The following is a 41,673-nucleotide window of genomic DNA, read 5'->3' as shown; positions in this document are numbered from 1 at the left end:
CCTGCCGGTAGAACGGCAGGTGATCGGCATATTTGGAGACCTGCACGTGGGCGACGGTGGCGTCGGCCGGCAATCCACCCTCGATCAGCCGAGCCGGGGCCGGCGCCTGCATGGACACCGTCCTCGCAAGCACGGCAGGCGTATCTGGGACACCGAGTAACAAAACTGCGCCGGGACCAGGTCCAGTCGCTCGCTTCGATACTCGCCGATCCGGTGTAACTCCCCCTGCCAGCAGGGACAGATCTTGTCCTCGATGTCGACGACGACCTCGATCCGCGGCAGGTGCGCCGGCAAAGCGCCACGGTTGCCGCAGCGCTTACGAGCCCGCGCCTCGGGGCCGTCAGGTGCGCTGAGGTCCTGCGCCGTCTCGGCTGTACGCTGCCACCTGCTCGACATCTTCCAGGCCCAGCAGCATCTGATCTTCAGGCAGCGTCTCTGGCGCCGGCCAAACCGATGCCGCTGCAATTCCTTGATGATCTGACGCAGCCGTTCCCTCTCGCCGGCCACGCCAGGGTTCCTCCGCCACATAATAATCAGATGCTGGTAAGCAGCTGCAGGACCGCGTCGTTCGGCCGGAATCGCGCGCTGCGGTCGCCTGAGACGTCCGCCTTCTCGAGTCGCCTCTCTGCTCGAACGGTGGTAGTCCGCATCTCTCGATGATCGGCATGGAACGAAGCATGGGCCAATCCGACGAACAGCGGAAACTGGGTCTCAAGAATCACGCTAGGGTACACTTCTTCAGGATCAGCACTGCCATCCTGACGTGGATCCTGTTGGGCGCGACGTTGATTTACAAACCCGAGTGGATACGAAACGGCATGCGCGCCGGCACGCGGGCTATCGAAGCAGTTGGCGATACGCTCCCTAGCTATTGGGGAGCTCAGGCCGAAATCGTGTTGCGAGAGCTGGGCGGCTTCCTTTGGCTTCAAATCACTGCAGCCATTCTCTTTGTTAGGTTCGTTCTCTGGCTGGTCGCTGCGGCTTGGCGGTGGCGCGGTCGATGAGACGCAAGAGGCTGCGTTGCTTCCTTGACGCCGACGATATCCGGTATCCCGTCTTGCCTGATGGCTCCCTGATGGTTTGAGTGTCTGCTGCTTGCAATAGCTGGTCTGACGAGGAGTGGTCGCGGCTGATGATATCGCAGCGGCGAGCCCGCCTATATGAGCTATCCAAACTTCATGCGTGCGGCAGGCGTCCGATCGATTTCCGCAGCAACATCAGATATTATCGCGCGCAACCACACCAGCGCGGGGTCCAAATGAAACGACGCTGGCCATTGGAGGCTCTCTCGAAATTCGGATATCCGAACAGGGGCGCGCAAGAGCTTCAGCGGGAACGTGCGCGCCAGTATCGCGGCTAGGCGTTGGTGCACGGTTGCGATGCGGTCTGTTCCGACTACCATGATCGCCATCATGGTAAAGTTCGGCGCAATGAGCTCGATACGACGCTTGCAACCTTGCTTCAATAACGCGTCCTCTTCAAACGATGTCATGGCGCCGTATTGTGCTCCGACGTGCCCGAGTTGAAGATACCGCCTGAGTGACATCGAACTTCCGACCTGCCGACTTCCCTTCCAAGCGACACAACAAAACTCGTCGGAAAATAATGGCTGTTTAGGGTGGCCTTCGATGAGGATAGAGTCCGGGAGAACGACAAAATCCACATCACCCCGCTGCAGTTGGTCGCCGATACGGTCGGTGAACGGAAGAAACTCCATGGAAATGCCGGGAGCCACACGATAGGCTCGCATTATCACCGGTTGCATCAATACCATGCTTGCATAGTCCGAAACGACAAGCCGGAAACGCCGTCGAGATTTCGAAGGTTCGAAACTTGGTTTGGAGATAAGGTTTGCACGGACCCGCAAAAGTATGTCGCGCGTCGGTGCTTCAAGGGACTGAGCCAGAGATGTGGGCGTCAGCTTTCGCCGATTGATCGTAAAGATCTCATCATTGAAATATTGACGTAGCCTGCCGATGGCGGCGCTCATGGCTGGCTGGCTGAGACAAAGACGCTCACTGGCGGCTTTCACGCTACGCTCTTCGAGAATGGCATCCAGAGCGACCAACAGATTCAAATCGAGCCCTTCGAAGCGCATTGGGTAACATCCATTTTGTAAAAGTCAGTGATCATCATAATCAATTTTACCTATGCGAGAACCCTGTGTATCCGTCGACGCACGCTCAACGGCGGGATCCGATCCGAGCCGTATCAACCAATACACGCGCGGACAGGAGGATTACGTCTTGATCAAGCCCTGGATATTTGAATTTCTGCAGATCCCAAATCTAAGCGAAGCAGACATTTCGCCCGAGACCATCTCCGCCGTCTTCGACGAAGGGTTCAAGCTTTGGTTGGAAGCCGAAAAGCTCGGATTCGAGGGGATATTCTTCAGCGAACACCACTTCGGGCTTTCGTACAGCCCCTCGCCCAACCTGCTGATCGCCGCGATTGCCCGGCACACCACCCGCTTGCGATTGGGTACAATGGGATTGGTAGTGCCGTTCTACGAGCCCTGGCGTATCGTCGAAGAGCTTACGATGCTCGACCACTTGACGAACGGTCGTATCGAAGTCGGATTTGCGGCAGGCGTGCCTCAGGAACTCTCTAGGTTGGGTGTCGGCATGGAAGAAGCCCGCGAGCGCTTCAATGAAGCCTTAGAAATTCTGGACGCTGCGCTCGAGCGGCACGCTATCGAGCACAAGGGCAAGTACTGGAAGTTCGACAATCTGAATTTGTTGCCGAACAAGTTTCTGCAGTCTTCCCCTCCGAAGTGGACAACGGTCATCAGCGCCACATCCGCACGAAAGTCAGCTCAAAGGCAGTCAAAAATCTGCACCGGTTTCCATTCAGTCGTCGACGTGAAGGAGCTATTCGACGCCTACCGCGACGAATCCGCCAAGTTCGGCTTTGCAGTGGGGCCGGATCAGATCGCTATCCGACGCAACGTTTGTGTGTCACGCGACGAGGCCGAGGCGCGCGAGGAGTCCCGAGCGGCAAAGGCCGCCGTTCTCAAAGTGGTGGCTGGCGATCCCCGCGTCGCTGCGCGGACGTCCTCGTTGCTCGACGCGCCGAAGGCTGGATCCGGCTTCACGCTACATGATGACGACTACATCGCGGGCACCTCGGCACAGGTCGCCGAGCAGATCATCGAGCAGTGCCGCGCATGCGGCGCAGGCCACTTCCTGTCGATTCTCGGAAGGAGCTTGGGGCCACGCCACCGGGAGAATTTCATTCTCTTCGGAGAAGAAGTCGTACCGCGGTTGCGGCGGGCACAGGTTGGCTAACCTCTCTGCCTATGCGAAGTTCTCCAGATACCCGCGATGCTCGCCAGAAGCATCTTCCGTGGTATTCCGCGAGAGAGCAGAGATCCCGCATTCGGATGCAGCGCAAAGCGGAGCCACGCTCTCTGCAGCGACCGGGACAGTCGCAATTCCCAGGAAGGTTTAATGAATGCCAAAACTGGTTGTTACACTACTTCAAAATGCGTTTCTGACGGATTGCGCATCGAAAACAAGTCGCTTGCGTTGGACTTGGCTTGCGAGGGGTATAGTACGGCTGCGTTTAGCCTGAACTGCACAGTCCGCTACGACCGAGCTCAAAGCGCCTCTCGGCGCCAACCGGAGAGGATCACCAGGACGAAAGATCGTAGGTCGACTCGATATCTCGCTTGACCAATAACATGGAACCAGACCGGAAGAGAGAGTGAGAGAGAGGGTTGGTATTCGGCGCAATGAGACGACGATAACGTTCTATGGAATGTATGAATGGATTGAGGATTTTCTTGCGCCATCTATCACCCTCGTGCGCCATTGAGTCCATTGACGCAGATACCAGGTAAGCAGCTCACGCTCGCTTCCGATTCCAAGACGCTGATAGATGCGCTTTCGATAAGTCTTGATTGTCTGTTCGCTGACGGACAAGTCTTGTGCAATATCGGATGATGGCAATCCGAACAGTATACGTGCACAGACTTGGATTTCGCGAGGGGGCACGCTGCTTCGCGCAATAATGCAGGCTTCGATATCTGGCAGAGACGAAAGCGCCCCGTCGACGCTACAGCGCTCGTCGCATGCGTCGACATGCTTGCCCAGAAAAGAGATGAGTAGTGCGGCCTTTCGACCCAGCTTATCGATCGCCTCTGGGGAAAATGGTGAGCAAGCCTCGTCATGCAATATGCTGAGGCCGAAATCACCACTGGCGCACCGTCCACATATGACCAGCCTGTCACGGCCAACCGACCAATGACATTTACCGGCGGATTCAACGTAGCCGGCGTCCATATAGACGAGCGCAGGCTTACCACCCTTCACGGTACGCTGCGCCTCTATTATCAGCGGAGCACGCTGCCAGTTGACCGCTTCTGAGTAGAAGGCCGACCTATGCTTAGGGAAGAACGAACAATGCTGAAGCTCGGTGAGTTCTTCTTTGCCTACTCGGAAGGCCAGGAAATGCCTTGCGCCGCAAAGAGCATGAAGAAAGGCCCCTAGCACGCTCGCAAAGCTCGGAGTGCCGATGGCTTCCAGCAGATTAACGAGAAGGTCGCCGTCGAATTGTGCGGTGCCAAGGGACTCCTGCACCACCACGCGCGGCACCGCCTTCAACAGCCTAGAGCTCCTTGGAGGCATCAGGGATTGCTGAGTGATCAAGATCGAGCAGCCCTTCCCGTCCAAAAACACGAACCCAATGACCAGAATTGCGATCCTGCCAGCCACGAGGCGCACACTCGCTGATCCATCGCGCGTGACGTGGTAGCAAACGTACTGAATGTGCTGAACGGTTTGTCGGTGGCAGTTCGCTTTAGAAAGCTCCGCAGCGTCCCGCGGATTAGGCCGTTGCCGGGGCTCATTTCAGGCCCTCCCACTTCTTTTCTTCAGGATATTTCAAGGATTATAGAACCCGATGGAGGCTGCAAAATGCTCAAAACGATCATCCGATGTATTACAGATGGTTATACCGTTGTGCTGCAGTCGCGACAATTTGTATGGCGAACACAATTCCCTTAGTTCGCATGTCTCGTAGTGCGTCGTAGCAACCGCAAGCAACACATTTGGCACGTCGCCTCTTGAAAAGGTCGCAGCCGTAATTGTTCATCCTGGCGTCCGTCCCTTAGGCATTCTCCAGGCGCGCGGCCGCTCGCACCAATAATTTACGGAACCAGTCGCGACCACGCTTTCGTTCGTTCGCCAGGCTCCAAAATGCGCTGATCAATAGTTGCTTGGTCGGAAAGGCAATCTCGATCACTCGCAATCGGCGATAACGGGCAAGGTCGTTGGCGATTTGACGAGGCAGCAAGCCCACGCAATCGGAGTTCTCGACAATAGCTCCTAGCGCCAGAAAGCTCGGAACCATGCACACGGGCTCGGTCTCAATAGCCGATGTCGGCTGGGCGAGCGCACACAAATCTTGCGGCATCCGTAAGTCTCGTCGGAACGAAACATAACGATTTGCTTGAAATTGTGCCGGCGTGATGCGCGCCGGAAGCGCCTTGTTTGTCGCAGAAGCAATACATACGATGTCGTCCCGCCAAAGCGAGAGTTTGCCCACACGTTTTCCTAACGCTTGTTCGAGCGTGCGCGGGCCAATCAGAAAGTCGATCTTAGCCAGGTCTTCTGGTGTCCGTATCGGACTCACGATGAATTCCATGACGACGCGCGGTGCTTCTTGCGCGCAAATCTCACAAAGAATTGGCGCGAAGCGTTGAATTACGTAGTCTGCAGTGTTGATGGCGAAATGAGCGGCCTCATTGGAAGGATCAAACGGCGCAGCTGGACTCAACAAGCCGTCGAGATCCCCAAGTATGCGGCCGAGGGGGCCCCTCAGCGCTTCTGCTCGATCAGTAGGCCTCGCATTGCGCCCCGGTGACACCAACAGCGGGTCATCAAAAGCTGAGCGCAGTTGCCGGAGCGCACGGCTCACGGCTGGTTGAGTCATGTTAAACGTTTGCGCAGTGCGGGTGACACTGCATGTTCTCAGGAGCTCATGCAGAACGGGTAAGAGGTCCAGATTAATCTTGTGCAGACGTGCCAAGATCTCGTAATCGCCGGCATTTTGTGCCGTAGCTTTAGCCGACCCCATATAAGCATTTTGTATGCGTTGCATGACTCTTTCATCGCTTGGTTATACCGACGGCGGTACGAGTCACGGAGGCTGCTGCCGCCTAGAGCGAGACACGGCTGCTTGATACATCAATTAATCTTGGGCACGCTGAAGATCCCAATAGTACGAGCAATTCGCGATGGCCCCTTACCGGGAAATCTCTTCGAGTTTTCGGCCACTGGTTTCGACGAACGCCAGAAACACAACCGCGGCTCCGAGCATTGCGGATCCCGCGAAAAAAAGGAACACCGCGCGCACGGAAAACATCGTTAGGAGTTGCCCCACAATTATGGGTCCAGTTATTGAGCCTACCCGAAGCCATCCACTGGCGAGTCCCGTCCCAAGCGCCCTCATCCGAGTTGGATAAATTTCTGCCGCGTAGAGGACAGCTCCGAGCAAATTGAACGTGATAAAAAACAGTCCGATCGAGGCCAAGGTCACGATCATTGCCAAGGAAGCGGACTGCGCAAGACCATACAGCGCCAACATCGTAATACCCGAGCCAAGAAAGCCCATGATAAACGTTAGACGTCGGCCAATCCGGTCAATTATGAAAGCCGCAAGGAGACATACCACCAATCCCACGCCGGTACTGTAAAGGCTTATTGCGAGGGCGTCGGCCAACGGCGCTTTGTAAACGGTGTTGTATATAGTTGGCATCCAGACAAGCAGGCCGGACCCAGTAAACGACGTGCAGAGCATTGCAAGCGAATTGTAGAATGTCCGACCGATGTACTGCCTAGAGAACAGTTCAATCCATTTCGACGGCTGCTCCGCAGTGACCGGAGAAACACCTAGATCAACCAAAGCGGACGAGTCTTCATCGTGCAACTTCGCAGCACGTTCAAGCCGCGAAACGACCTCCTCCGCCTCCTTTAGACGCCCTTTGCTCGCAAGCCATCGGGGTGATTCGGGTAGAAGGTGACGGAGAAATAGCGCCAAGAGAGCTGGAGCCGTTCCGAGAACGAACATCCATTGCCAGCCGAAATGCGGGACAATCCAAACCGCCGCGAACGATACGATAACCACCCCAACGGCGAAGCAGAATTGCAGCAAGAGCACGATCTTGCCCCGGCTCATCGACTGAGCTAGTTCATTTATATAGGTTACGCCCACAGGTAGCTCACCGCCTAGACCTACTCCCTGGATCAAGCGGCAAACGAAGAACGATGCGTAGCTCCAGGTGAAGGCGCATGCGAAACTGAAGATCGAAACAAGCCAAATTGACCAGCGAAGGGCTTCCCGACGCCCAAAACGCTCGGCAAGCCAACTAAACCCGATCGCCCCGATGAGTTGGCCAACGCTGCCGGCGGCGATAAGAATCCCTACGTTGCTCGGCGCGAGAGACCACAGCGCCACGAGAGCTGGCATTACGAAGGCGATCGCGAGAGAATCGAAGGCGTCAAAAAAATGAGCGGCTCCGACAATTCCGAGGATGCGAATATGCCAGGACGAAAATGGGATCCGCTCGATCCGTGCCGAGATACTGCTGGCTGAAGACATCCGTATTTCCCCCGATTTTGGCTTTTGATTAACGTTCATCCACGCTGGCATCTGACGCCCGCTTCGCGACAACGCATTCGAATTCGCGCTGACGTTCTTTGAGCGGCGAAACCGCGAGGCGCTCCTTCGATCCGGCGCGAAGGTAGCGATCAGTTGTGTAGACTGCACAGCCACAGCCGGAGCTCGCGCCGGGCAAGCAGTGCGGAATAGAATCCGCACCGCCAATTCCGTTTATGTTCGTGGCGTCCCGGAGTTCAGCCGGATCTGCCCTCTCGGCCCCGAGTCGAACGATCAACCTCAGATCGATGCGTCGTTCGATGGATCATCGAGCGTACGCGGCTCGTATCCGTGAGGGGTCCCCGGCTACTTCGTCAATAGGAATTCAAGATTGATCCGGTTGAATTCGTCGACTCGTTCCCATTGCGCCCAATGTGACGCGCCGGTCAACTCAACGAGTCGCGCGTTCGGAATGAGTTTGCTGTAGGCATAAGACGACTCAAGAAAGACGTCCTTTGAGTCGATGGCAGCAATGATCAGGTATGGATTGCCAATTTTCGAGACCTCGTCATCCGTCAGCGCATTGCGTTTCCAGATATCGGGCTCGATGCCTCCGAGTATGTTTGCCATGGACCTTTGCATCTCAGGCTGCCTGTAGATGGCCTGGCGAACTGCAAGCAGATCCGGGATACGCTTCTTAGGGTCTGCAATGAGGCCTTCAAAAACCGCCTCCATGGCTGTCCAGGTCGGGTTCGCGACGGCTTCCAGGCGCGAGCTTCTCGCCCTTCCCATACGTTCTCGAACATCGGGGGGCACCGGCTTGTCAGTTTGCGGCCTTCCCCAAGCCGAAATCATCGTCACCTTGGCAACACGATCGGGATAGAGCGTTGCGAATTTTGTAGCGACCCAGGATCCAAGCGATACGCCGATAAATGAAGCTTGAGCGATCTGCATCTCATCCATGAAGTTCTTGAGATGAGCAACGTAGTCAGAAACCTCAAGAACTTTGTCGGGCTTGGCAGTGAGACCATGGCCGAGCATGTCGAACGCAAACGTATTAAAGTGCGCGGCATGGGCACGTATATTGCCAAAGCAGTTTTCCCAGCTTCCACCCATTCCGTGCAGCATGATCAACGCTGGTGCATTTTTCTCTCCGGCTTGAATATACCGCGTCCTAACACCGCCGGCCGTCACGTACCCATGGCTGAAGGGCAGATCGTAGAGATGCAGCCAAATGCTTTTGTAATCTTCCGTCGAGTCAGCCATGTCTTCTCCTATTTTTGCTGCACACATTTGTATGCTTCGATGAAGTGGTCACGCCCAGCTGACGCGAGCCGTTTGCGCTGCTGGATAAGGTCGCCCGGATGAGGTCAGGTATACAATTCGCGCCAGAATTAGGCCGTGGCGTACTTGCCGGTGAGCTGCCGCGTGTGAGGCCCCTCGCCCCGCATCTGCTTGTGCTCTAGGCGCGTGGTGCGCGCCCAGGTGCGTTTCAGCTCATCCTTCACGCTGATTTGCAGGGTGCCAATCTTTTCGATCGTGAGCTCGATCTTGTCTCCATCCATGAACGGGTTCAAGCCGCGATGATTAGTGCCCGTCGCCAGGATATCGCCCGGCTCGAGGGTTTGGATTGAGCTGACCCATTCGATGCATCGCGGGATCTGGTGCGCCATATCGGAGGTATTGAACTTTTGCATCGACTGACCATTGTTGGTCAGCAGGATGTCGAGGTTCTGCGGATCGGAAATCTCGTCCGCAGTGACGATGCACGGTCCAATCGGCGCAAACGTATCGCGCGATTTCATTTGGAAGAAGATGTTCGTCGGCGGATGCAGCCCCCGCGCCGAGCCGTCGATGAAGCAAGTGTAGCCGAAGATGTGCTTCATGGCATCCGCTTGGCTTACTCGGGCGGCGCGCTTGCCGATAACGAGGGCAAGTTCGGCTTCGCCTTCGAAAATCGTCGCCGGTACGTCTGGTAGCACCATCGCGTCGCCGTCGCCGATCACCGCAGTCGCCACCTTGTGGAAGGCGTTGATATCCGGCCTCTCCGCCAGGGTGCCGTCCTCCATGTAATTCACCGCCATGCAGATAATGTTGTTGGGCTTTGGCAGCGGCGGACGCAACCGCACACTCTTGAGCGGCACGCCGGTGGCCGCAGCCGCGGCTTTGTCAACCCTGGCCTTGTATTCGTCCCAACGGGCGATCAGGCCCGTCATCAGGCCTTGAGCGTCGATATGGGGGATGTCCTTCACGGTGTCGGTGACGTCGGCGACCTGATCGCCCATAATGACACCAAGCCGGAAGTCATTGAAATAGCAGATCTTCATACTTCGTTTCTCCAGAACGTTCTGATGGGCAAACGCTTTTGCGACTAGGGGCTCACGTGACCGAGAAAGCGCTCTGGCGGGCGTTCGCCCCACTGTGATTGGAGGTGCTCGGCACTCAACAGGTTGCCACCATTCGCAGCATTCAAGCGGTCAGTGTCCGCCCAGCGCTCATGCATCCGCCCCCAGGGATCGGCCCAATAGTCGAACACTTGGCTACCGAGCATATGCCGACCTACGCCCCACATGAGCTCGTACTTGCCGAGGCTCTTAAGGTAGTCGTGATCTTGGAAGACCGCGTCGATGTCCTGCACTTCGTAGGAGACATGGTTGAATCCAGACCTAACGTTGTGCACGCAAAACATGACGTGGTGGTCGACGTATGTCGCGCCGCGGTCGAGGCGACTGAACGAGCCGATGATGTTCTCCTCATCACCCGCGTAGACGTCGTCGGAACGGATCATGCCCAAAGTATCGCGAAACCACGCGGTGGTCTCCTTGACCTTCGGCGTCGCGAGCACCCCGTGCCCGATACGCTGAACAAGAGTCGGGGATTTTGTAAGGCGCATGAGACGCCCGGCTCGGCGCAGCGGTTCACTGACTGTATTCGCTGGATCGCGCGCGATCTTGATCGGAGGCAATCGCCGCTCTACGCCAGCGATAAGCTCGATCTGGTAACCGTTCGGCTCGGTGAGCCGGACCCGTCTACCGCCGCCCGGCTCGTCCAACGTCTCGACACCAGAAGCACCTGGCAGCTTGGCCGCGCGTTTTAGGTCGTCCTCGTCCGCCGCATGATAGGCAAAGCCGATGAACTTCGTACCACCCTTGTGGGTGACATGCAGATGATGGGTGTCGGCGCCTCGCATGTAAAGCGCGTCCGGCGTGCGCTCGGCGCGAAGCATGCCGAAATGGGTCAAGAACTCTTCCATCGTATCGAGGTCTGGCGCCTCCATACGAGGGAATGCAAATTCGGTAGCCTTCAAGGTTGGCATCGTTTCCTCCGATCTGGTCTAAGATCGAAATCGATTATGATTATCGATTTCGTGCCTTGTGACATGGTCTGCATCAAGTTGCAACCCTATACACAGTAATCTACGGACAGAGGCCAAGTCAGCGATGAGTTGTTCGCGAGGGAAGAACGTTCGGAGGGGCCGGGCGAGCAAGGGTCGCGAGTCTTTCTTGACCAAAATGATAAATTGACATAATTATCGATATTATGACCAAATTCGATCACCCGGTCAGCGGAGCTCGAAGCGTTGTACGCAATTCTCGATCACGGTTGCCACTCCCTACTGGAGCCGGTGTTACGCCGCTGGAAAGGTGAGTGCGCTCGGGATCTTCGGCGGTCCGGCCTTACTGTGGAACTCGGGACACGCTTAGAAGTGGCTTGTCACGCATATCGAGACGCCCGCCGCGATTCTCGATTGGCCAAATCCGCGCTTTTGGACGACGGCAACTTTGATCCGCCTCCTGGCCGACGTTCGGCTTGCGGCTTCTGAGGCGAAAATGAAACTCTCTGCGCCGTTGATGCGCGAAATTCCGCCAGAAATGGGCCAGCAAGAAGTCTGTTCGCATCGTCCAGATTGCCGCAGCAAGACGCCGCTCGCACTCGCGTTCAGAGCTCTGTACCTCGGCACGCTTGGCGAACAGAGCATCCTTCGAAGCCGGTCGCGCAGGCGGCGATGATGCGATCAACAATCTGCGGCCGGGGCGCCTCGTTAGGTCGTACCGGCTCACAGCCGGCCAGCCCGCGCTGGAATGCCAAATTTCTTCTGCAAGGGGCAAGCTGCCTTTCAATTCCAACGCTGACGCTTCGTTGGCGATGACTTACATCCAAAGTTCCATAGGAGAACGACGCATGGCTTGCGAAATGTCGCTGCTCGAGAAAGCCGAAAAGATAACGCCTTTGATCCACGAGGCGCGCGATGCGAGTGAACGCGAACGGCGCATGTCTTCGTCAGTTCTGACAGCTTTTCACGATGCCAAGTTGTTCCGGATGATGATCCCGCAAGACGTTGGAGGGCTACAAGTCGATCCGATAACGTCGACCAGGGTGGTTGAGACCATTGCCGCCGCCGACGGAGCTGCCGGTTGGTGTTTGATGATCGGCATGACTTATGGAATGTGGGGATCGCGCCTGCATCAGGATGTAGCGCGCAGCATCTACGGTACTTCTGAGGCGGTTGTGGCGGGCGCCGTGCGTCCGGTTGGTCGCGTCCGTAAGGTTGATGGTGGCTTCATCGCTGATGGTCGCTGGAGTTTCGGCAGCGGCATCAGCCATAGCACGTGGCTGCTGGGAGGCTGCACCGTCTATGAGTCTGACGCGCCAAAGAAATCAGAAACCGGCGAAGTCGAAACGCGTCTTATCTTCTTCCCGACGCGAGAAGGCGAGATAATCGACACATGGGATACCGGCGGCCTGCGCGGAACTGGAAGTCACGACTACGCGGTCAAGGAACTGTTCGTTCCAGCGGAGCGGACGATTCCGTTTCATGCCCCCTCTCGTCTCGATGATCCGTTATATCGGATGCCACAGTTGGCGCTGCTCGACACTGCCATGGCCGCCGTTCCTTTGGGGATTGCACGTACCGCTATCGACACTTTCGTCGATCTCGCAGGGACCAAGAAATCGCACGCCTTTGCGAGCGCGCCGACGCAGCGCTCGACGATTCAGGCCGACGTCGGCCGCGCGGAGGCGATCCTGCAAGCCGCTCGCGCTTGGCTCTACGGTTCCCTGGAGGAAACGTGGAATGATGTGCAGAAGGGGCGTGAGATATCGATGCGGCAAGCTACCATGCTGCGGCTTTCCCGTGCGAACGCGCTGACGGCCAGCACGCAGGCGGTCGACCTGATGTATTCCGCTGCTGCCGGAACGGCTATCTATAGCAAGAGCCCGCTTGACCGCTGTTTTCGGGATGTGCATGTGGCTGCCCAACACGTGGCACTTCATCCGTCGAACTACGAAACCTGTGGCCGCATTTTGCTGGGAGTTGAAGGCTTGCCGGAGCGGCGCGGCCCTTAGAGGCGCCGGCTTCAAAGTAGTTTAAGCTTGCCCGGTTCTGGAAGGATGAAGCTGGGGCCGATCCGAGGGCAACGAAGGGCGAGACGTTGAATTGTGAGCCGCTCCTGCCGGCGCCGGAAATCGCCCGGCGCCTGCTGGCTGCGACTGCCGTCGCCTAGGCGGCCGTCGTCTTCTCGAGCAGGTTATTGTTAATGAGATTGCGAGTAGTGTGCTCGTAATGCACCTTGAGCAGCTTAACAGCCGAATCTGCGTCACGCGCGAGCGCAGCTTCCATAAGTGCACGATGGGCCGACACCTTTTTGGCGCGGCGATTGTCGGTCAACAAATAGCACATGCGGCGGTAGGGCTCGGAGGCATCGTACAGAGTACGGCAGATCTCAATTAGCGCCGGGCTTTCGCAAGCTTCTATAAGTGTAGCGTGAAATTCCGCATGTGCCGCTACAAATGCATCACTTGGCCGAGTCGGCTTCCTGTCATCACGAACCGATGTATTTGCCAGCTTGTGATGCGCAGCGAGTAATCGTGCCTCCCAGTCCAGCCCACCCAGCTCTATCGATCGTCTCAGCGCCAGGCCTTCGAGTTCGCAGCGCACAAAGGTGACATCATTCATCTCCTCAACGGTAAGCGCCGCCACCGTGAATCCCTGCTGGGGTCTCGCTCGAACCAACCTCTCAGTAGCAAGCCGCGTCAAAGCTTCTCGCACAATAGTCAGGCTTACGGAAAACTCGTCGCATAGCGCCATGAGCCGAAGGGGCTGCCCCGCACGCAGTTGGCCGCTGAGGATCTGAGACCTCAGCTTTTCGTGAATATCCCCCGCTAAAGTCCTGGAGGTATCCTTATGTGTCCTAGAGTTGCGATTCATTGGCCAAATATAGATAATTTCGTCTAGGCCGTCCAATCCCCAGATGGATCGATTCCTGCCGCTTTGGCGAGGCTTGCAAGCGCCATTCACCGGCAGAGGACGCGGAACACAACTTATAGTAAATTTAACGACTTTCTACAATTCATAAGGAAGCGAGAAGGCCCGAAAACCACTCCTATGGCTCGGTCCGGGCGTTCGCGAATGCCCGCCTAGAATTAGTTACGCCACCAGGATCTGAACTGCGGCTTTAAAGAAGCATCGGCCATTCGCCAGGAGGCCTGGCCTAGGCGCTAGGCGTGAATCGTGTTCTGCGACGACGGGCGCTGTGCCGCAAGGAAATCCAGCGATTGATGCAGTGGCCGGGCGTACCGCCCAAGACGCTTAAGCCCATCGCTTGCGGGAAACCACCGATGTGGCCGCGACGATGATGATAAGCTTTCGTGGCGAGTGCCGATCTTGCGAGCACTGAGATGCACATCGGAACACGCCGGTGGAAAGCCGCGTCTTACTTACAGCGCAGAACCTGCCTCTGAGGGCAAGAAACGTTCTGGGCGCATCCTTATGGTCTGATGGCTCCTGCGGCTCTTGGTGCTAGCGAGCTTTGGAACGTGTCGATCGGGAGCGGCTCTCCCATTCCGGTCTCAATGCATGCTCATTTGTCAACGATTGCTTCGCCTTTTGATGCGACCAGGCCGTGGACCAAGATGCAAACAGTTCGCTTTCGCGGGTCGAACTTTTCAACGTTCGCCGTATCCACCAATACAGCGATGGCGCGTGGCCAAAAATCGAGGGCGTTTTGCTGCAGAATGGTTACTGTTCGTGTTGCGTCTCAGCGCTGATCAACTTGTCGAGAATCCGATTGCATCTGGCGGGCCCGGTGTCGATCTTCAGCAGCACGGGTTTAGCCTCGGGATGCTTGAGCAGATACCGTTGTTGCGCCTCGACAATTGGCTCATCCTGTTCTTCGAAGGCAATTCGACGCAATTCGCTCATCTTCTTACGGACCTCCGCCGCAGTCTGTTCGTCGCCCTCGAAAGGAACGCCCCGCCGTGCCGCCGCGAAGTGGTATAGCGTAGATGTTTCCGTCACCGGCGTAAGAATGTGAGCGCCATACAAGCCGGCGCCTTCCTCAATTCTACCGCCGACAGGAAATGTCATGTTGTCGTTCATTAAATGGCAGGGCGCACTCCAACGCATCACGGTCATCACGTCGACCGGTTGCCCATCACCCCGGAAAAGGAGATCTGGCAACAAGGCCGGCTTGACGTTGGTCCGGTTCCGCTCGACGTACACATAGTTGCCTTCCTCACGGACTGAAATCTCCGCTCTTACCGACTCCGGATAAGCTAGGATGCCCTCGTGAAGATAGGCCGCGTGACTCAAGTCCAGCAGGTTGTTTGCGACCAGACGATAATTGCTCCGCATGGTGACGTGGTCGCGCTTAGAGATCTGGTAGCCTGAGTCCGGGTCGAGAAAAGAATAGTCGGGGATAAGCGACAAGTCCGGCTGGCTGACGCCCATCCAAACCCAGATCAGCGTGTGTTTTTCTACGGCCGGGAATGTTCGAACCCTGCATGGAGGAATCCGATCCCCATGTGGATTCCTTACGCATGTGCCCGACGCGTCAAATTCAAGGCCATGGTAGGGGCATCTGATATTTCTTCCGTCCTCGACTAGCTTGCCCATGTGCAAAGGTGCGAAGCGATGCGGACAGACGTCTTCCAACGCAGCGATACCGCCGTCTGGCCGGCGGAAAAGCACCATGTCTTCATCAAGAAGAGTACGCGATACGAGCGGCCCATCTGCATCCAGTGTTTCCGCCCACATCGCTACATACCAGGCATTCCGCAGATAGGTCATCGTTCGTTTTCCCATTTCACACCAACGGGCGAGTACCCCGCCGCATCTAGTCCGCTGTACGCCAGCGTGGCGACCTGCTCAGAGGCCTCTGACAGGCGCTTGGCCAATCAATGGAGCTGCCCGCCGGGGCAGTGCGAATGTGCTTTCGTTCTGGCCGCTCATGGTCCTGTCTGGTCATCGATGATGGCCATCGCCGGTTTGTTCGCTCATTTCGCAGAGCCAACAGATTTAGCTGCTGCGCCTCCGCATGTCTGTCCCCTTCGAGGGGACGTTACTGCACGTACTTGCTGATCCATTTGATGATCAGAGTGTCGGTTAGGTAAGCCGCGCTTCTGTCATCGGCCTGTCCAGCTCCTGGGGGATAAGACGCGCAAGATATTCGTTCCGCCGACGCATCAAGCCTGCCGCGAGCCACAATAGGTATGCTCATTTGCACCAGGTCCTAGGTCTCTCGGCGCTAGCCACCACCGCTTATTCGATGTCTGGATTGCCAGCCAAAGCTCTCTTGCCCCGCCGCATCCAGTACACTGAGCTCTCGACATCCGAAACTGGACTTACGGCTCCTCTTTTTTAGAACGGCGTCCAATTGATGAGTTCCGGATGGCGAACCAATGGGTAAAAGTCTCCCTTAAATGCTGGTAGCACCACCTTCGCAATATTATCAGCCGTCCACCCCTCACTATTGTGAGCAGTGCGAAATGGCCGTGTCTGTGTGTAGAGCGATATCTCATTACCGCGGACAGTGAAAATCTGGCCAGTAACTTCGCGAGAAAGGTCGCTCGCCAGAAATGTCACCAAGGGAGCCACCTGTTCAGCCCGCATGTTCAACCGCAAGTCGTCCATCCGCTTGCGATGCTCCTCATCCCGGATAGGAACAGTTTCCAACAGTGCGCTCCAAGCAGAAGGACCGATACAGTTCGAGCGAACATTGAAGCGCGCCATATCGTGAGCGATGCCGAGAGAGAGACCCACGACTCCCAGCTTTGCGGCTGCATAGTTCGCCTGTCCAACGTTTCCGATTAACGCGGATATGGACGTGCAATGCACGTACGATCCCGAATTCTGCGCCTTGAAGTGGGGGGCCGCGGCACGGGACACATAGAAATACCCGTTGAGATGCACCCGAATTACATCACTCCATTCTTCGTCGCTCATGTTCCAAAACATCCGATCTCGTAGGATGCCGGCATTGTTCACGACGCAGTCGATTCGCTTAAACGTATCCATCGCAGCTTCGATAATACGGTCCGCTGATTTGCGCTCGGCAATTGACTCCACGCTCGGGATCGCGGAGCCTCCAAAGGAGCGTATTTCATCCGCAACGCGCTCTGCCCGCGATTTGTCGGCGCCCTCGCCGGATGGGCTTGATCCAAGATCATTAACGATGACGCTTGCCCCCTCTCGCGCCGCATGCAGCGCGACAGCTCTTCCGACACCTTGACCCGCTCCAGTGACAACAACTACTTTGCCGTCAAGGCTGCTGGTGGTCTGCTTAGCGTTCATAACCTTATCCTTGATCACTGCGTTCTGCCGCGGGCAGGAGGCTCACTCCCCTATAAGCCGGCTTGGCCGAGTAAGGCTATCCATGGCGAGACCCAAGCCTAAGAATGTTCAGCTGCCGAACATTTTCTGCCTTCGTCTGTCCTGCGTGGCAGTCAGTCGTACCGTCATCTCAGACAGTTTTGATAAACAGCTAAGCGAGTGGCAAGAAACGAACTGCCTGTGCTTGTGCCATCATCGCTTCTATCCTTGAGCCACGAACTCGCTGGCTAACGAGCGAGATTGTCGCTCGTCTCGACTTCGTATGAGACGATCCGCACCCTGCTCGAATGATAGGCGGCCTGCCGAAAAGCAGCGGCCGGCAAATGTTAGAGGCAAGAGCTGGCGCCGCGCTGCAACTTCTGAAGGCCGGCCAGCGGAGATTTCTTAGCCGGACCGGCATTCGGACCAGTCCAGCATCAGCATCGAGCCTAAAATGTCGTTGGCCGCCGGGATGCGAGACGGTCCATATTTCCGGTATCATTGTAAGGCTGATTGGCATGCATGCGCACCGGCAAATGTCCGGCTGCCGAACTTTTTGAGGTTCCGGCGCATACCACGTGAAGTCCGCTGCAATTCAGCTTGGGAAGAGATAGCGGCCAATCAGGGACAAGGAGTGGACTGGGCTTGGATAGTCGCGCAAATTGCCGGCAACAAAGACAGTCACCTACGTGGGTGATGCAGGAGGAGGAGTCCAATGGAAATTAGATTGAGTGGGTGCCGAACAGGTCTGCCTTCGAACTCAACGATCCACGAACCAGACAATGAAATAAGCTCGGCGGGCGTGCGAGGTTTTGCGCGCGGGTTGAAGATCTTAATGGCGCTCAATTCCCAGCCGCGCGCCACCGTCCTGCAGCTGAGCCGTACAACGAAGTTACCTCGGTCTACTATATATCGATTGCTTGACACTCTCGTGGAGGAACGATTTGTGCGGCAAGTACCAGGAGATGATCACTACTATCTGAACACGAAGGTCGCGGAGCTGTCGTGCGGATTGACCCTCCAGTCGTTGATAACAGAATTGGCTTACCCTGTTATCGAGAACCTCAATCGCGCTATCGGCTGGCCGGTTCTGCTGCACGGCTTTGAAGGAAATGCACTGACAACTTGGCAGGTAACACGATCGCGACATGTCGCGGCCAATCCTCGGATTGGTTGGTCGGCTCCAATCCTGCGCTCCTCCCCTGGCCGGCTCTTTTACGCCAATTTACCCGAACACCAGCAAGCTGAAGTTAGATCTATGCTCGCAACCTCGGGCAAGCGCGGCGCGGCTATAGAGAGCGAGCTCGAAGGGATGAGCAGAGTTGTGAATGAGGTTCGTCGAAGAGGTTACGGTTTTCGTGTCGAGGGCCTCGTCCCGCGGACCTGCTCTTTTGCTTTGCCGATTACCGTAGAAGGAAAGCCTGAAGCCTACATAACGGTCGTTTTCGCGCAACCCAATCAAACATTGGCTCGGGCTACCCGAGACTATTTATCAGTGACGAGGGATGCCGCTGAAACAATTGGAAAGGCTGTCATCGATCATTCAAGGCGTCTTTCCCAGCTTGGCGTGTGCTCGCCGTCGCGGTCCGCGGCGTCACTCTAAAACCTGGCGCGTGCCCATGCCGAAGGGATAGCGTCCCGTCCGGTGCCGCGGCTGTTCGGGAAAAAGGCGCGTTGGATTATCAAGCCGCTCAAGTTCCAGACGTGTCCACACGCATCCATCGGTCCCGCTACCTGGCTGGTGCGTGATGATGCATGTCATCCAGCGGTGGATTCACTGACGTCGAACAATATTGAGTGCAAGTGATGCTTCAGTTCAGTTCCGCGGCGGTCAAAGGCCGCCGAAGCCGCGACCAGGGTTGTGTCGGTTGTCCGACAGGTAGATCTGCCGAACCTGACCGATCTCTCGAGACTCTCCTAGTTTGCAGTTTCATTGCGACGCCCCTTACGAAAGAGGCCGTTGGCCGATTGCAGCCATTGACATCTAGCCTGACGTGCGGCCGCTGCTACCGGGTCCCAGCTGTAAGGATCTCAGTCCTTTAAAACCACTTTTTTAGCCAGATCGCACCTATCGCTAGGCTATTCTCGCACGTCGCTGGAGATGACGTCGCCAAACAACTCCCATTTCTCGCCAGTGAGACGCGCCATTCGCATCTCATTGATCGGAGTGTATTTAGTCGACGAGGTGTTGATTTTGATGCCCGGCAAAAGCACCTCACTGCGAAAGTCCCTTAGGTTTGTTGCCTGCTTCAAAACGTTCTGGCGTGTGAGGTCGTCGCCGCACTGCTTCAGCACCTGGATCAGCATCTGTGCCATACCGTAGCCGGCGACGGCATAGAGGTCGTTCTTGTCGCCTTCCGGAAAGTCCTTCGACATGAATTCATTGAACGCCTTCATGCCAGGGTCGTTGTCCCACTGCTTGTCGCCAGGATTTTTCATAGTTGTGGCCGAGATAATGCCCTGAGCGTTCTCAAATCCCGCAGGTCTGATCACGGCAGCGATTGACTGGGAAAAGCTGGCCAGAATATGCAACGGGCGCCAGTTGATGACAGCAATCTCCTTGATTGCCTGCGCTGCAAATTTTGGCGCCGCAATGTTTATGAAGACGTCGGCGCCAGATGCCTTCAGCTTAATAATATGGGAATCGATAGTTGGCTCGGAGACGTCGTAGCTCTCTTCCGCAACGATCATGGCTCCGGCTTCGTTGCCGAGACCATTCTTCAGACCCCCGAGGTAGTCCCTACCCGCGTCGTCATTCTGATAGAGTATACCGATTTTGGCCTGCGGCCTCTCCTTCAAAAGGTACTTGGCATGGATGCGCGCCTCGATCCGATATGACGGTAACCAGCCCATCGTAGTCCATGGAAAGTTCTGAGGGTCCGCAAATTTTGAAGAACCCGAGACGACGAATAGCTGCGGAACTTTCCTTGAGTTCAGGTACTTCTGAATGGCCGTATTTGATGGCGCACCAAACGGCGTGTACATGAACAGTACCTCGTCGCCCTCGACAAGTCTGCGCGTCTGTTCAACGGCCTTCGGCGGACTGTAACCGTCATCATAGCTGATGAAGCTGATCTTGCGGCCGTTGATCCCACCAGCATCGTTTATCTTCTTGAAGTAGGCCGCCTCAGTGCGGCCAACGATGCCGCCGGACGACACCGGCCCGGAATAAGGCATGATGTTGCCAATCTTAATTTCCGTATCTGTGGCGCCAGTATCGTATTTCTTCTGCGCACTGACCGGCGTCGCGACAATCACCACCGCTGCCGACAACGCAGCGACGCGTGCCGCTAACGAACGGAATGTCATCTTCTTCACTCCTGCGCACTGATCAAGACTTCAAGCCATAGTATTGGATGATTTGTCGATCACGATCGATAAGCCTCAACGATCACTGGTAGAGCGAGCCGGCAGGGCCGACGGCTTGCTCAAATCGCCACCGACGTCACGACTTTACCCAGACAAGATCGCGAGCGTTCATATCGACCTGGAATGAGGGATGACTAAGAAACTGCCGAGTTACGTAGTCACCTCGGCAACTCCGTTGTTCAGTATGACGACGCACCGCTCAACTGCTAAGCATCGAAAAGCGAAGAGACCATTGTCTTCTGCCCACATTTCGGTGCGGATGGTCTCGCCGGGAAACACTGGCGCCGAGAAACGGAGATCGAAGCGCCGTAAGCGGACGGGCTCGTAGCTGCAGGCCATTTTGATTACGGCATGACAAGCAACGGCATAGGCGCACGATCCATGGAGAATTGGTCGAGGAAATCCCGCAGCAACGGCAATATCCGGATCAGCGTGCAAGGGATTGCTGTCGCCATTGAGTCGGTAGAGAAGAGCTGCTTGAGGCGAGGTCTTGATCTCACAGCTTGCGTCCGCCGGCCGCTCCGGGATCGCTTGCGGTGCAGGCGGCGATTTTGACACACCACCAAAGCCGCCATTACCCCTCAGAAAGAAGGTCCCTGTGACGTCCGCAATGGGTTCATGAGATTTCGTTTCACGAACTTCGCGCTTAAAGAGAAGGAGGGCCCCCTTGTCAGCTCCCTTGTCTACTATATCAAGCATTTTTAGCCGGCTCGTAACCGAGCCAGCAGCTGGCAAGGGCCTATAGATGCGTAACCCACTCTCCCCGTGCAGCATAAGCTTCAAGTTGATCCCATTTTCTGGATCGCTGAGCCATCCACCGTCCATACCGAGCACGTGAACCATCGAAGGCAACGCGCAGAGATTTTTCTCATAGACAAACTTGAGCTGATCGCGATCTAACGGGTCAGCACCGAGCCCGACGCTCGCTGCATAGAGGATTGTGTCCTTGGTGCCGTACGCTTGAACCTTGTCCTGGAACTCCATGGTCATCAACCGATCATAGGCGAGCATTCAAATCTCCTACCAGCTCAACGTACACTCATCGATTAGCGAGCCACGACTAGACGCATGCTCGAAGTCAAACAAACCTAGTTACCGGCATCATCACGAGAATTATGATTCTGATCCGGCCCATGAGCCAGAGCAGCAGGACACCCTTAACGCGAACCATAGTCGCGCTTGCAGCCACCAGCATTTCGACCACGCGGATAGCTGCGAGCGCATGCCTTTTAGATATCCGATAGCTGTATGAATGTCCGAGAATGTCATCAGGTGAGGGCGAGGCCAAACGGGCCGTATGCTCCCCTAAGACGATCGTCCGCTCCAAACAGCTAGCTCTCCTTTACCTGTCTCAGAGCGCCGCCGACCGCCCCCGTCAGGGTACGGCCTGCCCAATACTTGTCCCGCAAGGCTTTCTTGTAAAGCTTGCCTGTCGGGAGGCGGGGAAGTGCATCGACGAAGTCGACCGACTTGGGCACCATATAGGCCGCCAGCCTCTCACCTGCGAATGAAAGAATTTCCTTTGCTATCGCCAACGAAGGCAAGGTCCCCTCGTTTAGCTGGACGACAGCCTTCGCCTCCTCGCCCATTTCGTCGTTCGGCACACCAATGACCGCCACATCGGCCACCTCGGAATGCTGAATGATGACGTCCTCGATCGCTTGCGGATAAATGTTGACGCCGCCGGAAATGATTGTGAACGCTTTGCGATCGGTCAAGTACAGGTATCGCTCCTGATCCAGATAGCCGACATCGCCCGTCGTCATCAAATTCGGATTGAGCGGATTTTGCGCTGAGCGAGTCTTCTCTGGATCATTCCAATAGTAAATGCTTCCGTTCGCCTCGCCGTAAATCAATCCAATTTCACCATTTGGCAGCTCTCGCCCCTGTTCATCGCAAATATGCAATGTGGGGGGCGCGCGGCCCACAGACCCAGGATGGGCAAGCCACTCATCCGGCGCTATTTCGGTAGACGTACCAGCACTGTCCGTGGCTCCGTAGTACTCGTAAATGATGGGCCCCCACCAGTCGATCATGCTGCGCTTAACCTCGACAGGACAGGGTGCGGCAGCATGGATCGCGATCCGGTGAGAAGAGTAGTCAAACTGCTTTCGCTGCGGCTCCGGGAGCCGCAGCATTCGAACGAACATTGTTGGCACCCACTGGCTGTGGGTGACTCTGTAACGTTCGATCAAACTCAACGACTCTAAAGCATCGAACTTTTCCATCATGACCACGGTACCACCCACCGATTGTACAGTTCGCGCAAATCGGATCGGAGCGCCGTGATAAAGGGGCGCTGGAGATAGATAGACCGTATTCTCGTCCATCCGGTACGAACGAGATAGATGAATCGCATCTGGCCGGGGATCGTTGATACGAAGATCCGCTTCGCGACGCACCACGCCTTTTGGACGCCCTGTCGTTCCAGACGTGTAGGACATTATCCGCCCCATCCACTCGTTCGTGAGCGGCAGCGGCACATTGTCCGAGAGTGCGTCTTCATAACTGTCCCAACCATCAACCACGCCGTCGCACATCAGGTAGACTCGGGCACTGCGCTCCTGGTTGGGAATCAACCCCGCCAGATCTCGACGGGCAAACGATGTGATTAGAGCTTTTGCACCTGAATCGTTGAGGATGTACGATACCTCATCCAGAGTGGCATACCGGTTGATCGAGACAACATCGAGCCCAGAGCGAAGCGCCGCCCAGACAATCTCCATAAAACGGAGATTATTCTCCATGAACATAGCGACGCGATCATTACGCCGGATCCCATGACGATAGAGACACTGTGCCAACTGGTTCGAACGATCATTGATCTCCCGATAGGTTACACCGTTTCCTGACGCCGCACTCACAAGAGCGAGTTTATCCGGTGTTTCCTTTGCCCACGTGCCAACGAACATCTTATCTCCGTCTGATTCTCGCCGTCGCAGGTCAGTTGCTTCGGGTGCTGAGGTTCAACTGCTTGATAGGCAGTTGTTGTATTCTGGCGCTTGCCGCGTTCATGGAGCTTGGTTACTGAAGATGATAGTGCTGCTGCCTGAGAACCACCCTCCGACGCCGTGCGCGACCGAAATCTTCGCGCCCTTTACCTGTGCCGGCGCTGCCCCGCGCATCTGACGCACACTTTCCTGCAGGGCATACATCCCGTACATGCCGGAATGCATGTAACTCAGTCCGCCGCCATTCGTATTTAAGGGTAGCCTTCCGCCCGGCGCTGTATTTCGTTCAGCAATGAAGGCGGCCGCCTCTCCAGGTTTGCAGAAGCCAAGATCCTCCAGCCCATACAACGGCAGATGAGCAAAGGCGTCGTAGATCATCAAATGATCGACGTCGTCGTGAGTGATGCCAGCCTCTTCGAACGCCTTTCTTCCAGAGACCCGGAATGCGCGAGATGATGTGAAATCGCTCATCTGGCTGATCATGGTCGATTCAGCGCTTTCTCCTGTGCCAAGAATGTAAACTGGCCGTCCAAGGTCTTTCGCGCGATCCGCGGATGTAAGGATAAGGGCGCCACCACCGTCAGTGACGAGGCAGCACATGAGGAGCCGGAACGGATAGGCGATCATCCGCGAACTCAGCACATCCTCTACTGTGATAGCCGACTTCGCAGTCGCCCTTGGATTCATTGCTGCCCATTCACGTTGAATGACTGGCACGAGCGCGAGCTGTTCTTGTGTGATGCCGAAGTGCTTGAGATATCGCAGGACGGGGATTGTGAACATTGAGGGCGCCCACACGGTTCCGAAGGGCGCCTCGAACTGTCCCTCGAGAGAACCTGGCGTGCGGGCCGGAGGTAGCGTCGGAGCAATCCACGACTTTCCGCTTTCACCGTGAGTGATCAACACCGTGCGGCATAAGCCTTCATTGATGGCTGCTGCTGCATGCCGGACGTGCATGAGGAACGAACAGCCACCAATGCTCGTACCGTCGATCCATGTCGGCGTGATCCCAAGGTAATGTGCAACACGGATCGGCGACTCTCCAGCCGTCGCCACCCCATCGATATCGGAAGGCTTTAATCCCGCATCTGCCATCGCATTAAGCGCGGCATCTCCATGTAAGCCAAGCTGCGAGAGGCCAGGAATCACCCCGAGCTCGGTCGTTTCCGCAGCCCCAACCACAGCTATTGATTTCGGTTTCATCTCGGCAATTCGCTACTTTGCGGGCTTGAACAGCGGAAGCGTTACGGTGTCGTTCTCCTTGACGAAGACAACGTTGAGCTCCATGTCGAGCTCTAGCGCTTCAGGCGTTTGCGGACATTCAACGATATTGGCCATCATTCTCGGCCCCTCCTCCAACTGCACCACTGCGATCGCATAGGGAGGGGTGAATCCCGGCGCCTCCTTGTGACAAATGACATAGCTGTAAAGTGAACCCCTTCCGCTCGCCTTGAAAATCGACACGGAGCGGCTGCCGCAAGCAGGACAGAACGGTCGCGGAGGAAAGTATGCTTTCCGGCACGTGTCGCATCGCTGCAATCGAAGCTCGCCCACCAGCGTTCCGTCCCAGAAATGCTGCGTCTCTGGAGTCGGCTCCGGCAAAGGCTTAGCATTTCTCATTTGACCGTTCTCGTCCTTGAGTTTGATTCTGGAGACCGCATCGGATGATTGCGAACTGACAGCAATGATTGTTGATCTACGGCCCTTGTCTCAGAACATCGAAGGGCACGCCTTTGTCCCTGCAGGGATTCGCCGGGACAACTTGAGGACACGATCAGCTCTTCGGCATCGCCGCCGATCCATTTGCTTGCTGCTCGCAGGAACGCATCCAATTCATCCCGCGTCTTGTTCAGCTAGACTAGTTGACCGCGACCTCTCGAACAATTCGTCGCCTCAGAATGTTCGTCCACCGGACAGTTATTTTTCCTCACCCGCGCGCGGGCTGTGCGCCTTGTGATGCGCTTCCAGCCGCGCGGCTTACCTCGTCAGCGGCCGCCGCTAACTTTGACGCTTCGAAGCGCGAACCCTCTCTAAGCATGTTCGAGTGGCGATGGTTGGCCGCGGTCGCGAGAATGTCCGTAGATTGAGGTATGGATCCAAACCCTCTCTGGATGAATCGCAGTCTCATCTGCGCCAGGTGCGTCGATTTGACGTTCTGCGTCAGCTGGGCGCAGTTTCACAGCTCACTGGCGGCAAGTGCGGACCAACGGGCCTCGTTCTCCACGGAGCCTAGTCGAGACTTCGTGATCAATAAGCGACAGCCTGATAAGCGTCACGCCCCCTTTAGGGGGACAGACGGACCTCGCTGACTCGGAGTATCTTCCTTTGGTTCACGCTTTTTCGTGGCCGATCTGACCCTAGGTCCTCCCGAGGGTCGATACTAAGCCGCCTGCACTCGTTGTGGGCGGCTTCTTTTTTATGGGCCACTTTTTTAAGTTCAGACCTTAGCTCGATCCGGCCTGGGCAAGAATACTCGACGCCACCAGAGTAGCCCTAGAACTCTTTTGATGAAGTCCCTTTCTTGCTTGCCCGCGCCACTTGTGCTGTCGGAGAATAGTCTGGCGAAAGCGGAGATTCCCGCCTCTCCGCTTCGAGAGCTGCAGGACATTGCTGCTGACTACAAACGTGTCATTAGCTTAAGTCGGCCCGCTCGACGCGATGTGTCGACTTTCTCTCAACTACTCTGAATAAGGCTTATTTCTTGGACTCTGCCAGAACCATTTCGGTTCGCTTCGATCAACCATTCTACAAAGAACGTGGATTTCTGATAGTCACGGCTTGCTCTTAGATTGTTTCACACTGAACACCACGGCGAACGTCACACTTGAGCCGGCGGCAAGCCGGGGGCATCTCACGCTGCAGTTGGATAATCGGGTCAATCATACCTGGCGCGAGCTGCTGGCCAGAGATGAGCAGTACAGGACGTCGTAGCCGCGCATAACAAGTGACGCACCAGACGCTTCGACGAGATCACTCTCGCACATCTCAATCGGCTTCAGTACCTTCCGTCCGCTCGTTCGCCTCAAGCCGGTTAGACAAATAATTTATCAACTTCGCGAGGATACGGTGTAATTCCGTAATCTCTCTGGGCTCAAGCATGGCCTCCAGCTCCTTCTGAAATGCCTCACGCAGCGGAACGACCGAATCGTGCAACCGCTCGCCACGCGGTGTAATGACCACCAGCCAGCTGCGGCGATCCGCTGGGTCGATACGGCGACTGGCATAGCCCTGTTCGACGAGGCTGGCGCAAGCTCGACTAACCTCGGCCTTATCGCTATGAAGCCGTCGGCTTAGTTGCTGCGGATTGATCGACGTCGACGAATAGAGATTAGTGAGTACACGCCATTCCGCCAATGTGAGGCCGGACTTTTCAGTCAGAGCTGGCGTTGAATAGCGGTCCAGCAGACGGCGTAAAACTCCTATCTGATAAATATATGAAAGATGGGCGGGAGAGAACCGTCGGTTGTCGACTAAGTTCTCCGCGGTGGCATTCGCCCCTCTTCTCGGTCCAATCTTCTTTGCTCGCACTGCGCGCTCCGCTGGTGAATCGATGTCTGCAACATATCACGCCAAGCGCCGCAGTTTGCAGTTAAAGGGAGGAGGCTGCCGACCAGCGCATCCCGTCTTCTAGGCGGCTGATCGGCTTACACTTTCGGTGCGCGGTACAGAGAGCGATCGTGCGAACTATCCACTCCCGCCAAGGAAGGGTAGCGAACGAGAACGGCTCGGAGCTCATCGTTATCTGCCGCTCATCGACGACCTTAGAGCATCGGCCCGGCCGGGCTCCTCCTGGCGCGGGGGTGTCAGTTTCAACGTACGAGACGGCACCGCGTGTTGTTTCGCAATGTGCGGGGTATGACCTGTTGCCCGACAGGAACGGATCCATACAGTAGTGTCGCGCCAGCGATCCGTCCGGTCCATCACAACAGGTCACACCGGTCAGAGCGTAGTACGATACGGCCGGATGGCTTCGATTGGTAAGGTTTCTATCGGCTATGTCCTGCTGGTCGGTTCTTTAGATTGCTGGAGTAAAGGCGGCATCCAAGGCTCCAAATCCTTCACGCAGTCCTCGATCCGTCCAAGGATAGATGCAGCAGTGAGGTGCCCGCCTTCAAAATCGCGCTCTGACGCGTAGATGGCGATAGGCATTGCATGGGCCATGAAGAAGCCGAACAGTGGACGCAATTGATGTTCAACGACGAGGGCATGACGTTCGCCTCCACCTGTTGCAACCAACACGACCGGTGTGCCGCGCAGCATTAGCGGATCAAGCAGATCGATAAGGTGTTTTAGGAGGCCGGCGAACGACCCCTTATAGACGGGCGTACCAACAACTAGGAGATCGGCCGTCTCAATATCTTCTATGATGGAGGCGAGCTGACCGTTGAGGTTGCGCCGATCATACGTTGTACCGAGTTCGGGCAACATGTCTGCCAGGTCGACCAGCCTGCCCGCCGCACCGTAGGTGTGCTCCACCTGCTTGAGCACATGCTCGACGAGCGTTCGGGTTTTTGATGGTCGAGTTGTATTTCCACTGAGACCAAGTATCTTTAGCCCTGCCTCATGGCGGACAGCGGATTGAGGACGTTGTTTGGCATTCTTGGACCGGAGTTCCGTTGACTCTTGCTGCATTTACTCCTCCAATTGAGTTGGGTTCTGCCAGGCTACGAAACGGTCCTTCATGCGGGCTTGCCCCGGTGTCCGTTTTCCGGGCGTTTGAGGCCTAGATTTTCGCGTAAAGTTTTGCCCTCGTACTCGGTTCGGAAGAGACCCCGTTTCTGCAGCTCTGGAATGACCAGCTCCACAAAGTCGTCAAGTGCGCCAGGCAGATACGGCGGCATTACGTTGAAGCCATCGCAGGCCTCGCTTCTAAACCATTCCTCCATGATGTCGGCAACCTGTTGCGGCGTGCCTCTCACGGCAAACTTACCGCGTGCTCCAGCCACCATCTGAGCTGTCTGACGCAGGGTTAGCTTACCCTGCCTCGCGACCTCCATTACCGAATTGAAATGGCCTTGCCCTCCGGTCTTGCTGGGAACGAGTTCAGGCATCGGGTCATCCATCGAATAGGAGGATAGGTCTGCGCCACCCAGGACCAGGGACAGTATTTCACGCGCGACTATGGGATGAGTCAGAGAATCCAAGTGCTCTTGTTTTTCAAGCGCTTCGTCCAATGTGCGTCCGACGATCACGCTCAAGCCAGGCATAATCTTCATCTCATCTGGGTGTCGACCGTGCTCAGCCATACGCTCCTTCAGCTGGGCATAGAGCCGCCTGCCCTGATCCAAGGTTTGTGGCGCACAGAAAATCACCTCGGCAAATTCCGCGGCAAGTTGAACCATGTCGTCGGAGCCACCGGCCTGCACGATCACCGGCCTACCTTGTGGCGTCCGCGGGATATTCAGAGGCCCACGAACTGAGAACCATTTCCCCTTGTGATCGAGCCGATGCATCTTCGTGGGATCGAGGAAGCTTCCGGTCTCCTTGTCGCGAATGAACGCATCCTCCTCCCAGCTATTCCAAAGCCCAACTACCACTTGGGCAAATTCGCGCGCGCGATCATAACGGACGCCATGTTCATAGTGCTCATCACGCGAAAAATTGTAGGCTTCAGCTGTTAGAGCAGAAGTAACCAAATTCCAGCCGGCCCTGCCCTTACTAATGTGATCGATCGATGCGAACTTACGTGCGACATGATATGGCTCATTGAAGCTTGTTGACGCGGTAGCCACAAGACCGATCCGCGTTGTCTTTGCAGCGAGTGCAGAGAGAAGCGTGATCGGTTCCATGTTAGCGATATATTGAGCCGAGCGAGCTAGCGCTTCGGGATGTGCCTCACGAACCGCAACATTGTCAGCCAAGAACACCATATCCATCTTGGCGCGCTCAGCGGTCTGAGCAATCTCAACGTAATGCTCAAAGTTAACGCCGGCGTCGGCTTGCGATTGCGCGTGACGCCACGAGGCAACATGGTGCCCGGTAGGGTTGAAGAAAGCCCCTAACCTTAGCTTCTCACCAGCTCTGTGCATCGTAGTGCTTCCTTTCGAGTGTCCGACTGCCCTGCTCCGCCTGCGACAGACGTTCCGCTCAATGGCAATGTCGGGCAGACCATCGCTCGGTGGCGACTAATCGTTTGTCGTCCTATCCAACTTCGTCGATTTGCTCCGCGTATTGGTGTAAGCGATCGCCGGGACCGTTACTGCCAATAATATAGTTGTCGCATAGCCAGTTGAGCGCGCCGCCATACAAATACGTGGGATGGACTACGATGTTCATGCCCTCCTTGATCGTCCAAGGTTCGTCCGATCGAATTAAAGGGCGCTCCACTAAGTCGTAGCCCTGGCCGTGGCAATAGAGACGCGTCTCCTCGGGACGGCCGTTTCGTCGCATGAATGCGTTGAACTCTTCCCAAATATCCTTGCAATGCGCGCCGGGTTTAAGCAGATCTAGCGTAAGCTTGCGGGACTGCTTGACCAAGTCCAACTCGTCCTTCATTTCCTGCGGAGCCTTGACGCCCACGACGCAAGAGCGGCCGAGTTCGGTATACATACCGCCCGGACCGGAGTCCTCGACGAGCAATGCGACCTGATCCCCGCGCTGAATTATGCGGTTCTGCATATGGCGCTGCCCGAACTTCCTCGGATTCCCTAGCGGCATCGAGGCACAGAGATAAATGCCGTTTTCACTACCATGGCAACCGGAGTAGTGCTGAGCGATCGCAGCGACTTCGCGATCTCGCATGCCCGGCCTGATGGCCGCGAAGGCTGCGCGCATTGCGCCATCTTGCATCAGCGCGGCACGCCTCGCCAACTCCTGCTCCTCAGGAGACTTGATCACCTTGATGCAATCGACCATTTCGCTCGCATCGACGTAACGCGCGTGCGGAAACTTCTTCGTAACATAATCCCCAAGCGCGTAGGAAACTTGACCAATATGGACAAAGCCGATTGTCCCCTTCGCATAGGGAGCGAGCGCCAACGCAGCCAACTCGGGGTCATAGTTGTTGGTGTAGTGGGCAGACTCATAGCTTGGCGTATGGAGTAAGCGTTTCACGCCTCGCCAGATATCGGCGGGAGGACGGCCATCGCCACCGAACGCTCCTTGAGTCACGATCGTCATTTCGTCGTCTCGAGGAAAAACCACAGTCATAGGGTAACCGTTGGTCGCCGGCATGTCAGTGAACCACTTCACCGCACCACCCATATGATCATTGTTGTTCTGCATGAGCAGGACGTCGATCTTCTCGCGAGCCATGGCCTCACGAATCAAGCCCCAGCGGCGATCGAGCTCAGCGTTCGAGATGGGTGTTTGCAGCCGCTCATTGAGTACTTGTGCTTGCGCGTTCATCAGATCCTCCCATTGCGGAATTGACCACTACTCACAGTTAGAAGATTTGTCAACTAAATTAGATGATAACTCAACTATCCGCCATCGCTCTTAGTCATCGTTTCCGACCCGCCTAGGACGCCAGCAGGGTATCTGCCATCCGCTCAGCGATGGTGACAGTCGGCGCCATGATGTTTCCGGTTGACACCCTCGGTCTGATCGAGGCTTTCGCGATCGAAGACGCCATGAAGCCGAAGCCTGGCGTCGACAACCGACATGTCGTCGCGCCCCATCTTGCGGGTACAGCTTCATGGAAATTGGTGCCTGCGGCGTAGGAAGTCGGCTATCGGTGGCTGTTTCGAGCTCGCCCGGCATGATCTCGCGCTTGCCGAATTCCTCTGCCGCAGGAACCCCGCCGATTTGCAGACAGAGCTCGATTCCGCGCAGCAGCGCCGTGACCTCGTCACGATGGCTCTGGAATGCGAGGTCAACCTACGCGTTGTCGGCGGGATTACCGAATGCACGGGGTCACGCGCCCCCTGCTCTTCGGACCGCACGTCCATGCACTCGGCCCCAGCGTATAGTTACCTCGGAGGTGTGCGGCACTTTCGATCTGGAACGGCTGCAAATCGTATGTGACCAGACGAGCGCTCTGTCGCTTTCCAGAAGAAACCTGCGTCGAAGTCCACAAATCTGCGCTTCACTCAGCCTTGAACCCCGACGCCTTGATCGGCGACTCCCACTTTTTCAGTTGTGCCGCCTGGATGGCGGCGAGTTGCGCGCCAGTCGCATAATCCGGCACGAGGCCTAACCGGTAGATCGCCTCCTGGACGTCCGACTGCTCGAGCGCTTGCGCAACGGCGCGTTCGATGCGCGCCAGCGTGTCCGCGGGCATGTCTGCGGGACCGTAGAGGCCGAAGCACGCGTCCGCTACTACGTTGATGCCCTGCTCGCGTAGCGTCGGTACGTCGGGCAGAGCCCGGTTTCGCTGTTCACCGGTTACCGCCAAGATTCGTAGCTTGCCCGCCCGGTGCTGTTCTAGCGTCTGCGATAGGGTATCGATCATCAGGGGGACCTGGCCGCCCATCAGGTCCTGCATCGCAGGTGCACCGCCACGGTACGGCACGTGAGAGAGCGGTACCCCGGTGGCTTGCGACACGAGAAGCCCGGCAAAGTGTGTCAAGCCGCCGGCACCCGCAGTCGCGAAGTTCGCATTGGCCGGATTCGCCTTCATCCACGCAAGCACCGCGCTGAGATCGCCTTCGGGTGCCGAAGGCCCCGCCGTCAGAGCAAAATCGAACGTGCTGATGCGTGCGATGGGTGTGAAGTCCTTCTCGACGTCATAACCAGGATTGGCATAGATCCACGGAGCGATGACCATGGCGCCGCTTTGAACAAGCGCCAGCGTCATTCCGTCGGGCGCAGCCCGCTTGAGCTCACCGAGCATTATGCGCCCCGAGGCTCCAGGCTTATTCTCGACGATAATGGTCTGGCCAAGCGAGGAGCGCAGCTTTTCGGCCAGCACCCGCCCGATTGCGTCGACGGTCCCCCCGGGAGGAAAGCCAATGAGGATCCTCATCGTGCGGCCCTGTTGCGCGAGCCCGGTCGATGCGGCAAGGGCAGCGCCGGCGGCGACGAAGATAAAGAGGCGTCGTTGCAGCATGGTGGATCCAATCCATAATGTTTGTGCGCGCGCAGGGCGTTCCGGCGCCAGACTCCGCTGCCGGCACGTCATGGACTGATGGCTGCGGAGGGAAGGCGAAAGACGCGTTCTGCGTTAGTCTGGAAAAGCATCCTCTTTTCTTGGTCGTTGATGGACAGGTTGTCCATCGCAGGTACTTCCTCGGCAACGACTTGATAGGGATAGTCCATCGCGTAAAGGATACGATCGGCCCCCATCAACTTGTGCACGAAGAGAACCGCTGGTTCCCAGCACATGCCGCTGGTCGTGTAGTGGAAGTTCTGGCGCAGTACTTCGCTGGGCGAACGCTTGAGCGGCTTGAGGTTCTTACTGCGCGGCAGCAGTACGCCATGCATGAAGTCCAGGCGCGCCAGCCAGAAAGGCAGCCCCTCGCCTAAGTGGCCCAGCACGACCTGCAGCTTGGGGAACCGGTCAAACACGCCACCCACAATCATCCGCAGGATATGAAGGCCGGTTTCGCAGGCGAAGCCGTAAATGGCTGCGTCGAGTGTCCGCTCTAGGAACGGCTCGATCATCTTTGGTGGCGGCGTAGTGGGATGGATGTATAACGGCACGTCCAGCGCCTGGAGCGCCTCGAGAATGTCCCAAAATTTCGGGTCATCCAAGTACTCGCCTTTCGTGTGCGAGTTGATGATGGCACCGCGCAGCTTGAGCTTGCGCACGGCCCGCTCGAGTTCCTTGGCCGCCTCTGCTGGCTGCTGCGGTGCAATTGCGGCTAGCCCGTCGAAGCGCGCGGGGTACTTCGCGATCGCCTCGGCCAGCAGATCGTTGGACGAACGCGCCATGGAAGTGGCGGTGCCGGGCTCGAACATCTGAACTCCCGGCTGGGTGAGCGATAGGATTTGCATATCGATGCCCAGCCGGTCCATGTCGGCAATCCGCTCCTCCCCACTGCTCTGTAAGCGGCGCTGGAGCAGCTGAATGCCTTCCGTCAGGTTGCCGGTATAGAAACCCCAGACGCTGTTAAAGCCTGGATCGGTCACTACGTGGGAATTCACCATGTCGAAGTACATGGAAGCGATCTCCGGCGGCAGCCAGGCTTCTTCGGTGGCAATGCGGCGGTACGGGACTCTGGCAGGTGGGGTCATGTTGTTCGTTCGGGTGGGGCGTTGCGCCTAGGTTGATGGGTAGACGCCATTGCACGCGGCACCATTCACACCGTCAAGCAAGTAATTTCGAAGCATTCGTGAGCTGCCCTTGATGTCGGAGAATGGCTGGCTGCACGCGCGGCAAAGCTTCACAAGACTCTGTCCCCGGCCCCGCGAAAGCCAAGTCCTACGCGCCGCCGCGCGGTGCCACCATGAGGCTCTCGCCTCCGCCACTCGCGCTCGTCGACCCGCATTGCAAATTACGCGTTTGGCAGCACGCCGCGAATCCTTCGGGCGCGCAGGTCGTCGACAAGCACCTCGACAAACCGCCGGCATGCTGGTGATAGCGACCGTCCATGCCGGGTGACGATCGAAATGCTTCTCCTAACCGACGGATCGACGAGCTGCCGCGCCACAATGCGGTCCCCTGCCGTAAGCCGTGCCAGAGCGACGGGGAAGATCGCGGCACCCATCCCGCTTGACACCATCCACAGGGCTGAGCTCAGATAGTTCACTTCGTTGACGATCGACAGCTCGACACCGGCCGATGCGGCCGCGGCGTCAGCGAGGTGCCGCGCGCCATAGCCGGGAGCAAGAGCGATGACCGGTACACCGCGCAGGTCAATCCATCTGCATCGCCGTCGGCTCGCTAGCGGGTGATCGGAGCGACAGATCAGTCCGATGCTGTCATCGACAATCGGATGGATCTCCAAGCCACCGTTCGGGCCATCTGGCGTCCCGATACCGAAATCCACCTGACCCGATAGGATACGCGCCACGAACTGATCGGGCGCGCAATCGTCTATCGCGACCCGAACGCCGGGGTGCATGCCCGCGAACTTGGGGACTGCGGTCGGTAGCAATGCCGTGCTGATCGCTGGGGTCACGGCGACATGCACGCGTCCTCGACTTAAGTCTGCGGCCTCGCGCACGATTTCATTGAAACGGGCCAGATCTTGCAGTACACGCTCCGCGAACGGAAGCGCCTCGTGCGCTGCCTCCGTGGGCTCCAACGTTCGCGTGCTTCGGTCGAACAGTTTAACACCAAGGCGATCTTCCAAGTCTTTCAGCAAAAAGCTCACTGCGGAAGGCGTGACGGCGAGCTGATCCGCTGCAGCAGCTAGCTTCCTCAAGCGGTAGACGACCACGAAGGCGCGTATCTGGCGCAGTGTTGTTAACTGCGCTCGGCCGTCCGCTATTAGTTGAAATCTACTCATGACTACTTCCAAGTAGTCGGACTTGAATAGGCTATTCCCACGCAACTGGCCGACGGATGCTGCGTCGTTGGTAGTCCCAGCGAGCAATCACAGAGGAGCTACTCAAGAAGGCCGACAAGAGCGCCGCAGGTGGCCTCGATCGTCCCCAGGTGTCCTCAGGTTGTGCCCCGACAACGCGCAGGACTGCTTCACCGTCGCTGCTCTCGAGCTAGTTCGCGTCAGCAACCCATAGTCGAATATTTGCACATATCTGCAGTAATTCGCAATCCCGCCGCACGCACGAGGCGTGAGCCCTTTGCGGCGAATTGCCTGCTCCGGTTGCTCCGACCGCGGTCAAGGCGTCAGCTTATCTCTTCGAGTATCGGGACGAGGCACTCCTCCATAAACGGTCTTACGTCCCGTTCGGGAGTACTCAACTGTCATCCGGACTTCCATGCAGCTACTCGTTGCAACAATCCGGGCGGTAGCTGGGGTCCGCTAGCTCGTTAACCCTCTAACGTGGGTGTTCACCTACTATCCTCAGCGCATCGAGCAGGCTAGTGACGTCTGAGGCCTGGTCTAATCCTTCCACTGCTGAGATGAGTGCCTCGGCCAGAGCCGGGTTGATCGGATCGATCAAAGCGTGTGTCTTCGCAACCACCTCGGCGTGGGTCATCGGCAGTACGGCCGAGCCCTTGGCAAGGGTCGGGTTTCCAGCAGATATGTCGATCGTCGTGCCGTCGGTGCGTTCGATGTGCAGCCGAGGGCCATCTTCCAGACCGATCGACTTGTCCAAGGTGAAGGTGATCCGGTCGAATATACTGCGCACCTCGGGCTCGTTGAGCCTCGGTGGCTCAAACTGGCCGAGACCAGCCTCGCCACTGACCAGCGTCACACTCACCGCATAAGGTAGGCTGAACTGCGCATCGAAGACTGTCTCGATCGGATAGACATTGATCATGTCGTAAGCGGTCTGCCCGGCGGTGATGTCCATGCGCTTTACATTGTCTGCCCGTAGGCCATGACTGCTCATCAGCCTGAGCAGCGTGTCAATCGTGGAGTGACTGCCTCGGCAGCAGGCGTAGGGCTTAAGGTACGAAGAGGCTATGTTGAGGTTGACGCCGAGATCATCCAGCGCCTTGTCCCGAAATCCGACGCCGCCGTTGTACGTGGTGAAAAGCCCACCGAACTCCGACTCGAAGATCCGATGCGGACCGGTAATGCCGCCTTGGGCGAGCAGGGCTGCATCCACACCAGTCTCGCAGGCCTTTCCGGGGTGGAGGCGCTTAGTCATCGCACCATCGTCGATGAATGCCCACACGCCTCCGGTGAAAGAGCCCGCGATGCCTAGGGCATTTGTAAACTTCTCGGCGTCCAGCCCGAGCACCTTGGCTGCGGCTGCCGCGGCACCGAGGCTTCCCATCGTGCCCGACGAGTGCCAGCCCCGGCCGGTGTGTACCGCGAAGCCGCCAATAGCAAGCAGTGAGCGATATCCGACGTCGTATCCGGCAATCGTCGCGAGCAGGAAATTTCGCCCTGAGGCGCCCACTGACTCGGCAACGGCCAGAGCAGCCGGAATAACCGTCGACCCGGCATGTCCTGCCCCGCCACCATCGTCAAAGTCACGGGCATGTGCCGATGTGCCATTCGCGAGCGCAGCCAGAGACAGCGGTAGTCGATCCGACGTGCCCCACACGGTTGCGCCAGCCCGGCGCCCATTTGCCGTGGTGAGGACGCGGATGACACTGGCGGCTTCCGACGTGCGCGCGCCCACGAGAGCTACGGCGAGAGTATCAAGGACGTGATCCTTGATGCCCGCGATGTCCGCTTCAGGGATGTCAGCCCAAGTTAGCCCCGACCACAGCGTCGCGAAGCGCTCAGTCAAGCTGCCAATACTGTCGGTGTCATAGGCCATAGTTGCTCCCTTAGATCGACCGTTATCTGGATTCTGCAGCAGTACCGAGTTCCTGAAGGATCGCTTCAGTATGCTCGCCCAGTCGCGGGATCCGCCCCATTCGCGCCTCCCATCGATTGTTCCGCCCGGGCGGGAGGAGAGCCGGAATCTCCCCAGCCGGGCTCTCGACGAAGCGCCAACGGTCGCGAGCTCGCAACTGAGGGTGCTGCCACAGCCTCGCCATATCGTTCACCGACGCATTGGCAATGCCCGCCTTATCGAGGCGCTCAAGCACTTCGGCACGGCTCAAAGTTTTGAACTTTTCAAGGATGATGGCGTCCAGCGCCTGCCGGTTGGCGTTGCGTCGCGTATTGCTGGCAAAGCGCTCGTCCAGCGCCAGCGCCTCATTCTCGAGAACGTGCACGCAGAAGGTGCTCCACTCCCGCTCGTTCTGCAGGCCCAGCATGACGGTGCCATCGCCCCCTGTAGCGAAAGGGCCATAGGGGTAAATACTGGCGTGGGAGGCGCCTGCCCGTAAGGGTGGCGATGCACCATCAAAAGCGTAATACAACGGATAACCCATCCACTCGGTCAGCGCTTCGAGCATCGACAGGTCAATGTGTGCGCCCTCCCCGGTTTTGCTACGCAACAGCAGGGCGGAGAGGATATTGCTATAGGCGTACATACCGGCGGCGATGTCGGCGATCGAGTTGCCGGCCTTGCTCGGCGTGTCGGGCGTGCCGGTGATGGAGAGAAAGCCTGCTTCGCTCTGGATCAAGAGGTCGTAGGCCTTTTTGTCGCGGTAAGGACCGTCGCTACCGTAGCCCGAGATGTCGCAGACGATGAGCCGGGGATGCTCGACATGCAGTGAGGCGTAATCGAGCCCCATCCGCGCCGTGGCGCCGGGCGCCAGGTTCTGCACAAGCACGTCCGCCTGGCCCACGAGGGCCTTCAGGGCTGACAGGCCCTCGGAGTCCTTGAGATCCAGAACCAGGCTTTCCTTGCTACGGTTGGTCCAGACAAAGTGCGACGCCTCGCCGCGGACCCGATCGTCGTAGGCGCGAGCGAAATCTCCCGTGTCTGGCCGTTCGACCTTGATGACGCGTGCCCCCAAATCCGCGAGTTGACGCGTGCAGAAAGGCGCCGCGATGGCGTGCTCGAGGGATACAACGGTAATGTCCTCTAGCGGCAGTGACATTTCGGAATCTCCGGCGTTCACGTCAGGGTCGCGGTTGCTTGCATCGTGAGCCACCCGTCGTGATCGGCCGCCCATAGGCTGACAAAGTGCTCGTCTGCAGACAGCGTGCCGTTCAGGCTGAACGATTTCCCGTCGAACGTGGGACGAATAGCCTTGAACTGGAAGCGGGCAATCTCCCGGCCAGGCGCCCGCCGTCGAACCAAATCAATAAGAAGCGTAGCAATGAGGGGTCCGTGAACTACCAAGCCGGGATAACCTTCAACTTTGGTCACGTACTCGCGATCATAGTGAATGCGATGTCCGTTGAACGTCAGGGCCGAGTAGCGGAACAGAAGAACATCGTCAGGCTCGACATTGCGCTGCCAAGGGGCACCAGTTGGTGCTGGTGTAGGAACTGGCTCCGCATCGGCGGGGTGTTTCGCTTCTCGATAGACAATGTCGTGAAACTCAGTGATCGCTGCTTCAGTATGAGTAGCGCGAAAGAGTTCATGGCGGACCTTGACGAACACCAGCCGACCGGTGCGCCCTTCCTTGATGGCAACATCGTCGATCGTCGACACCCGTTGGATCAAATCGCCGACTCTTAGCGGCGAATGGAATTCGAACTGGCTCCCCGCCCACATCCGACGCTGTAACGGCACCGGCGGCAAGAATCCGCCCCGGCGAGCATGGCCGTCCGAACCCAGTTCGCTTTGTCGATGAGCGGGCAGAAAATACAGCCAATGCCACAGTGGTGGAAGCGGCATCCCCTCTGAGATTTCCATCTCCGGGAGATCCAACGTCGCGTTCAGCGCCCGGACGGGCGCACGCGTGATTTCATCATTGAGAGTTTCGCTCCGTCCGATCCATTGGCGCAGATGCGAAAGATCGGTAGTTGTGTCGCTCATTCCTATCGTGTCTCCTGAGAAAGTCCGAACGCCTCAGCGCCGCGAACGGTATCGCGGAATGCACCCGCGCGATGTTTGTCGCCCATCTAAAGTCATCAAGACGCCGTACATTCATGGCCATTGCGATGGCCCGTGGTTGAGCGATGGCGCAATCCGCGTCCAGGCGGCGGGCTTCGTCTCTTGCTTCGCGGGCTGTTTCGATGGGGACGTGCATCACCGAACGGGGAGAAAGTCCCGCGACCCGCGATCTTAGCCGGTCGGCCCCTTGCTTCGCTTATGCCTGCTGCTCGGGGGGGATACAGCACCAAGGCACGGTGCGCGTTGAGCAGATCGATTTCCTGCTCAAAGCGACGCAATGAGCCCACGCCGAAAACGACGCGCAAGGGCTGGCCATGAAAGACGAAGTCTCGCAAAGCCACTCAATCCTTCGCCGAGGCCGGCTTCAGCACAAAGTCGTATTCCACCAAATACGTGCCATCAGCCTGGCGTTTCCAATCCGTGATCAGGGATTGACGCACCCCGAACACTGCATCTGAGTCTAGATACTGGTCGTCGCTGCGGAACACGTGCGTGGTCAGGGTCTCGTAGCCCGGCGCCTTGATCAGGAAGTGCAGATGAGCCGGCCTCCACGGATGACGCCCTGTGGCTTCGAGCAGCTTGCCAACAGGGCCGTCATGCGGAATTGCGTAAGGCACGGCCAGGATGGACTTGAACCAGTACTGACCCTCGCCATTCGAGCGCAGAATGCCCCGCGCCTGCGCGTGCCCGATCTCAGGGTGCTGCACGTCATACAAGCCATCCTCGTCTGACTGCCAGACGTCGAGGTGTGCGTTGGCGACTGCCTCACCATTGAGGCTGCGCACGGTGCCTCGCACCAAGCAAGGAACGCCACGTGCGCCGTTGGAAATGTCCGCGCCCAGCTCGTAGTGGGGAGCTCCCTCGACATGGAAAGGCCCGAACACCGTGGCCTCGGTACAGCCCTTGGGCTTGTCGTTGTTCTGCGCCACCGTAAGCATTGAAAGCCCTAGGATATCGGACAGCAAAATGAATTCCTGGCGCTTGTCGTCGGTAATGTGACCGCACGCCGTCAGAAACTCAATGCCCTGGAACCACTCACCTTCAGTTAGATCCACTTCACGCGCGAACTGATGAAGGTGCATCACCAAGCTCGTCATGATTTTCTTGAGCCGCGGGCTCGCGGTATTAACGTGCCGTGCGAGCACCGCTTCCGTAATCGTGTTCTGGTTCAGATTTCTCATGGTGGCCCCTATGTCTGTCCAGGCCCGAAACATTTTGGCTCACAGCTATTCCAGAGCACAGTCATGCCTTGGCCAACACCGATGCACATCGTGCACAGCACTTTAGTGCTCGCCGTTCGCATGCAATTGGCTGACCGACGTTGTCGTCAACTGGCTGACGGCGCCGACGATCGCGTTGGGCTGAACAAATCATGACGCCCCACCTTCAACTCGCCGTGTAAGCCAGTCGCGCAGACTTGCCGACACCATCTCCGGAACTTCGACAGTCGAAAGGTGCCCGCAAGGGAAAATCTCCAGTTCGGCCCCGGGCACCGATCGCGCGATTTCGTTGGCCAGGCTAGGTGCCGAAATGCGGTCTTCATCACCGGCGATCACGAGCATTGGCACGGTGATCTGCCGCAATTCGCTGCGTCGGTCTACGCGATCGAGCACGGCCCGTTGCTGTCGCAAGTACCCGTCGCGGCCAACCGTACGAGCCATCGCGGCCGCGAGGGTCGCGACCTCGGCCTTACCCCCGGCGACGGTCTCAGCCAGCTTATCCGCGACCGTATCGAACAGATCGCGCTTGGCATCCCCGAGAAGAGCAGTTGAGCGTTGCACCTGGAGCGACGTCGCGGGTCTCGCATTCGTATTCAGAAGGGCTACTCCCGCCAAGCCGGCGTTCCCACGTAGCGCCACCTCCAGCGCCACGTACCCCCCCATAGAAATGCCGGCAATCGTAAATCTGCCGGGAGCCTCTGCCAGAATCTCGTCAGCAAAGTCGGGGATCGACTTACCGCTGCAGCGGGCAACAGTTGGCTCAACTATGTCGGAAAGTCGGTCAACGACGGGCTGCCACAGGCGTCCATCCGAGGCCAATCCAGGAACGAAGATAACCTGATGCTTGCTCAAGGGGCGCTCCATGTCATATTCAGGCTTGGAGCCTCTGGCTGCACGCCGTCAGGGGACGGATCGCGCGCCCCAGAGGCCGCCACTTAGATCTGCCGGAGAAACTCAAATCGTCTCGCTCTGCGGCAACATTGCGGATAGGGCTAGCGGCTCAGAGCTCATCCGGGACGTCAGCATCAAGCGCTCGAGCAACGTCGCCTTATCGGCGGCAAGGTGTCGAATCTTCGCCATATCGGCAGCACGCTGTGCCGGATCGCTGGTATCAAAGATCATGCGCTTGTTCTCCGATGCAGCAGGTGAGACGATCTCAAGAAAGACGCGACGACGGTCTTCCGCATACCTGTCAAGCAACTCATCTCCGGCTCGGCCCTGCACCACAGCGGCAAGAGCTTTGTAGAGTGCGTAGACATCGAACAACCCACCAACGAGGCCGTAGCCCCCACTAGGATTAGTGGCATGCGCAGCATCGCCCGCGAGCAGCACTCGCCCAACGCGAAACTTCGTGGCCGCACGCTGATGCATCCGATAAGGTGAATAGGCGTCCAGCTTGTAATCCTTCGCATCGGGGACAATTACCCCCAAGAACTCCCTCATGCGCTCTGGGATGCTTTCCTCTGGTAGGTTCACATCCTCGCTGTAAGTGCACCGCCAGAGATCATTTCGGTCCAGCTTGACGATGATGGCTCCGAAGGTCGAATCGATCAGAAACGTCGATCGAGCAAAGCCA

At 57.3% G+C, this 41,673-nt stretch carries 32 protein-coding genes and 3 pseudogenes (1 of these 35 running past the window's edge); 4 read left to right on the top strand and 31 right to left on the bottom strand.

Going from position 1 to position 41,673, the window contains the following annotated elements; genetic code table 11:
* A pseudogene (locus AS156_RS33115) lies at positions 1 to 498 on the bottom strand (transposase domain-containing protein); the annotation flags it as partial.
* A 179-nt stretch (positions 499 to 677) separates the two neighbouring features.
* On the opposite strand from AS156_RS33115, the gene AS156_RS43135 reads away from it, so the two are divergent.
* Entirely contained in the window at positions 678 to 1,004 is a 327-nt protein-coding gene (locus AS156_RS43135) for a hypothetical protein (RefSeq protein WP_160331186.1), read from the top strand.
* 161 nt (positions 1,005 to 1,165) lie between these two features.
* Here the strand turns inward: AS156_RS43135 and AS156_RS33105 are convergent, their stop codons facing one another.
* Positions 1,166 to 2,098, bottom strand: coding sequence for a LysR family transcriptional regulator (locus tag AS156_RS33105; RefSeq protein ID WP_066513556.1), 933 nt, complete (start codon positions 2,096 to 2,098; stop codon positions 1,166 to 1,168).
* A 148-nt stretch (positions 2,099 to 2,246) separates the two neighbouring features.
* On the opposite strand from AS156_RS33105, the gene AS156_RS33100 reads away from it, so the two are divergent.
* Entirely contained in the window at positions 2,247 to 3,287 is a 1,041-nt protein-coding gene (locus tag AS156_RS33100; protein WP_066513555.1) for an LLM class flavin-dependent oxidoreductase, read from the top strand.
* 465 nt (positions 3,288 to 3,752) lie between these two features.
* On the opposite strand, the gene AS156_RS33095 is transcribed toward AS156_RS33100, so the two are convergent.
* The 6 genes from AS156_RS33095 to AS156_RS33070 all read right to left on the bottom strand — a co-directional run bounded on the left by AS156_RS33095 (position 3,753) and on the right by AS156_RS33070 (position 10,915).
* Complete coding sequence (locus AS156_RS33095) at positions 3,753 to 4,595, bottom strand: helix-turn-helix transcriptional regulator (protein ID WP_245313185.1); 843 nt, start codon at positions 4,593 to 4,595, stop codon at positions 3,753 to 3,755.
* A gap of 514 nt (positions 4,596 to 5,109) precedes the next feature.
* Positions 5,110 to 6,102, bottom strand: coding sequence for a LysR family transcriptional regulator (locus AS156_RS33090; protein WP_082747877.1), 993 nt, complete (start codon positions 6,100 to 6,102; stop codon positions 5,110 to 5,112).
* 144 nt (positions 6,103 to 6,246) lie between these two features.
* The gene (locus AS156_RS33085) at positions 6,247 to 7,602 is read right to left on the bottom strand and encodes an MFS transporter (RefSeq protein ID WP_160331184.1); all 1,356 of its coding nucleotides are present in this window, start codon (positions 7,600 to 7,602) and stop codon (positions 6,247 to 6,249) included.
* A gap of 363 nt (positions 7,603 to 7,965) precedes the next feature.
* Positions 7,966 to 8,865 (bottom strand): alpha/beta fold hydrolase, encoded by a 900-nt coding sequence (locus AS156_RS33080; RefSeq protein WP_066513617.1) that lies wholly within the window; start codon positions 8,863 to 8,865, stop codon positions 7,966 to 7,968.
* A gap of 128 nt (positions 8,866 to 8,993) precedes the next feature.
* A complete protein-coding gene (locus AS156_RS33075) occupies positions 8,994 to 9,926 on the bottom strand; it encodes a fumarylacetoacetate hydrolase family protein (protein ID WP_066513552.1) in 933 nt (310 codons plus the stop codon).
* Between the two features lie 44 nt (positions 9,927 to 9,970).
* The gene (locus AS156_RS33070) at positions 9,971 to 10,915 is read right to left on the bottom strand and encodes a VOC family protein (RefSeq protein WP_066513551.1); all 945 of its coding nucleotides are present in this window, start codon (positions 10,913 to 10,915) and stop codon (positions 9,971 to 9,973) included.
* 866 nt (positions 10,916 to 11,781) lie between these two features.
* Between AS156_RS33070 and AS156_RS33065 the strand changes: the two genes are divergently transcribed.
* Entirely contained in the window at positions 11,782 to 12,945 is a 1,164-nt protein-coding gene (locus AS156_RS33065; protein ID WP_066513550.1) for an acyl-CoA dehydrogenase family protein, read from the top strand.
* Positions 12,946 to 13,099: 154 nt separating this feature from the next.
* Here the strand turns inward: AS156_RS33065 and AS156_RS45255 are convergent, their stop codons facing one another.
* The 4 genes and pseudogenes from AS156_RS45255 to AS156_RS33050 all read right to left on the bottom strand — a co-directional run bounded on the left by AS156_RS45255 (position 13,100) and on the right by AS156_RS33050 (position 17,170).
* The gene (locus tag AS156_RS45255; RefSeq protein ID WP_245313179.1) at positions 13,100 to 13,579 is read right to left on the bottom strand and encodes a GntR family transcriptional regulator; all 480 of its coding nucleotides are present in this window, start codon (positions 13,577 to 13,579) and stop codon (positions 13,100 to 13,102) included.
* A 9-nt stretch (positions 13,580 to 13,588) separates the two neighbouring features.
* A pseudogene (locus AS156_RS46175) lies at positions 13,589 to 13,807 on the bottom strand (GntR family transcriptional regulator); the annotation flags it as partial.
* An 810-nt stretch (positions 13,808 to 14,617) separates the two neighbouring features.
* The gene (locus AS156_RS33055; protein ID WP_066513548.1) at positions 14,618 to 15,667 is read right to left on the bottom strand and encodes an aromatic ring-hydroxylating oxygenase subunit alpha; all 1,050 of its coding nucleotides are present in this window, start codon (positions 15,665 to 15,667) and stop codon (positions 14,618 to 14,620) included.
* Between the two features lie 570 nt (positions 15,668 to 16,237).
* A complete protein-coding gene (locus AS156_RS33050) occupies positions 16,238 to 17,170 on the bottom strand; it encodes an SDR family oxidoreductase (RefSeq protein WP_066513616.1) in 933 nt (310 codons plus the stop codon).
* 733 nt (positions 17,171 to 17,903) lie between these two features.
* Between AS156_RS33050 and AS156_RS41490 the strand changes: the two genes are divergently transcribed.
* Positions 17,904 to 18,791, top strand: coding sequence for a helix-turn-helix domain-containing protein (locus AS156_RS41490; protein ID WP_082747872.1), 888 nt, complete (start codon positions 17,904 to 17,906; stop codon positions 18,789 to 18,791).
* Between the two features lie 476 nt (positions 18,792 to 19,267).
* Here AS156_RS41490 and AS156_RS33045 read toward each other — a convergent pair whose 3' ends face one another.
* The 19 genes and pseudogenes from AS156_RS33045 to AS156_RS32955 all read right to left on the bottom strand — a co-directional run.
* Positions 19,268 to 20,497, bottom strand: a complete 1,230-nt coding sequence (locus AS156_RS33045) for an ABC transporter substrate-binding protein (protein ID WP_066513615.1) — start codon at positions 20,495 to 20,497, stop codon at positions 19,268 to 19,270.
* Between the two features lie 210 nt (positions 20,498 to 20,707).
* On the bottom strand, positions 20,708 to 21,568 hold the full coding sequence (locus AS156_RS33040) for a MaoC/PaaZ C-terminal domain-containing protein (RefSeq protein WP_066513547.1): 861 nt from the start codon (positions 21,566 to 21,568) through the stop codon (positions 20,708 to 20,710).
* A gap of 320 nt (positions 21,569 to 21,888) precedes the next feature.
* The gene (locus AS156_RS33030; protein ID WP_066513545.1) at positions 21,889 to 23,469 is read right to left on the bottom strand and encodes an AMP-binding protein; all 1,581 of its coding nucleotides are present in this window, start codon (positions 23,467 to 23,469) and stop codon (positions 21,889 to 21,891) included.
* A gap of 99 nt (positions 23,470 to 23,568) precedes the next feature.
* Positions 23,569 to 24,711: a thiolase C-terminal domain-containing protein gene (locus AS156_RS33025; RefSeq protein WP_066513544.1), complete on the bottom strand. Its 1,143-nt coding sequence runs from the start codon at positions 24,709 to 24,711 to the stop codon at positions 23,569 to 23,571.
* Between the two features lie 12 nt (positions 24,712 to 24,723).
* Complete coding sequence (locus tag AS156_RS33020) at positions 24,724 to 25,128, bottom strand: Zn-ribbon domain-containing OB-fold protein (protein ID WP_066513543.1); 405 nt, start codon at positions 25,126 to 25,128, stop codon at positions 24,724 to 24,726.
* Positions 25,129 to 26,493: 1,365 nt separating this feature from the next.
* Positions 26,494 to 27,036 (bottom strand): MarR family winged helix-turn-helix transcriptional regulator, encoded by a 543-nt coding sequence (locus AS156_RS41485; protein WP_160331182.1) that lies wholly within the window; start codon positions 27,034 to 27,036, stop codon positions 26,494 to 26,496.
* 465 nt (positions 27,037 to 27,501) lie between these two features.
* Complete coding sequence (gene msuE, locus AS156_RS33010) at positions 27,502 to 28,140, bottom strand: FMN reductase (RefSeq protein ID WP_082747870.1); 639 nt, start codon at positions 28,138 to 28,140, stop codon at positions 27,502 to 27,504.
* 47 nt (positions 28,141 to 28,187) lie between these two features.
* Positions 28,188 to 29,537: an LLM class flavin-dependent oxidoreductase gene (locus AS156_RS33005; protein WP_066513541.1), complete on the bottom strand. Its 1,350-nt coding sequence runs from the start codon at positions 29,535 to 29,537 to the stop codon at positions 28,188 to 28,190.
* 112 nt (positions 29,538 to 29,649) lie between these two features.
* Positions 29,650 to 30,855 (bottom strand): M24 family metallopeptidase, encoded by a 1,206-nt coding sequence (locus tag AS156_RS33000; protein ID WP_066513540.1) that lies wholly within the window; start codon positions 30,853 to 30,855, stop codon positions 29,650 to 29,652.
* A 679-nt stretch (positions 30,856 to 31,534) separates the two neighbouring features.
* Complete coding sequence (locus AS156_RS32995) at positions 31,535 to 32,497, bottom strand: Bug family tripartite tricarboxylate transporter substrate binding protein (protein ID WP_066513539.1); 963 nt, start codon at positions 32,495 to 32,497, stop codon at positions 31,535 to 31,537.
* Positions 32,498 to 32,565: 68 nt separating this feature from the next.
* On the bottom strand, positions 32,566 to 33,624 hold the full coding sequence (locus AS156_RS32990) for an amidohydrolase family protein (protein WP_066513538.1): 1,059 nt from the start codon (positions 33,622 to 33,624) through the stop codon (positions 32,566 to 32,568).
* 260 nt (positions 33,625 to 33,884) lie between these two features.
* Positions 33,885 to 34,841 (bottom strand): LysR family transcriptional regulator, encoded by a 957-nt coding sequence (locus AS156_RS32985; RefSeq protein WP_066513613.1) that lies wholly within the window; start codon positions 34,839 to 34,841, stop codon positions 33,885 to 33,887.
* Between the two features lie 493 nt (positions 34,842 to 35,334).
* A complete protein-coding gene (locus tag AS156_RS46170) occupies positions 35,335 to 35,928 on the bottom strand; it encodes an MmgE/PrpD family protein (protein ID WP_430641828.1) in 594 nt (197 codons plus the stop codon).
* 129 nt (positions 35,929 to 36,057) lie between these two features.
* Positions 36,058 to 36,735, bottom strand: a pseudogene (locus tag AS156_RS46165) (MmgE/PrpD family protein); the annotation flags it as partial.
* A gap of 22 nt (positions 36,736 to 36,757) precedes the next feature.
* Entirely contained in the window at positions 36,758 to 37,912 is a 1,155-nt protein-coding gene (locus AS156_RS32975) for a CaiB/BaiF CoA transferase family protein (protein WP_066513536.1), read from the bottom strand.
* Between the two features lie 17 nt (positions 37,913 to 37,929).
* Entirely contained in the window at positions 37,930 to 38,799 is an 870-nt protein-coding gene (locus AS156_RS32970; RefSeq protein WP_066513535.1) for an HTD2 family dehydratase, read from the bottom strand.
* A 419-nt stretch (positions 38,800 to 39,218) separates the two neighbouring features.
* Positions 39,219 to 40,058: an intradiol ring-cleavage dioxygenase gene (locus AS156_RS32965; RefSeq protein ID WP_066513612.1), complete on the bottom strand. Its 840-nt coding sequence runs from the start codon at positions 40,056 to 40,058 to the stop codon at positions 39,219 to 39,221.
* 189 nt (positions 40,059 to 40,247) lie between these two features.
* Positions 40,248 to 40,949, bottom strand: a complete 702-nt coding sequence (locus AS156_RS32960) for an alpha/beta fold hydrolase (RefSeq protein ID WP_066513611.1) — start codon at positions 40,947 to 40,949, stop codon at positions 40,248 to 40,250.
* Between the two features lie 102 nt (positions 40,950 to 41,051).
* On the bottom strand, positions 41,052 to 41,673 hold the 3' portion of the coding sequence (locus tag AS156_RS32955; protein ID WP_066513610.1) for an FAD-dependent oxidoreductase. 596 nt of this gene lie beyond the right edge of the window; 622 of the gene's 1,218 nt are visible here — the last part of the coding sequence; its start codon lies off the right edge, out of view; the stop codon is at positions 41,052 to 41,054.

The organism is Bradyrhizobium macuxiense (assembly GCF_001542415.1).
Lineage (GTDB): Bacteria > Pseudomonadota > Alphaproteobacteria > Rhizobiales > Xanthobacteraceae > Bradyrhizobium > Bradyrhizobium macuxiense.
Note: the sequence above shows the minus strand (reverse complement) of the source record. Positions and strands in the feature narration are given on the sequence as shown.

Excerpts from the sequence above, each read along its gene's own strand:
- AS156_RS33025 (WP_066513544.1), bottom strand. The coding sequence starts at position 24,711 with ATGAAACCGAAATCAATAGCTGTGGTTGGGGCTGCGGAAACGACCGAG.
- AS156_RS33085 (WP_160331184.1), bottom strand. The coding sequence starts at position 7,602 with ATGTCTTCAGCCAGCAGTATCTCGGCACGGATCGAGCGGATCCCATTT.
- AS156_RS33090 (WP_082747877.1), bottom strand. The coding sequence starts at position 6,102 with ATGCAACGCATACAAAATGCTTATATGGGGTCGGCTAAAGCTACGGCA.
- AS156_RS32975 (WP_066513536.1), bottom strand. The coding sequence starts at position 37,912 with ATGTCACTGCCGCTAGAGGACATTACCGTTGTATCCCTCGAGCACGCC.
- AS156_RS32985 (WP_066513613.1), bottom strand. The coding sequence starts at position 34,841 with ATGAGTAGATTTCAACTAATAGCGGACGGCCGAGCGCAGTTAACAACA.
- AS156_RS33080 (WP_066513617.1), bottom strand. The coding sequence starts at position 8,865 with ATGGCTGACTCGACGGAAGATTACAAAAGCATTTGGCTGCATCTCTAC.
- AS156_RS33055 (WP_066513548.1), bottom strand. The coding sequence starts at position 15,667 with ATGACCTATCTGCGGAATGCCTGGTATGTAGCGATGTGGGCGGAAACA.
- AS156_RS33045 (WP_066513615.1), bottom strand. The coding sequence starts at position 20,497 with ATGACATTCCGTTCGTTAGCGGCACGCGTCGCTGCGTTGTCGGCAGCG.
- AS156_RS33050 (WP_066513616.1), bottom strand. The coding sequence starts at position 17,170 with ATGAACGCTAAGCAGACCACCAGCAGCCTTGACGGCAAAGTAGTTGTT.
- AS156_RS33105 (WP_066513556.1), bottom strand. The coding sequence starts at position 2,098 with ATGCGCTTCGAAGGGCTCGATTTGAATCTGTTGGTCGCTCTGGATGCC.
- AS156_RS33040 (WP_066513547.1), bottom strand. The coding sequence starts at position 21,568 with ATGCTCGCCTATGATCGGTTGATGACCATGGAGTTCCAGGACAAGGTT.
- msuE (WP_082747870.1), bottom strand. The coding sequence starts at position 28,140 with ATGCAGCAAGAGTCAACGGAACTCCGGTCCAAGAATGCCAAACAACGT.
- AS156_RS33065 (WP_066513550.1), top strand. The coding sequence starts at position 11,782 with ATGGCTTGCGAAATGTCGCTGCTCGAGAAAGCCGAAAAGATAACGCCT.
- AS156_RS32970 (WP_066513535.1), bottom strand. The coding sequence starts at position 38,799 with ATGAGCGACACAACTACCGATCTTTCGCATCTGCGCCAATGGATCGGA.
- AS156_RS43135 (WP_160331186.1), top strand. The coding sequence starts at position 678 with ATGGGCCAATCCGACGAACAGCGGAAACTGGGTCTCAAGAATCACGCT.
- AS156_RS41490 (WP_082747872.1), top strand. The coding sequence starts at position 17,904 with ATGGAAATTAGATTGAGTGGGTGCCGAACAGGTCTGCCTTCGAACTCA.
- AS156_RS32990 (WP_066513538.1), bottom strand. The coding sequence starts at position 33,624 with ATGACCCCACCTGCCAGAGTCCCGTACCGCCGCATTGCCACCGAAGAA.
- AS156_RS33020 (WP_066513543.1), bottom strand. The coding sequence starts at position 25,128 with ATGAGAAATGCTAAGCCTTTGCCGGAGCCGACTCCAGAGACGCAGCAT.
- AS156_RS32965 (WP_066513612.1), bottom strand. The coding sequence starts at position 40,058 with ATGAGAAATCTGAACCAGAACACGATTACGGAAGCGGTGCTCGCACGG.
- AS156_RS33030 (WP_066513545.1), bottom strand. The coding sequence starts at position 23,469 with ATGTTCGTTGGCACGTGGGCAAAGGAAACACCGGATAAACTCGCTCTT.
- AS156_RS33000 (WP_066513540.1), bottom strand. The coding sequence starts at position 30,855 with ATGAACGCGCAAGCACAAGTACTCAATGAGCGGCTGCAAACACCCATC.
- AS156_RS32995 (WP_066513539.1), bottom strand. The coding sequence starts at position 32,497 with ATGCTGCAACGACGCCTCTTTATCTTCGTCGCCGCCGGCGCTGCCCTT.
- AS156_RS33070 (WP_066513551.1), bottom strand. The coding sequence starts at position 10,915 with ATGCCAACCTTGAAGGCTACCGAATTTGCATTCCCTCGTATGGAGGCG.
- AS156_RS33075 (WP_066513552.1), bottom strand. The coding sequence starts at position 9,926 with ATGAAGATCTGCTATTTCAATGACTTCCGGCTTGGTGTCATTATGGGC.
- AS156_RS33005 (WP_066513541.1), bottom strand. The coding sequence starts at position 29,537 with ATGCACAGAGCTGGTGAGAAGCTAAGGTTAGGGGCTTTCTTCAACCCT.